The sequence below is a fragment of the Cyclobacterium sp. SYSU L10401 genome (assembly GCF_010993705.1).
In the GTDB taxonomy this organism is placed as follows: domain Bacteria; phylum Bacteroidota; class Bacteroidia; order Cytophagales; family Cyclobacteriaceae; genus Cyclobacterium.
The window spans coordinates 1-57671 of record NZ_WOFO01000001.1; the positions used below are offsets into that span (position 1 = coordinate 1).

A 57671-nucleotide genomic window follows, 5' to 3' on the forward strand; every position below is an offset into this window, starting at 1 on the left:
AACTGGCCACGGGACACCCTAGAAATCAATAAAATATTGCTCTATTTACAGGAAATGGCCATTTCCGAAAAAATCGTTTCGAATTGATGAAGTCAGGAAAAACTAATTTTTCTGGTCACAGAGAACTCAAAAAAGACACAGAGGTCGCATAGGATTTTGTTGGGATACCATCCCTAAGTCCCTTATTTTTAATTGGGGTTCAACCATTTTGGTTAAGGATTAAAGAGGCTCGATCCCGGCGGGGGTATTCATGGTGGCTGTCTGGCAATTTCCCTGATATTGGGTTCACCCCTAGTGGTTAAAGGTTAAGTGAGCTGTTCCTTTTCAGGTTGAATTTTAGTTTTCTACACTCCCTGCCCCTTCGTCTCGCCGTCTCTTCGTCCCTTAGTCTTCGATTCTCTTTGTGTCTTCCGGGGTTCTTCATGTCCTCAGTGACTAAAATTCTCAGTACGCCTTCTCTCAGTCCCTAAGTCCCCTCACTCCCTTTTGACTCCTGTTTTTTACAGTATCATGATATCCTAAACCAAATACTATAGAATCTTATTCACCAGAATGAAATGTATCAACTCAGCGGTATTTTTTAAATTGGCCTTGCCCAATATGTTTTTTCTATGGGTCCTGGCTGTTTCATACCGGATATTCAGGGTTTCAGCGATTTTCCTGCTTGAAAAGCCCTTAACCAGCAACCTGACAATCTCCATCTCACGGTTAGAAAAGATCGATCTATAAGGCTTAAGCTCGAGATTATTTCTGTCCATATAAAATTGTTCATTTGAATATTTATTCAATAGAACAGCCTGAGGAATATTGGTGGGATGTAAGTGAGATATGTCCGTAATGACATTGGCAAAAATATAGGGCAGTTTATTTTCATCGAAAACCAGGGGGATATTTTGGTTTTGGATGGTGAGTACCCTGCCGTCTTTTCGGGAACAGCGGGTATAAAATACCATAAAAACGAAAGGTCTTTCTTCCATTTGGAGCCCATTCACATATAACATGGCATTGTGGATGGCATTGTTGACAAACCCATAGTCCTCTTTGAAAATAAAATTGGCGACAAATTCCCTGTTGCCTGTTTTGATTTCATCATGGCTGTATTGAATCACCCCCATGCTGTCTCCGGCCACATGTTCCAGTTCCCAGGTTCGGGTATTTGCAACAAAAGAAAACCAGTTGCCTACGGTCCAGAAGCCGTTTACCAGGGGATTGTTTTTGACGAGCGCTAGATAATCATTCTTATAGACCACATAGTCCTGTTTCCCAAAGGCCTTCACCAAATCGATATAATCATTGACCCTTTCCATGGGCGAAGCATCATTATGTACCTCATTTGAGGTATTGAGTTGGAGTTTTATTTCCCTCAATTTAGGGTTTAAATCAACTCCAATCAAATCATGTGCAAAAATATGAGTATAAAAAGCATTTTAATGGTGCAAATCATTAGTCTTTGCCTGAGTTTGCACTCCTGCATTAAACCGGCAGATAGCGACCCCGGACAGCAGGATTTGGATACAGATACCACCGGTGTGGACAATTCCACCCCGGATCTCAACGCTTTGAATAGCTGTCTGTACATCAGCAATGCTGTACTTAGCCCGGGAAAAGTCTCCGCGAATACCGGGCAGGTAGATTTTAAGATAGACAAAGACACTTTATTCCTCCGGCCTGGTTTTACTGACCGGATTCATTTACAGTCTGCTGATTGTTATGATGAGGGCATTTCTTCCGTTATGCTCCAGGTGGTAGGATCCGATGAGTATTTTACAATAAACCCAGATGAATGGGTAAGAGATGATTCTCTTTTTTGCTTTAAGACTACCCTTGGTTTTGAATTTTCCTTGTCTTGTGAGGATGAAAAACTTCCTGGAGCATTCGATATAGATATCCTGCCAATCAACCCGAATGGGAATCCCATGGATAGAATCAGACGAAGGGTTATTATCCCAGATCCGGATAAGGAAACAGCTTGTACTCCAGGGCCTGAGGATACCTGGGTATGGAAATGGACCGCTGTCAACGGGGTATTTCATTCCTCCCCCGGAGTGGCTGAATTATTTGAGTTTTCGGTCAATGGATGCTGCCTGGAGGGACATACCGTGGACTGTATAGCCAACGGAATTCCTGAGGAAGACTGGATCCCTCTGGCCTATGATCATCACCGCACTGTGAATATGGAATACCTGACCTTCCGCGAAGACGGTAGTATGGAGGGTATACTTTCTTTGGTAATCCAAAATATCGATCCAACAAATTCCAATTTTTGTAACAATCAACCGGCCTATCGCTACAATGCTAAAAACCACCATTTTTGGGGTGAATATGCTTTTAATGCCAATACAAAGCGATTAAATTTCACCCAAATTGAAAGCAGGATGACAATGGTCGATTTGGGAGATTTGGGTACTTACCCTGAATACGATATGCATTACATCAGTACACAGGCAGCATACGAAATGATTGGCTGCAACATGTTGGTGGAAAAATCAAACATAGAAGGGCAACAAACCTTGCGGTATTTTGAAAGGCTCAAAGGAAACGATGAGGATATTTTCGATGAATTGTGGCATGACTAACCTGGTTTTAGATAAAGGTAATCCTGGGTAAACTTATAGCCCGGGACCTTTATCTTGCCTTTTGAAACAAAGGATTTAGCCACAGAGAACGCAAAGGAGGCACAGAGGTCGCTAAGTGTTTTTTTGGCTGCCATGCAGGTCCCATCTTTCTCCAAAAATTCCTCTGCGCCTTTCGTGTCTCCTCCGTATTCTCTGTGACAAAAAACCCCTACCTCCCCACGCCAGGCAATCGTCCTCAAATTTCCCTCTCCCCAAGTCTCACCGTCCCTCCGTCTCTTTGTATCCAAGTCCCATTCTGGAGAATAACCTGAAGGATTAACGTACTGGCACTAATTCCTGATCCATTATCTGTTCAAACCTGTCTGTGTCCAACAGGTCTTTAATACTTTGAATCACATGGTTAGGAGAATAGGCCAAATTTTCTATTTCTTCCCTGCGAGTAGAACCCGTAAGGGTAAGGACGGTTTTAAAACCCATTTGTACGCCTCCCAGGATATCGGTTTCCATGGTATCTCCAATCATTATGGTCTGTGCCGACCGGGTTCCCAGTTCTGATTTTGCAATCCGCATCATGACGGGGCTGGGTTTTCCGGCACTGAATGCCTTTTTTCCGGTGGCCATTTCGATCATTGATACAAAGGCACCACAGCCTGAGCGAATGGAGTTATTGGAGCTTGGGCAGTACGCATCCAGGTTGGTAGCGATCAATTTGGATCCGTTCATGACCATATTGATAGCTTTGTCAACAGATTCAAGCATAATGGTTCTTCCTTCACCGATCACCACGTAATCGGGTTCATCATCCACGATGGAATAGCCGTTTTGGTGCAGTGCGGTGAGCAGTCCTCCCTCCCCGATTACGTAGGCTGTTCCGCCAGGTTTTTGGGAGGCCAGGTACCTTGCCGTGGCAATGGCGCAGGTAAAGATGTGTTTTTCCGCTACCTTAATGCCCATTCGGCTTAATTTGGCAACCACGTCCCGGCAGTTTCGCTGACTATTATTGGTTAAAAACAGAAAAGGGTAGTCTTCCCTTAATAGTTTATGTATGAATTCCTTCGCACCAGGGATCAATTCACCTCCGCGGTAAATTACCCCATCCATATCGATCAAAAATCCCAGGTCTTTTTTCATAGTGTATGCTGTTAACTTGTCTGATACAAAAATACGGTATATTTAATAAAAACTAAAAAAAAATGATAGAAAAGTAATTTAAATTATCTCTAATTAAAAATAATATAATAAAAATAATTAAATATTACTAAAATGAAAATACTAAAAGTCATGATTTTTCGGTTTTTAAAAACCATTTCCTATCCGTTTGAAACGGAATGTTGCTGGTGCATTTGACCCTGAAAGCCTGGTCGACAAAACCCGTTGAGAATTCATTAATTTCCAGCTTATATCGAGCGGCTGATTTGCTAATAAATGCCTAAAAAAGGTTAAATATTAAATATAATGTAAAATTATATCATTTTTATTGCTGGGTTTTTAAATTAATGTTGCTTTTATTACCTTTGACATATCAAACAAAGACAAACGGTCTTAGAAATGTTGAAATCTTGTAGGGTGATGAAACCTGCCTTCGGCAGGCAAATAAAAAGTGATATTGCTTATTCATTTTCATCTCTATACAAATTAAGATCACACAATGTAGGGTGATGAAACTGGCAGACATGCCCCCCTGTCTCGGGGGTGGGGAGTACAGTATAAAGCAAATATCGAGCTCGTGTTTTGCCTAACTGCCCCGTGGAGGTTCGAATCCTTCTCCTACAGCAGGTTATTTTGGGTTTATTGTTAATTGACTAAAGCTATGGAACAGTGTTTCATGGCTTTTTTCTTGTACCGAAAAACTAATTTTTTGGTCAAATTATCACCACATTACCAAATCATCTCATCATCAAATCATCCCTCCGAGCCCTTCGTGCCCCCTCCGTTTCCTCTGTGACGAAAAACCTCTACTTCGCCACGCCAGACAACCGTTCTCAAATCCCCCTCTCCCTGCGTCTCACTGTCCCTTCGTCTGCAAGTCTCTCAGTCTCTTAGTCACCCAATCCCTCGCCCCTTCTTACTGTTTTGTGGATATGGATTCAGGTAATTTTCGTTCAAATTATTAGCCATAAAAATGGAGGTAATCGCATCCTAAAAAGTTGGCCATGGACCCTGCATATTGATTGGCCGTTCTCTTTCTTTTTGTCTTGACACAAAAAGAAACAAAAAAAGTCAAGGCACAAAAATCCTTCACCCCGCAATCCTCCAGCACGGCCCGGTTTTGTGCCGGCCCCCTGCACTTTTCGTAAAAAATGGAGGACTTCGACTATTTTAAATTTCATGGATAGAAAATCTGATTGCTCAAATCACTCCGTCATTTTTTCTCCACAAAACCCTCCGCGCCCTTCGTGCCTCCTCCGTGTCCTCTGTGACAAAAAACACCTATCTCCGCACACCCGGCAATCGTCCTCAAATCTCCCTCACCCTACGTCTCACGGTCCCTTCGTCTCCAAGTCTCTCAGTCACTAAGTCTAAATCTAATGGTTAAGGGTTAAATGGCAGGTTGCTGGCCATGTTGTTCAGAGTGGCTGCCCGGCTGTCAGTTGTTACTCTGGATTCAACCGGGGTAGTTAAGGGTTAAACAATTGTACCTTCAGTTAACCAGTTATGGCAATAATCCTGAATTATGGATTCAGCCGGATTGGTTAATGGTTAAAATAGCGTTCCTGCCTTGCCTCCCCCTCCTGTTTTAGGACGGGCCCGGGGGGTGGTCCTAAAGGGCCCCGGCATTGGCGGAAAGCCGGCTTCACGGTTGAGCAGCTGGATAGCCAATGCAGGAAGGTTCAGTTCCCCTATCGCCGGGCTGCGCCTCCCTTGTCGGCTTACCAGGGGTTAGCATCTTTTCACCCTTTCAGGGTTTGGTTTAGTTGACTTTCAATTAACCAGTTAACCAATTAAACCATCTCTCCGTATTCTTTACGACTCAAAACCCCTATCTCCGCATGCCAAAAATTCGTCCTCAAATCTCCTTCTCCCTAAGTCTCACCATCTCTAAGCCTCTTAGTCCCTTCGTCTCTACGTCTCTCAGTTCCCCATCCTCTTCTTCCACTCCGGATAGTCGCTTTCCAGCAGCTCTTTTGCATAGGGCCCCAGATAGCTATAGCCCACCCGTCTTTCGTGTTCTATTTCGTGTAAGGCATACCGTACCACACTGTCCCTGCCCACAAACATGGGACGATTGGTGCCAATTTCGTAAAACCTGGCCCAAAGGGGTCCGGCATCCGCATCCGGAACCACAACGAGATCGTAACCTCTGGGCAAATCGGGCTTTTCTACCCGGTCCAGTCGGATGTTTTCCAGCTTTACTTTCTGAAACCAACCTACGGCGCTTTCAATGGCTTCAATTACAGCCGCATCCGGTTGCTCCAGCTGCATCAGGTATTGGATGATTCCCACACTTTCCGATCCGCTAATGGAGGGCAGCTCGTAGGCCCGGGCCTGTACCGGACGCAGGTCTTCCCGGTCAATTTGCGCACACCAGGCGGTGAGTTGCTTGTTTACCTGAATCTGTGAGCCCAGAATTATTTCCAGGCCCTTATCAATGGCTTCCTGGGATTTTTTCCTCCTTGATTTGCCGGCAAAAGCATAAAGGGGTGCATAATTGGCTACCTCCCGGAGCAGGTTCATGGCTTGAATCATGGCCCCATCGTTAAAGGTAATATGAGAATAGTATCCCTCCCGAAGCGGATAATATTGCGGCCAGCCGCCATTTTCGTATTGGGCTTCCAGCAGGTAATCCAATCCGGCAAGGGCTGCGTTTTTATATCGGGGTGCTCCGGTCTCCCGGTACACCTTGGCCAGGTATTCCATTTGTATAAATCCCGCATCGTTGTCCAGGGTGGTACCCACGATGTTGGATTTTTCCGCTATCAGCCTTTCTTTTTCCGCATCCGTCAGACGCTTCGACATGTCTATATTCTTATACCAGCCGCCGTTTTCTTTCTGGTAAAGGAGAATGTTTTCGGCAATTTGATTAGCCTGGTCTGTCCCATACCAGGATGCCTTCTGATCCAAAATTTCTTTCCAGGAAATGCTACCTTGCGACAGGCTTTTAAAAGAGGAGGCATGAAGAAGCAGGGTGAAAAGGAAAAGGGTTTTTACAAATAGGCATTTTGGTAGCATGCTTTTGCTGGGTTTAACGTTAAGAATCAAGACACAAGTTACTAAAATCTTATCATATCAGCAGGTGAACGATATGCTTGAATATATACGAAAAAAGTATGGATGCGCTAGTGGATCCAGTACAGGCTTAATCTTTATGGTTATTTTAGCCTGTTTTTGCTTTAAAGGCCGGGAAGCCGGAGCTCAAAATTTGTATGAACAGGGAGGGATTGTCCGTGGAGACACAAGTAAAAGGACCCTTAGCCTGGTATTTACCGGGCATGAATTTGCCGAAGGTGGCGAATTCATCCGGAAGGAACTGATCTTTCTCATGTTTTTAGATGAGATTCCAAAGGCATAATGTTTTGTAATAACCTTAAATTTAGGACAGTAAATAAAAATCAGCATAGACCTTAAATTTTCTGAATCATGATATTAAAAAATAAAGTAGCATTGATCACCGGTGGAGCAGGCGGAATTGGCCTGGCCACAGCAAAGCTCTTTTTAGAAGAGGGAGCCAAAGGGGTAGCCATAGTTGATTTTAGTGAAGAAAACCTGAAAATGGCTGAAGAAACCCTGGGATCAGAGAAGGTGCTGTACATACAGGCCGACGTGAGCAAGGCAGAGGAGGTTAAAAACTATACCAACAAAGTAAAAGCCGAGTTGGGTAAGATAGATGTGTTATTTCTGAATGCAGGGATGGAAGGCGTGGTTAAGCCGATGGAGCATTATCCAGAGGAGACGTTTGATCAGGTGATGGCCGTAAATGTAAAAGGGGTTTGGCTGGGCATGAAGTATGCCTTTCCCATCATGAAATCGGACGGCGGGGGTTCCGTGGTCATAACTTCATCCGTGGCAGGATTGAGAGGTACGGCCCAGGTAAGTGCCTATGTGGGCAGCAAGCATGCGACCATCGGTTTGATGCGCGTAGGGGCATTGGAAGGGGCTTCGGATAAAATTCGGGTGAATTCTATACATCCCTCACCAGTGGATAACCGAATGATGCGATCCCTGGAAGATGGATTTGCACCGGGTATGGGGGATACGGTAAAGGAAAACTTTACCAAAATGATTCCTTTGGGCAGGTATGCGGCTAATGAAGATATTGCCGACCTGGCCCTATTTCTGGCCTCAGACAAAAGCAAGTTCATCACCGGTGCTACCTATGTCATTGACGGGGGATTTACCGTATGATAAAAGGCACCCCTGGGTTTTTAGGAGTCCAGGGGGTTTAATTTTGTTCCACATTTGTCACAAAATTCTGCGTCAGGACCATGGTTTTGGCGCCCACATCCGGAACAAAAGCTAGTGCTGTTTTTTCTCGGTGTTTTTTGATCAAACCTGGCAGCCGTCATTTCAGAACTGACGATTCCTGTGGGAATGGCAATGATGGCATAGCCCAGAAGCATGATGAGTGCTGCCACAAATTGACCAAAGCTAGTGGTTGGGGCAATATCCCCGTAACCGACAGTGGTCAAGGTGACAATGGCCCAGTACATGGAGCGAGGGATGGAGGTGAAACCACTTTCTGGCCCTTCGATGATATACATAACGGAGCCCATGATCAGCACAATGGTAAGCACGGACCCTACAAAAATTTGAATTTTTGTCTGGCTGTTTTTTAGGGCACTTTTTAAGGCCGAGGCTTCGCGGATATAATGAGGAAGTTTTAAGATCCGGAGAATTCGCAAAAAACGTAGGGCCCTGATGACCGTCAGGTATTGGGTTTGAAACAAAAATAAACTGAGATAAGAAGGCAAAATGGCCAATAGATCTACCAACCCATAAAATCCGAAGATATAACCGGGTTTATCATTACTAAGCCAGATTCTCAAAAAATATTCTAACGTAAATACCAGCGTAAAAAACCATTCGAGGCCATACAAAATAGTACCATAGTCGGAATGAATTTCTTCCACAGAGTCTAAAACTACCACTGAGACACTCAGCAGAATGAGAATCAACAGCACCAAATCAAAGTTTTTAGATGCCCTGTCATCAGATTCATAAACTATATGGGCCAATCTTTTTTTTGTGGGGAGGAATGCCATCTGAAAATGAAAATTTGAAATATTTTTATTGCTGCTTTTAAAGTAAGCATACTTTTTGTTCAAAATGAATTGTAAAAAGACATTTAATTTTGTTAATTCTAACGAAAATTAAGTGTCACTTTATTAATTAACTAGGTTAATTCATTTTAAATTGCATATATTTGTATTTCATATCCAAAAAAATGGATTATAAATATTCATGGTGGTGTGAAATTTATTAAACCTAATAAACTTTATCCTGGGTTTGTTTCTCCAATAGATGGGAAATTGCCGCAAATAAACTTGCATTGATTTTGTCTGATGTGCTGAAACCAGAATTTATTCAATCCTCTTCCAAGGATCATTCCACCACCGTAATTGATTTATTTCAGCAGCAAGTGAAATTGAATCCAAGTAGGACGGCCGTGGTTGACGAAGAGCAATTGATTTCTTTTGAAGAGCTGGATGTTTTGTCCAGCCGGGTAGCTGCATTTTTACAAAAGGCAGTAGCAGGGAAGCAGCAAATTGTTCCTATTTGTATGGAACCTACCCACCATTTGGTGGCTACCATTTTGGGGGTATTGAAATCTGGTCTGGCATTCGTTCCCCTTAATCCCGACTGGCCGGAAAAAAGAAAGGTTGACATCGTGGAGCAGGTCGGTGCCCAATGGGTACTATCGGTTGATCCGAAGATGGATTTTGGTCAAAAACAACCTCACTTTTCGGTTTTATCCTGGGAACAATTTTCCTTACCTGCAGGAGGCAATATCCTACAGACTGGTCCCATACCGTCAGCGAACCTGGCCTACGTCATTTATACATCAGGGAGTACCGGTTCGCCGAAAGGAGTGATGGTTGGGCATTCCCAACTTTTCCAGGCTACACAAAATAGGTTGGCTCATTATGCCTGTAGCCCGGAGTTATTGTTGATACCGGCTCCCAGTTTTGATGCAGCACTGGCAGCCATATTCTGGCCTTTGTGTGCCGGAGGAAAGCTTGTCATGGCCGCAAAGACGTCCCTGCAGAATGTGGACCAATTACCTGATTTACTACGGCACACAGATACCTTATTGTGTGTCCCTTCTTATTATCGGTTTTTATTGGAACAAGGCCTGCTGGATACCCTGAAAATAGAACGGGTGATTTTGGGAGGAGAAAAACTGACAAAAGACCTTGTTCAGACGCATTTTCACCATTATCCTCAATGCCTGCTTTACAATGAATATGGTCCGACAGAAACTACCATTTGGGCTACGGTGGCAGCCATCCGGCCTGAGGATGAGCTGATTTCAATTGGAAAGCCCTTACCTGGCGTAAGTTGTCATGTCCTTGCTGAGGACGGGCAGGAAGTAGCAGCCGGGAGTGTTGGTGAACTTTTTATTGGGGGCAGGCAAGTGGCATTGGGGTATTGGAAAGACAAAAAGCTCACTGCTCAAAAATTTCTGCCGGATCCCTTTTCGGCAGCATCAGGAGCGACCCTTTATGGTACCGGAGATTTGGTCCGAAAATTGCCGGATGGAAACTATCTGTTTGAGGGAAGGAAAGACCGGCAATTTAAATTTCAGGGTAACCGGGTTGATCCATCAGAAATTGAAAAGGTTTTATTGGAAGCAGGGGAATTAAAAGAAGTCCTGGTAAGTCCCCTCTTCGAAACTGAGGGGAGGCCGGATCAAATCCTGGCCTTCGTTATTCCAAAAGAGGCCACCCTGGATATGGACTCATTAAAGGCGAACCTGACACATAGGCTGCCGGCCTACATGCTTCCGTCCAGAATTATACCTATGGAAGCGTTTCCCCTGACAGAAAACGGTAAGGTCGATCAGCTTGCATTGGTGACAGCACTTGATCAGCCTGACCCTGCTTCTACCCCGCTGGCTTTTGCGGATCCCATGGAGGAAGCCTTGCACAAAGCCTTCAGCCAGGCTTTGGGACATTCCAATTTTAACATGTCCCAGAATTTTTTTGAGCTAGGGGGAAACTCTCTGGCTGCCATGCGGCTTTCCGCTATATTGAAAAGCAAACTGGGACTTGCGGTTGACTTGAAGGATATTTTTGATTGGCCTACTGTTTCGGGATTATATCAGCATATCCGCAATCAGGAGCTTGATACCAGTAGTGAGCCTGATGATTTTCAACCGGCATCTATAGCGGATTTACCCCAGATATCTCCTGGCCAGCAATCCCTTTGGCTAATAGACCATCTGGAAGGTTCCACAGCCTATCACTTGCCGGCTGCCTACCTGCTTTCCGGAAAAATCAACCCTGAAATTTTGGAGAAAGCCATTCAATTGATTGTTAAGAAGCAACAAGTACTGAGGATGACTTTTCAGGGCATTGATCAGGTTTCCTTAAAGTCTGAGCAGGATTGGAATTTGAATGTTTTAAATGCGTCTGAAGAAACTTATACAGCAGCGGATTTTTCCAAACTATTTACTCCTTTGGTCAGCAAGCCTTTTGATCTTGCTGCTGATTTTATGCTTCGCGCCCAGTTAATCAGCTTTAAGGATCAGGTGCATGTGCTTGGCCTGGTTTTTCATCACATTGCTTTTGATGATTTATCCATGAAGCTTTTTCTTAGGGAACTTTCTGAAAATTACAAATTATTGGAGAAGGGAATGGATCCTGATTCTTCCTCAGTCAGTACGGAATTTACACGTTACGCTCAGTATCAGCAGGGTTTGTTGGAAAATAGCGCTTTTGATAAAGGCCTTGAATACTGGAAGCAAAAGTTGGCTGGACAGGAAAAGCTCCGCTTGCCTTATGACTTTCCTTTCAAATCTAGTACCAAACATGAGGCTGGCGTGCATCGCTTTTTTTGGAATAAAGAACTCCTGGAACCACTCACTGAACTGGGAAGAGCCCATGGCTCCACCCTCTTTATGACCTTGCTGGCAGCATTTAAAGTGTTGCTCTACCGATATAGCCATCAGACAGATATCTGTGTAGGCACCACGGTGGTGGATAGAAATTTGCCTGGAACATCAGGAACGATGGGCTATTTTATCAATACCCTGCCGCTGAGGTCTGAATTGGATCCGATAGGCTCCTTCCAGACTTTTTTACAGTATGTCAGGAATGAGCTGCTCTATGCCTTGCGGCATGCAAATGTGCCCTTCCTAAAGCTTGCATCAGCTATTCCTTCTACCCCGGCAAAAGACCATAAACCTTTTTTTGACCTGATGTTTGTCATGCATGAGGGTTCCAATGGTCCCAAAAAACCGGAAATTCCAGGAATAGCAGCACAAATCCTGGAGACAGATCCGGTAAGTTCAAAATTTGCCATTACCCTCACACTGGTGGAGGAAAATGAGGGGTTGAGAGGGCATGTGGAGTTTGACAAAAGCTTGTTTTTGGAGGAGACCATTCATAGGATGACAAGCCATTTCCAAAAATTGCTCCTTGAACTCCCCAAAATGCCTCAAAAGCCCGTTAGAGAGATTAATTTACTATCGGCAGCCGAAATCGAAAAGTTTTCGGGCAGGGACTCCTACCAGAAAGGAGTTGCCTTTTTGCCCTTTTTGGAGCGTTTTGCGCAACAGGTTCATTCCTCCCCATATTCCAGGGCATTGCTCATTGAAACGGAAGAGATTACTTTCGAAAGCCTCAATCACAGGGCCCTGCAAATCGCCTGCCTGTTAAAAGAGAATGGCATTGAGCAGGGAGCACTGGTAGCCTTATTGGTGGGAAGAGGAATGGATATGGTTGCTGGCATGATGGGAATCTGGAGAGCCGGGGCAGCTTATGTGCCGGTGGATCCAAAATATCCTCAGGAAAGGATCAATTATATTTTAGGCGATTGCGGTGCTAAATTTTTATTGACAGACAAGGCCTCTGAAAGCAAGTGTCCGGAGCGTGGGAATCATTTGATTATCAATCTGGATAATGAGGGTAAGTCAGGTGAGGTTACTGCCAGTACTTTTCCATCCATAGGGCCGAATCAATTGGCATATGTGATTTATACCTCTGGAAGTACAGGAAAACCGAAAGGGGTGGGCTTGACGCAAGCCAATCTGGCGGCCTTTCTGGATTGGTGTGGCAAGGAGTTTCCGTTGGATGACTTTGAGTCAGTGTATGCGGTCACCTCCATGTGTTTTGATTTATCAGTTTTTGAGTTGTTTTTTCCGCTGGCTTATGGGAAGCCTGTCAGGATACTTCCAGACGGGTTGCACATTCCGGAATATTTGGGAGGGGATAAAAATGTATTGATAAATACCGTTCCCAGTGTAGTTCAAAAACTGGTCGAAGCCAGGCTGGACTTTGGACCTGTGAGCTTACTGAACATGGCAGGAGAGCCGGTCCCAGCAGGGCTGATGGAGAAACTGGACCGTAAAGGTCTGGTGGTGAGAAATCTTTATGGTCCTACAGAAGATACCACCTATTCTACTTGCCAGGTGCTGCAAGCTGGTGAGCCTGTTTCGATTGGCAAACCCATTGCCGGATCTTATGCCTATATTTTAAATCAGGACCTGATTCCCTGCCCCATTGGGGTACCGGGGGAGATTTATTTGGGCGGACAGGGGCTGGCTAATGGTTACCTTAACCAACCAAAGTTTACTGCAGAGAAATTTATTCCTGATCCATTTGCTACAGCGGAAAGCAGTTTGATGTATAAAACCGGGGACCTTGGCCTCTGGACCAGAAAGGGGAAGATCAATTTTCTTGGTCGGCTGGATAATCAGATCAAACTAAATGGTCACCGGATCGAACTGGATGAAATTTCTTATGTGTTGCAATCCCAAAAGGGCGTAAAAAATGCGGTCGCAGTGTTACAAACTGCAAATACCGGAGAGCAACAGATAGTTGGTTTTGTGGTGGGCGAGAAAGAGGTGATTGAAAGAGAACTGTTTGAGGAGCTATCCAGGCAGCTGCCCCAATACATGGTACCTTCCAGCATACATTTTTTGGAAAAGATGCCCCTGACACCTAACGGTAAAATAGATCGCAAATCGTTGGAAGAACTGAAACCACTTCCAGGCACCGGGGATCAGCAACAGGCTTTTGAAGCTCCTTCTACTGTGCTGGAAAGCAATTTACTGGATGTCTGGAGAAAGGTACTCCAATTGGAAGGCATGGGTGTGACGGATGATTTCTTTGATTGTGGCGGAAATTCTTTGTTGGGCATCAGGTTGATTGGCAGGATGAGGGAATCTTTAGGGCTTGCGGTCAGTGTCAGTGAACTATTTGGACATCCTACTGTGAGACAAATTGCCTCGCTTATGGAGCAAAAAGGGTTGAAGGAAGGGGAAGCAGAACGAATTCCATCTCAAAAACCAAGGCCCGAATTTATTCCCTTGTCTTTTGGGCAGGAGAGTCTCTGGTTGACGGATAAACTGGAAGGTTCCGTTCAATATCATATTCCCATTCTTTTAAAAATCAAAGGGGCAGTGAGTTCAGGTTTACTTTCAGATGCCATCCGATCCATCATGGAGCGCCATGAGGTTCTCAGAACGGTAATTAAAGAGCAGGATGAAGATACCTGGCAGGAAGTCATGCCGGTTTTGGGTTGGAAGTTAACTGTTGATCATCAGGCAGCAAGCCAGGCTAAACTGGATTTGGAATTGGCCGAATTCTTAGACAGACCTTTTGATCTTGGAAGCGATTTTATGCTTCGTGCCGGGCAATTTGTAACAGGGGAAAATGAATGCCTTTTGATGGTGGTGGTCCATCACATTGCTTTCGACGGCTGGTCTATACCCTTATTTATCAAGGAACTTTTTGCCTTATTGAAAGCAGATTTGTCAGGAGAAAGCTTGCTTTTGCCTCACCTGAAAATTCAATATGCAGATTATGCACTTTGGCAAAGGAAGCGGCTTACAGCAACGGTCTTGGAAAAAAAGCTGGATTACTGGAAAAAGCACTTGAAGGGGGTCAAACCGCTAAACCTTCAGGAGTCACCCGGTAATTTATTAAAAAGAAGCAATGAAGGGGAAACTTTTGACCTTCAAATTGGCCCGGTTCAAAAGCGTAAAATGCTCGGATTAGGGAAGCAGTTGGGGCTTTCTCCATTCATGATATTGCTGGCTGTTTTTAAATCATTGCTGGAGAGAATAAGTGGTCAACAGGATATTTGTGTGGGAACGGCTTTAGGTGGCAGGAGACAGGCAGAAGTAGAGCCACTATTGGGGTATTTTGTAAACCCGCTGCCCATACGGTCTTTTTTAAACCCGGAAAGTACATTGACAGAAATTCTTCTGCAGGTGAAACAAAATACATTGGAGGCCTTTGAACATCAGGATGTTCCATTTGAAAAAATTGTTGCTGCCACGGCCCAGTCCCGGGAATTGGGTGTCAATCCGCTATTCCAGGTCATGTTTGTCATGGAGTATGGAAATGAAAACAAAAATTTTGCAGAGGGTTTGTCCATGGAGGTGGTCCCATTTCAACAGACTACCTCTAAATTTGACCTGACTTTTCTGGCAAATGAAGATAAAAATGGTATCCATATAAGGGTTGAGTATGCGAAAGCCCTCTTTGAGCATAAATTTATAGAAAAAATCGCCCTGGAATATAAAAGTATTCTCGACAGCTTACTGGAAAATTCAAACCTTAAGCTCAATGAAATTTTGTCTGAGCAGGCTGCCAAATCCATTGGGGAAATTAACTATCGGAAAGCTGGGGATGAAAGTGATTTTATTCCTGTTCATCAATTGATAGAGGAGACGGTTAAAAAGAACGAGAAGAGAACAGCGGTAGTTTTTGGTAAAGAGCAGTTGAGCTATGGGGAATTAAACGCCCAGGCCAATCAATTGGCATTTTATTTAAGGGAAAGAGGTCTGAAAAGGGGAGACATTGTAGGGTTGTTGATGGATAGATCACCCAGGTTTTTCATTGGTGTCCTGGGGATTTTGAAGGCAGGCGGAGCTTATCTTCCTGTAGATAGAGATTATCCTGATTACAGAATCAGTTACATGTTGGAGGATTCTTGTAGATTTTTTCTATCGGAAACCGGAATACATACTGCTTTGGAGACTGCTGTAGAAAGGATATTGTGGGATGATTTCCTTGAGGTCAGTACAACTTTCCCAAAGGAAAACCCCCAATTGAAAATAAATCCTGAGGATGCTGCCTATATCATTTATACTTCAGGTACCACAGGCAAACCAAAGGGAGTATGCCTGGACCATTTTAATGTTCACCATTTTATTTCTGTGGTGAAAGATCAACCTGGGCTTTCCCCGGAGGATAAGGTATTGGCTGTCAGTTCCGTTTCTTTTGATATTGCCATATTGGAAACATTGGTTACCCTGGTTTTTGGAGCACAAACCCATCTTTTAGGTCAGATGGAGCGGAAAGAGCCTGACATCATCTTGGATAAGTTGGTGAAAGAGGAAATTTCGCTCATGTTTGCTACCCCTTCCCATTGGAAAATGCTTCTGTTAAATGGTTGGGATCAAAAATTTGGACGACTGAAAATCATCAGTGGTGGGGAGCCATTGGAGAAAACATTGGCAGACCGCTTGTTGCCGCTTTGCAAGGAGTTATGGAATGTGTATGGTCCGACCGAAACCACCGTTTATTCTACCATCAGGCAGGTTTTGCCATCAGACAAAATAGTGACCGTTGGAAAACCAGTGGCCAACACCAGGATTCATATATTGGATGCTGAACGAAATCCGGTTCGTAAAGGGATCCGCGGGGAAATTTACATTGAAGGATTCGGAGTGGGTAGAGGATACCTGAATAGTCCTGAGCTCACCAAAGAAAAATTTGTTGAAGTCAGGGGAGAAAATGGTCAAATCCTCAGGTTGTATAAAACCGGTGATTTGGGAAGTATTACTGCTGATGATGAGTTGATAATTGCTGGACGGATGGATCATCAGGTAAAGATCCGGGGCTATAGGCTGGAGCTGGGTGAAGTTGAAAATGTCATCCGTGGACTGAGTGGGATTAGCGATGCCATCGTACATGTAAAAAAAGACTTGAATGAAGTTCCATTTTTAGTTGCATATATTATTTCGGATCCTGCCGACAGTTTATACGAGAAGCATCCAAAACTCAGTCAAAATGAGGTCCGGCAATGGAAAAATCAGCTCAGCCTTACCCTTGCTGACTATATGATTCCAACAGATTTTGTTTTGATGGACACGTTTCCATTGATGGAAAATGGAAAAGTAAACCGAAATGCCCTGCCTTATCCTGACAGGGTAGCCCATCCCTTGGTTTCGGTTGGTGAAGAAATGAGTCCGGAGGAACGTCTGGTGGCCGATATCTGGAAAAGAGCTTTGGGCCTAAGTGTCATCAACAAGAGAGACAATTTTTTCGAGATTGGGGGACATTCCCTTACAGCGGTTAGGGTTATGGTGCAATTGGAAAAGGTATATGGGATCAAGCTGCCTTTATCGGTACTATTTCGGTACCCTACCGTGCAGAAACTATCTCAAGCCATCAGGAGTGGGGTTTTGGGGGATAGTGAATGGAAAAGCCTGGTCGCCATCAAAACAACAGGGACCAAACCTCCCCTTTATATCATTCATGGGGGTGGTTTGAATATTTTACCCTTTTATGCAGTAGCAAAAAAAATGGATCGGGATCAGCCGGTTTTCGGCATTCAGGCCAAAGGTTTGGATGGAATAGAACAGCCACTCAACACGGTGGAAGACATTGCTGCCCAGTATTTGACAGAAGTTTTGAAACAAAATCCGGACGGGCCATACTTTTTGGCAGGATATTCGTTAGGAGGAATTATAGCATTTGAGATGGCTTCCCAGTTGATAAAAATGGGTAAGCAAGTTGAAAAATTGGTTTTATTTGATACGTATGCCTTTCAAAGTGATCACAAAAAGCCTTTCTGGAAGCGTACGATCAATAAAGTCAGGCATTTTATTGGAAAAAGGAAGTTTGATGTGGAGTTATTGATCCACCAACCTGCTATATTTAAAAGAATTAAAACCACATCGATAGAAAGGAAGATCAATAAGCTCAACAAATTGATTAGCCCAAAGCAAGAAAACCCGGAATCCTCCTTACTTAAAACCTACAAACGGGTAGAATACGTTTATAAGGAAGCTTGCAAGGAATATGAAATTAAAAAATACCCTGGGTCAGTGGACCTGATTAAAGCCAAAATAGCTGCCGGCTACCTGCCGGATAAGACCTGTTTCGGTTGGACACCATTTGTTGATCAATTAAGGGTGTGGGAAGCAGAAGGCGAGCACATTACCATGCTTTCTCCCCCTAATGATGCTTCATTTGCCAGGTTATTACAGCAGGTTATCGATAAAAAATAAGAAAAGCAAAACATCAGTATCTATTAATTAACTAAAAATGAAAAAACTACTCGTTTACCCCCTATTTCTATTGTTGCTCATGGCAGCATGTACCGTGGATGAACCTAATCCACCTCAGGAACCGGAAGAGCCGGAAAATCCTGAAAACCCGACCCCAAGGGATCCGGATGTGGAAGTACCATTTATTGAGGGTACCAATATCATTTTTACCCCTCAGGAAGAAGCAGCCGAAAGGCTTGGTACCTCAGACAGCTATACCCAGGTGCTGAGCAAGTTTGATCTTGCATCCAGAACGCAAAATAGAGAAAGTACAGAAGAGGAGGATTACCTTACCTTCGCTTCTCTACAGGCTCAGGCTTGGACTGAGGAAGAAAAAGCGGTGTTGGAAGAACGAATTCTTGGAATCAAAGATAAAATTGATGCCATGGACCTTCAGTTGGAGTTTCCAGAAGAAATTTTACTGATCAAATCCAGTATGCTGGAAGAAGGCGGGGCTGTAAGCTATACCCGTGAAAATTACATCGTGGTCAGGGGTTTGGTAAATGAAAGTTTTCTGATCCACGAACTGTTTCACATATTGACCCGCTTTAAGCCGGAGAAGAGAAATGCGCTCTTTGAAACCATTAATTTTACAGAAAGTAACCGGATAGAGTATCCGGAAGGCATCCGGGATTTTGTCATTACCAATCCTGATGCTCCTTTCCTTGAGCATACCATTACCCTGGAAGTAGATGGGGAAAGCGAAGAGGTGGTATTCATCCTGATATCGGAGGAAGAATGGGATGGAGGATCCTTTTTTACCTACCTGAAACAAAGGTTAATGTTTGTGGAAGGGGCTGCTGACGAAAAGCAGGCTTCCCTGGTGGACAATATGCCAGTACTTAAAAACTTTGCTGCTGCTACCGATCTCAAACAGAAAATAGGAGATAATACCGACTATACCCTTCATCCCGAGGAAATTCTTGCGGAGCATTTTGTGATGCTGCTTCAGGAGCAGGAAGTACCTGAGCCTTCCTACATTGATGCCATGAAGACCGTATTACAACAGGATTAATGAATTGAACCAAAAGTCACCAAAAAAAAGCCTCTGAGCAATTCTCTCAGGGGCTTTTCTATTTTACCAGCCGCCACCGCCGCCACCGCCGCCGCCGCCTCCGGAGCTACCACCGCCGCCACTACCGGATTTTGACCCGGGAGGACTGGCAGAATTGCTTAAGGCAGAACCAAAGGTTTTCCCAAGATTGGAAGAAAACCCTGCAAGTGAACCTGCAGCAAAGCCAGTTCCGGCATACCAGGAGGGATGGTAACGGCTACGGGACCGGTTGTCTTCGGTAGAAAGAGAATCAATTTTATTTTCAAAAGCCTTACCCCATGCTTCCCCAACATCCAATGCAATGGCATAGGGTAGAAATTTCTCAAAAATTTCAGGTGTCAGACCTGGGGGATTGAATGATTCCAATAACGGCTTTTCAGCAGCATTCAGGTACATTCGGAACCCTTCAATTTCATCCATTACTTTTCTTCCTTTTTCAGTGGGGGCTTTTATCAGGAATGCGAAAACAACATTGATTAAGCCTAAAACCAGTGCCACCAATAGAAAGCCTACCGGAAACTGCGCATCAAAGAAATAAAGGGCAATGATGGGGAAACCGAGGATAAATACCAGACTGAAAGCTTCACTGATCAGGGTACTCATTTTTACATGACCGTAATCCATGTAATGCATCACTGTAAGAAAAACCTTTCTCAAAAACATTAATAAAAAGAAACAAAAAAACAGTCCGATGATCAAAAAAACATTTTCTGATTCCAGGGAAACATCCATGGTATATTTGACCCCTAAAACCAAACCTATAATGGATATCAATATACCAGGTACCAGCCAGGCATAATTGTTTTTAAAATGGGTACCATGAAACCGGTCATTCAAATCCTTTTGGAGCCCTTTCATGGCCCCGCCTATTTTTTTGTGTTCTTTCTGGTCCAGACTAATGGTCTGGTTTCCGGCAGGAAACAGATTAGACATGATGCGTTGGTAGCCGCTGTTACTGGTTTCGGGAAAATCGATTTTTTCCAGTACATACTTCTTTTTCTTTTCTTCAATAATTTTTAGCCAGCCATTGGTTGCCAATGCAACGATAGCTGAAACATAGGCTTTGGTATCAAATCCCATTTTATAAAGGTACCTGACCCCTGCTGCATCCAGGCCCTCCGGTACCTCAAAAATGGGATATATTCCTCCTTTGTGTGGATCCTTACCCACCTTTGTCCAGGCAAAAAAGTAAAAAGCAAAAGCAAGAATTAATCCGATTACCAGGGCAAGGATTCCCGCATTATCACCTAAAAACTCCTTTGTCTTCGCTGCCGTACCAGGCGGTGCTATCAAGCCTTTCTGCCAGGAAACAGCTACGGTTAATGGTTCGCCTGCGTTTAACGGCTCTGTAACCTCGACAAACAAAACACGATCGGATTCCTTTTTGACATTACAGGGACAACGGTTGCTCCCGTATGGCCCAGCATAGGCGGCATATTGTCCCATTATGCCACCTTCAGGGAGGATGACTCTGGCAGAAGCTTCCAGGATCCTGAAATCCCAGCTGTCCCCTATGGCATTCCAGTAAAGTTCATCGAAGGTTTCAAAGAAACCAATCTGCCTGTTGGTGCTGTATTCCAAAGTATAATCGTAAATGCCTGGATCAAGAAACGTATTTTCATCTCCAATCCGAACCACTTCATAGTCCCCCTGACGAATGATCTCGTAGGGTTCCTGCTCTCCATTTTTCCTGACTTCCAGGATATCAAATCCTACGCGTACCTGATTGTTGAAGCGGTCCCTGTATCTCACGGGGAAACTTCGAAAAATGCCTCTTTTTATGGCATTTCCGGTACTTCTTACCTGTATCTCCTCCGTTACTTTTAAGGATCCATCCAGTTGGACTTCTATTTCACTGTGATAATTTAATATTTCTTCCTGGTCCTGAGCATACAGGAAAGACGGGCTTACGGAGCAAAAGAAGAATAGACAAAGAATGATTGGACGCATATTAACTTAAATTGATTTCTGGTACCATCCTATCCGATTCATCGGTCAAGGCAAAGAAGTCAAACTTTTCAAAACCAAAAAGCCGGGCAATGATATTGGAAGGAAAGGATTCTATTTTAATATTGAGTTCTCTGACGGTACCGTTATAATACCTTCTGGATTTTTGCAGGTAGTTTTCAATTTCTGAAAGCTGCTCCTGTAGCTTTAAAAAATTCTTATCTGCCTTCAGGTCGGGATAGGCTTCAGCAATTACCATCAGCCGCTTCAATGATCTACCCAATTCCGATGCAGTTTTTGCCTGATCCGGAACTGTCTGTCCGGAAATGCTCTGATTCCGCAGGGAAGTAATTTCTTCCAAAAGCTGTTTTTCATGTGAAGCATAGCCCTTCACAGTGGTGACCAGATTGGGAACCAGGTCAGCCCTTCTTTTTAGCTGTACATCTATGCCGCTCCACCCTTCCCGGGCATTATTTCTCAAGCGAATAAGGCGATTGTAAATAAAAATAACCTGAAAAATCAGGAGACCCAGGATCAATAAGGTAATAATCATGACAAGAATCGAAATTAATTGTATATAGAAACTACCAAAATAGCCATTTTATTTCAATATGACATTCATTGGAGCTTAATATATGCTTTTATGGGTTAATAATTGTTTCTTATTGGTCATAACTTGTCCCGCACCGAAGGTCGGGATGGCCTGTCCCTATCCTAAATTGGGAGAATCTTGCGGGTTTGATAATGACCCTTCCCTGGGTTGCCTTCGTCATGCTTAATTACCTGTCCCTATAGTGGTACAGTTTAATAACCATTAAAGGCCATTTGGAAAGCTTTTTTTTAACACCATTTCATCCGGTCAAAGAATGACTGCCAATCAGAGCTTTTCCGGATTAAACGTGGTATGGCAAATTATTTCTTAGTCAGGTAGATGAAGCGTGATTTTTTTTTAATTAATGGATCAATTATACACAAGATATACACAAGAATGGTTAATTTTGACTAATTCAATATCACCTAAAACTTAGTTTCAAATGGATTTTAAAATATTCGAAAGACTTAAGCAGAACTACAATAGATTTATCCGTGAAGCGGAGGAGGCCATCAACAAAGAAACTGCGAGGGACCAAACCCGCTCGGTATGGTTTGACAGACATACCATAGAGAAATTGTTGGCACAAACAGACCCCAAAACAGGAGGAGTAAAGATTTATCTGGGCATGTACGATAAGGAAACCCTGTCAGAAAGAGAAGATCAGGAGCGTGGGGAAGCGTATATTGGCAAATTAACCCTGGTGCTGACGGCATCAAACGAAAATGAGGATCCCAACCAGGAAACCATGATCGTCAATGGGGGGAAGGTTTGTCCTCCGGATTGTTGATAGTACTTCAGAATATTTTCCTCTTTTTCCCATGACTCCGCTTTTATACCTTTCCTTTATTGGTTTAGGGTTGTTGTTTTCATTGGCTTATTTCTACTTAAACCGCAGGTATGGTCTGGAAGAGAAAAAAGCTCACCTGTTCATTTTTTTTATTATAGTATATGTAATGTCCTTTGAGTTGTATGCCTATTACCTGGTGATGCAAGGGCAGAAGAATGTGCTGGTTTACAACCTTTTTTTCGTGGTAGGGGAGACCCTATTGATTTTGGCTTACCTCCATTCTTTAATTGATCAGGTAAAGGTAAAAAAGCTGTTGTTGGTATTCATTGTTCTGTTTTTGATCTGGGCCATTACAAATTCCTTATTTTTCCAAAGCCCTACGGTGATGTTTCAGCAGTATACCCACCTACTGGGTAGTTTTGGTATCGTTGTAGTTTGTTGTTATTTATTGTTTCGGGTCTTTCTGGTGGAGGGTTATTGGGAGCAACCACTTTTGAGTGTGCCTCATTTTTGGAATATTGCGGCCATACTGCTGTTCTACTGCCCCAATTTCATTTATTTTGGTTCCATTAATATTTTATGGGATATCGATAAATGGTATCTTACGGTTCTTGCTTCCATGAACAGGGTTTTCGCAGCCTTGCTTTATTTGATTTTTGGGCTATCATTTTATTCCACTTTGATTTTCATGAAGAGCCGGGATGGAAGATAGTGCTTTAAATACTTTCCTTGCCATCCTCACTGGAGTAGTATTAATGGTGATCATGGCAGTATTTATAATTACTATCGTGGTCATACACAGGCAAAGGCAAATCAAAAACCGGCATAAAATCCAAATCCTTAAAGCAGATTATGAAAATACCATCCTGAATGCTGAAAAAGAGATTAGGGAGCAAACCTTATACCATGTGAGTCAGGAGCTGCACGACAATATCGGGCAGTTGTTGTCTCTTGCAAAGTTGGTATTGAATAACCCGGATGGATCAGGGCTTAGCGAGGGAAAAAAGTTGATCAATCAAATCATTCGGGAAGTCAGGAGTCTTTCCAAATCTATCAATAGAGATTATATCAGGGAGGTGGAGTTTGAGCACTTTCTAATGGAGGAGTTAGGCAGGATTGAAAAAAGCGGCTATTGTGCCACCTCTTTCGAAAAATCCGGTAGTCCGGTCAACTTTATCCATGTGGACAAGAAGTTGGTTTTGATCCGAATGGTCCAGGAGTGCCTTAATAATGCCATCAAACATGCTTCTCCTGGCATGATTTCGATCAAACTTTCCCTGGACGAGGATCTTCTTTTATTGATCATTGAAGATGATGGAGTTGGGTTTGATACCTCGGAAGCTTCCAAGGGTCTGGGCATTAAAAACCTTAAATCCAGGATCCAAACGATAGAAGGAAGCGTAGAAGTAAACTCGGCCCACAACAAGGGCACTCAAATTAAAATAGCATTGGATAAAAAGAGCTTAAGTAATCATGGTTAACAAAACCAGAATATTATTGGCAGATGATCACAAATTGTTTGCGGCAGGTATAGAAAACCTGCTTTCAAGAGAAACAGATTTTGAAGTTGTAGGGGTTTTTCACAATGGTAAGGAGACCCTGGATGCCCTGGAAAACGTTAAGGCCGACCTGCTCATTACGGATATGAACATGCCAGGTACCAATGGTTTGGCGATTCTTCAGCATATCAAAAGGAAAAGATGGAAAATCAAAACAATAGTTCTTTCCATGTACGATGATGAAGAAATTTTCAGCAAATGTATCAAACAGGGGGTAAATGCCTACATTCTCAAAAATGCAGATCCTGATGAGTTGATTTTTACCATCAGAGAAGTGATGGAGGACAGGTACCTGGCCAATTTTGACCACGTACTAAAGCAAGCTGAAGATGATGATTTTGAGCAATACGATCATTTTAAAACAGCCTTTAAGCTTTCCAAAAGAGAAATTGAAATTTTGAAATGGATTGCAAAAGGTAAAACCAGCAAGGAGATCGCAGATGAGCTGCACTTGAGTATTTTTACGGTTGAAACACACCGCAAGCACCTGCACCAGAAACTGGAAGTATCTTCCATGGCAGAATTGGTCAAAAAAGCTTTGGAAATGGGGCTGGGTTAGGGAGGTTTTAGGTTCTCTATTTGAGCCGTGCCAGGGGGGTGATTCCTGCTCTGGTAGTTTGGTTGACATCCACCAAAATTTCAGCGTCGGTTGGAATAAATACATCTACCCTTGAACCGAATTTAATGAATCCAAATTCATGACCCTGCACCATCGGGTCTCCCTTAGCTACGTACCATTTGATTCTCCGGGCCACGGCACCTGCTATTTGACGTACCATTAACTGTATGCCATTGGGATGCTCTATGACCAGGGAAGTTCTCTCATTGTCTGAACTCGATTTTGGATGCCAGGCCACCAAAAACTTGCCCGGATGGTACTTGAAATACTTTAATATTCCTGTAATGGGGGACCTGTTGACATGAACATTGATTGGAGACATAAAAATAGACACCTGCACCCTTTCTTCCTTCAGGTATTCATCCTCATGGTTGTTTTCTATCACCACCACCTTTCCATCAGCAGGGGCATAGATCAATTGCGGGTCATCCGGAATGGGTATGGCCGGGTTGCGGAAGAATTGCAAAACAGCCAGGTAGAGCACAATGCTGCCCAGCAAAAAAACATTCAGTAACAATTCCTTTTCAGGGAATAACTGGTGTAGTCCTATGTTGATAGCAGCCAGGACAATTAGTGTCCAAAACAAAAGCGATTTTCCTTCTTTATGAATGGTCATGATGATAAAATGTTAAATCAAAAACAGGTTAGGTTCCCTAATATACAATTAATCGGGAAAGCCTGTAAGCGGCACCTATCGCATTACAATATTAGCATTTTTTTAAGGAAATATTAAAATATTTTCAAGAATGCTACGATAAAAGGGGTGGACAACAATAATCCATCAAAACGATCCATAAATCCTCCATGTCCGGGAAGGCCTTTTCCGGAATCTTTAATGGCAATACTCCTTTTGAAAAGAGACTCAATCAGGTCTCCATAGGTACCTGCAATGATAATGATGGTCATGATACAAAACCATTGCCACTCGGGAAGAACAGTAAAATTTTTCGAAATGAAATACGTGACTACTATAGCTGTAAATGCACCACCAAGACTTCCTTCCCAGGATTTTTTTGGTGATACCCTTTCAAAAAGTTTGGTTTTGCCAAATTTGGTACCTGCAAAGAATGCTCCTGAGTCACTTGCCCAAAGGATAAAAAGTGATCCGATGATGATTTCATAATGAAAGGTTTTGTCTACAGAAAAAGCGGCCACAGTCAGTAGCGAAAAAGGTATGGCGACATAGAAAATTCCCAAAATGGTATAGGCTATCCCTGTAAAGGGTTTTTTGTCAGATTTCCGGTACAGCTTTATAAAAAAAATCATCGATACCAGTGGGAAGACCAGGAAATAATAAGCAATAGGTATGATTTTCATTTCTTCAAGAAAAGTGAATGCAAAAATCAAAAGCCCCACGAATGTTCCAAAGCTTTTCAGGGGCAGCATTCCGTCCAAACCTGAAAGTTTATAAAACTCCATTTGAGTAAAACCAAGAATAATTGCAAAAACGATAAAATAAGACCACTCACTAAAAATGGCACTACTGATGATCACTATAGCGCCTATCAGTGCTGTGATGACCCGCTGGGCCAAATTGCTGTAATTGCTGATACTAAAACGAGATCTCATGATCAATAATTTTTATCGCACTGTCGGCATCTGCTGAAGAGACCATCACTTGTATGGTTCCATGAATCCTGTAAACCGGGTCCTTTTTGTTCAAGATAACGGCTGCGATACCTTTCTCCTCCAAAACGCCTTTTACAATCTCCGCCCTGATGGGCAAGTCAGTTTCAAAAATTTTATGCCACTTTCCCATAGGTATTGGATTTCTGAAGTTTTAAAAACATTTTCCAGCTGATAAGAAAAACAATTAATCCCAGGATGACATATTCCCAATACAGGTTTGTGGCATCTTCCATGTCAAATTCGATGAGGTTGAGTTTGTTAAAATAGACCAGAATCAAGGTAAAGGTATTGTTTAGAATATGCGCCAGCATTGGATATATCAAGCTGCCTGAATAAAGGTAAAGGTAACCAAATAAAGCTCCTAACATGAGCCTGGGTAAAAAACCGTAAAACTGAAAATGAATCGCAGAAAAAATGAATGCCGTGATCCAAACCCCAAGATGGGCATTACCTGTGTAATGGTGCAGTTTGGGCTGCAAAATTCCCCTGAAAAGGTATTCTTCCCCAATGCCTGCCAATAAGCCAATGACCAATATTCCCATCAGTAATTCTGCAACGGAGTCAAAATCCGTAAGGAACTTTGTCAATTCCATCAATTGGTCTTCCTTTTCCCTTAACATGGCTTCCAGTTCGCTTAAGGCCTCAGGAAATTCCACATTCATATTTAAATATACCATGAGGGAATTGAAAAGGACAAAACCGAAAAGTAAGGGGAATACGATCCAGACGGTGTTGAGCTTTTCAGGGGACAGCTGTTGATTGAATCTTAAGGTCTTTTTATCTACCAGCCGGATAAACAACCAACCGCCAAGCAGGAAAGCCAGGCCCCCACCCAGGCCCTGTATAAACAAAAAGGCCATCCTGCTGTTGGGATGATCCAGGGTAGCAGAAAGTAGTCCAGGTAATTCGTCAAATGAAATGCCGAATAATACAGGGATCAACCCTATCGCAAGGGTTTGCAAAATGGCCAGGGTACCAAAGACGATTAAAACCAATACCGTAATAGAAAGTAACCAATGCTGGTTTACTCGTTGGCCTGGTCGGTGTTCGTATATTTCCATATTCAGAGTAAATTTACATGAATTAGCGGGCACCACAAGGAGCTTTCTCTTTTAGGAACTAAATAAATTGACGTTTTTCTGACTAGAATCCCGGCAATGTTATTGATATACAAGGAAAAACAGTCATTTTTGCAAAAAATTTCAAGGCGTGATTAAAATCGGAGATTTAAATCTGGGAGAATTTCCCCTGTTGCTGGCACCCATGGAAGATGTCAGTGATCCACCTTTCCGGGCTGTTTGCAAAAGCAACGGAGCAGACCTGATGTATACGGAGTTTATCAGCTCTGAGGGATTGATACGTGATGCAGCTAAATCGGTGCAAAAACTAGATGTTTACGATTATGAACGCCCAATAGGCATCCAGATATTCGGCAATGAGATAAGCTCCATGAGGGAAGCAGCAGCCATAGTGGAAGCAGCTGGCCCTGACATCCTGGATATCAATTATGGTTGCCCCGTAAATAAAGTGGCCTGCAAAGGGGCAGGAGCAGGGATTTTGTTGGATATCGATAAAATGGTTTCCATGACAGCGCAAATAGTTAAGGCGGTCAATATTCCCGTAACCGTCAAAACAAGGCTGGGTTGGGATGAAAATACGATCAGAATAGAGGAGGTTACAGAAAGGTTGCAGGATATTGGGATTCAGCCCATCAGTATCCATGCCCGAACCCGGAAGCAAATGTACAAAGGTGAAGCCAACTGGAAATACCTCGCCGATGTTAAAAACAACCCCAGGATAAAAATACCTGTTTTTGGAAATGGGGACATTGATAGTCCCGAAAAAGCAAAGCTTTATAGGGACAAATATGGCGTGGATGGAATAATGATAGGTAGGGCGGCGATTGGCTATCCCTGGATTTTCGATGAAATCAAACATTATTTTGCTACAGGAAATTTACTGGCAGGGCCAGACCTTGCAGAAAGGGTAGCCGTGGCCAAAAGACACCTGGATTTTTCAGTAGAATGGAAAGGAGAAAAACTGGGCTTGCTGGAAATGAGAAGGCATTACACCAATTATTTCAGAGGCCTGCCACACTTTAAACCTTACCGTACAGCCCTGGTCACTACCGAGGATTATGCTGCGGTGAGGCAGATTCTCGATGAAGTGTCCCGGGTATTTGAGGGAGTGGAATTCTAAAATATGGAACCTTTTATTTTTCTGACTTTCCGATAAAATGAAAAAATTCTCCGCCAATGCCTGAAACCAATACCTATCAAGCACTCAAAAATTGGGGGATGTTGGTTGTCCTGGCCTTGATATGGGGGAGTTCCTTCATTTTAATCAAAAAAGCACTGTTGGTTTTTTCTGCCGGAGAGGTGGGATCTTTAAGGATTGTCACGGCCGGAACGGTATTGCTTCCTTTGGCCATGCCAGTCCTAAAACATTTGAGCAGCCGCCAAATGGGATACCTGCTCGTAATAGGCTTTGTGGGAAGTTTCATACCTGCCTTTTTATTTGCTACCGCCCAAACCAACCTTTCCTCTTCCCTTGCAGGAGTGATCAATGCCTTGACGCCTTTAATGGTGGTCCTGGTAGGAGCCCTGTTTTTTCAAGCCAGGATTACCTGGAGGATAGTCCTTGGCTTAGCCATTGCTTTTCTGGGCGTAGGCATCCTGGTATTGGCAGGTGCTGACAGTGGGTTTTCTTTTTTTTCAGACTTTAACCTTTACGGCTTGTTTGTAGTAGCTGCCACCGTTTGTTATGGCTTGAATGTCAATATCATCAAATATAGGGTACAGGAAATTAAACCAAGGACCATTACGGCCATTTCCTTGATGATGGTTTTACCACTGGCGGCCATCTATTTATTCGCATTTACGAACTTTTCATTTAAACTCCTTCATGTGGAAGGTGCCTGGGAAGCAGCCGGCTACGTTACGGCCCTGGGAATAATCGGTACGGCCGCTGCATTGGTGCTTTTTAACGCCATGGTAAAGTTGGTTTCACCTGTTTTTGCCAGCTCTGTAACCTATCTGGTGCCTCTGGTGGCCATTTTCTGGGGTGTTTGGGATGGAGAGAAATTGTTTCCGCTTCATTACCTGGGGATCTTTGCCGTCATCATTGGGGTCTGGGTAGGCAACCGGAAATCCAGGCTTTCAAAATAATTCTTTCCCGGGCATTGAATTATTGGTATTTATTTGCCTAGTTTAAAGCTTGATTTTGATAGCGCCATTACCATGTTTGACAACTTCCTAGATTTTGATATTGATGTTGCGTTGAGAAACAGGATATTACAGACGATCCTTATCATTTTTATCATGTGGCTGATCAACAAGATTTCCGTAAGGCTGATTTACAGGGGAGATGCAGTGGAGCTCAAACGCCAATATCACTGGAGAAAGGTCATAGAATATACTTCTTTTATTGTGGGGATATTGATTATTGGTAACCTCTGGATCAATAACTTCCAATCCGTCACTACATTTTTTGGTTTGCTTTCGGCAGGCATAGCCATTGCCCTCAAGGATATTTTTGTCAACATCGCCGGATGGGCTTTTATCTACCTGAGAAAGCCATTTGATGTGGGTGACCGGATTCAAATCGGAGAAGTACAGGGGGATGTGATAGACCTCAGGCTTTTTCAGTTTTCTTTGCTGGAAATAGGAAACTGGGTGGATGCAGACCAAAGTACAGGTCGGGTTATCCATGTGCCCAATGGCAAAGTTTTTATGGATGCCCAGGCCAATTATTCTATTGGATTCAATTATATCTGGAACGAACAGAAGATTTACATCACCCTCAGGAGTGATTTTAAAAAGGCCAAAGCCATTTTATTGGAAATACTCAATGAGCACCTGAAGGACGATTTAAAGCTGGCTGAAAGGGTGTTTAAAAAAGCCAAGCAGGACCATTTGATCGTATACAAACAATTTACCCCGATGATTTTCACTAAAATCACGGAAAGGGGCATTCAGCTTTCCATGCGTTACCTCTGTGACCCGAAAAAAAGAAGGATGTTTGAGCATGCCATTACGGAAAGCATTCTGGAACGTTTGGGCCCAGAGGACAATATCCGCATTGCCTACCCTACTTCCACCATACTGCTTCATCAGGATAAGGTGCATCCGGAAACCAATCCTTTGGAAAAGAAATGAGACACAGATGCTCTTTATATCAGGAAATTACCGGATTTGGAGCAGATTTTTTCTTCACAATATCATCAATGATGGCCCGGGCATGAACGATGGTGTTTTCTATGAAAAATTCCCGCGTATTCAGGCCGCCGCAGACCACCCCTGCCAGATACAATCCCGGCACATTGGATTCCTGGCTGCTGTCGTCATAGCATGGCTGTCTTTTCTCATCCAGGCTTAGCTCTACCCCCAGCTGATCCAATAAGGCAAAATTGGGTTTGTATCCGGTCATGGCCAGTACAAAGTCATTCGCTATGCTCACTTCACCCTCCGGAGTGTTCAGAATTACCTCCTTCTCCCTGATTTCCTTGATCGTGGTGTTGAAGTAACCCTTGATTGATCCTTCTTTGATGCGGTTTTCAATATCAGGTAAGACCCAGTATTTGACCGTTTGGTCGATTTGTGGTTTCATGACTACCATGGTCACTTCTGCGCCTTTTCGCCAAGTCTCCAGGGCTACATCCACGGCAGAATTGCCGCCGCCTACCACTACTATTTTCTGTCCGATATAAGGCCAGGGTTCTTTATAATAATGCGTTACTTTTGGTAGTTCCTCCCCAGGAACATTCATGGTATTGGGCAAATCATAAAACCCTGTGGCCATGACCAGTTTTTCGGCCTGGTATTCACCTTTGGATGTTTTTACAGTAAAGCCAGCGTCATTTTTTTTCAACTGTAGAACTTCCTCATATAGGCTGATTTTCAACTGGTAATGTTTGACTATTCTTCGGTAATATTCCAGTGCTTCAGGGCGGGTAGGCTTATTGGAAATAGACATGAAGGGTATGTCCCCCATCTCCAGCTTTTCGGAAGTGGAAAAAAAAGTCATGTTGACCGGATAGTTGAAAATTGAATTGGTCAATACCCCCTTTTCCACAATCAGGTAGTCCAGATTTTTCTTTTGGGCTTCTATGCCGCAGGCCAAGCCAATTGGGCCGGCGCCAATAATCAACAGTTCCAACTTTTTCATAAGATTATAACATGATTATTCCATCATAGTTCCTGCCTGAGGCTATTTTCCCGGAATGTTAAATTCGGTGATTTCCTGATGGGGAATGGTACGAACTTCTTTAATCTTCGCTTTACCTTCCTGGTGCCAAAGCACAGCGGTGGTGTTGACTGTGCCGTAGTAGTCATCTACACGGATAAATTGGGCAGAAACTGCTTTTTCAAGTTCTCCGGACAAGCCAGTGGCAGGCAGTTCTTTTTCCGGAGCGGACTCCCTGGATTGAAGCAACCCCAATAAGTCATCCAAATTCGGGGTTTTACTTGCCAGCAGGGATTTTAACTGCTCTTTTGCCAACTGTACCTTGGGCCAGGGTGTATCCATATAGGCATTCGATATGGCATGGATTCCCGGTTTAACGGCTTGAATACCTCCTCCGTAATTGGATAAAACATACAGGTCTTCTCCGGCCCCTACCAGAAGGTTAAAGCCATTGTAATGCTCTTTTGATTCTTCGATTTGCCTTAAATAGGACTGCGGTGATTCGGTTCCGTTTAAAAATCCAGTTACCAGTTCCCCCCTTGATCTTTCGCGCGGCCTTTCATTGGGAATATCACGGAAATTGGTCAGCGCAGCAAAGCGTCCATCTGGATGAAAACCCAACCAGGTACCTCCTTCTTTCAAATCCCTGCCAGCATATATTCCATTTTCCCAATGATGAAGCGACTGGGTAGGCCTTTGGAAGTACTCATCCCGGTTGGCAGTCAATACCAATTTATAATCAGGATGCTGTCGCCAACTAAAAGTAATCAAACACATGCACAAATTAAGTGAGAAGCAGGCTACCGAAAAAACCTGTAGGGCAAATTTTTAACAAATTTTAATACGATAAATATCGTATATCTCTTGTTAATACGATTTTCATCGTATATATTTGGTACGAAATCAATCGTATAACAAGATGCAAGAAAAACCTACTGCGGCCGAACTGGAAGTTTTGGCCATTATCTGGGATTTGGGAGAGGCCAGTGTCCGTGAGGTACACGAAAAGTTAACACAGGAGAAAGAGACCGGATATACCACCACACTAAAGATCATGCAAAACATGTATGGTAAGGGATTACTCAGCCGAGATGATGGAAAAAGAAGGCATGTTTACCGTACTATGGTTAGTCAGAAGGATACCCAGCATTCTCTTGTAAAGAATTTTATCAGCAAGACATTTGGCGGATCAACAAAAAAGCTGGTCATGCAGGCTTTGGGACAAAGTGATCCATCCAGGGAGGAAATAGAAGAAATACGGGCGTTTTTAGACCAAATCGAAAACGAAAAGTCATGAAAACGACATGGTTTACAGGTGATTTACCCGAGGTGCTGGGCTGGTCCCTGCTGCACTCCCTGTGGCAATTTCTTTTGCTGGCTGCCATGTATGCTTTGATCTTGCGCGTGCGGATTTTTCAGATCCCTCAATACCGTTACCTGACAGGTTTATTTGCCCTTTTATTAATGTTCCTTTGTTTTATAGGTACCGCGTGGTATGAATACGGGCTGCTGCTTACTGAGACTACAAATCCCTCAACTTTAGCAGTCCATTTACCGGTCACCTCAGGAGAAGGGCCAATTGACGGGGAGAGCTTCTGGCGAATAAGCGCAGCGGCAGGAGCCTATTTTCACAAGTCCCTGCCCTACCTGGTAAATGTTTGGTTGATAGGCGTCGTTTTTTACATGCTACGTCTGCTGGGTAATTTTGTGAACTTGCAACAAATAAAGCGGAGGTCTTCAACAGATTTGCCCAAATGGATTTCGGACAAGGCAACAGCTTATCTTCAAAAAATGCAGGTTAACCTCCCTGTTGCTGTCCGGGAAAGTAAAGAAATTGAAGTGCCCATGGTTTTTGGCATACTAAAACCCATGGTACTGCTGCCGGCCGGATTGGTTTTTAACATGCCGCCCGAGCAATTGGAAGCCATACTTGCCCATGAGTTGGCCCATGTTCGCAGGCAGGATTTTGCCGTCAATTTAATTCAGTCCATTCTTGAAATGCTCTTTTTCTACCATCCGGCCTTTTGGTGGATAAATTTATCTGTCAGGGAATCCCGGGAACAAGCCACAGATGATTTGGCGATTGGAAGCGGAGCAAAACCTTCAGACCTGGCACATGCCCTGGCCCACATTGTAAACCGCACAGCCATGCAGGCTCCCGAACTAGCCATGGCTGCTCAAAAATCCGGTTTTCCAACCCTTCATCGAATCCAGAGAATGATGGGTGTAAAACCTTCAAAATTAGCCAACTCACCATTAATTACTAAAACCATGATGATTACCTGCTTACTTAGCTTTATCCTGCTACTGGGTGCTGCCCGTCAGGAGAATCCGACTCCTGCACCATGGCTCGAAACCAGATCGATAGCGGAATCCGCCCATTATTCATTAAGCCCTTCCGATTTAAGCCTTTTGGACAGTCTTCCCAAAAAGGATATCTCCGATGAAAAAGAATCCATCGAGGTGGAGATTGTATTGGATTCTCAGGAAATAGAGGAAGTAGATCTGGAATTGGACTCCATTCCATCGATGACATTCAGCCCGCCACCCATCATGGAATTTACTCCTCCATTTCCTGAAAATGTACCTACTCTTTCTAAAGTTCTGATAGAAGAACTGGGCGACAGTATCCGGGTTTATACTTCCAAAATTATCCGGTTTCACAGGGATACTACTCCCGAAGGGCTGGTCCAGAAAGAAAAATTTGAGGAAAAAATAAAAGTGATACAGAAAAAAATGGAGGAGACTCAAAATGATCTTGAGACCCGAATAAAGGCCTGGGAAGCCGAATTTAAACCCAAAATGGAAGCTTTTGAAGCAAAAATGGAGGCCTGGAGAAGAGAAAATGAACCTAAAATAAAAGATTTTGAAGCTAAAATGGAAGCCTGGAGCAAACAGCAGGAGGCCAAATTCAAGGCAATGGAAGAAAAGATGCGGGAAAGAGAAAAATCCATGGAAGCACTTCGGGAAAAGCGGGAAGAAAAACCTTCATCCGGACCAGAAAAGTAAGTGCTTGTTTGCTTTTCTGGTTTTCCGGGAGAAAATATCCTTGCTCCAGGCTTATTTTCTGGTTGGCTTCAGGATCAGGTCAAGTGCCACCGGAATTAGCGAAAGGCCGGTGGCACTTGTTGAGCCCAGTTGCGGCCAATGCTAAAAAACACCCTTCTATACCACTTCGATTTCAGAATAAAAGAAAAAGGGCTGTTTCGTTTGTGAAACAACCCTTTTCTTGTCTGGTTACTTCAAGCGAGGCAAGCTTATTCGCTTTTCATTTCCATGGACATGATCGCCATATTGACCGATTCTTCATCGCTTAAGGCAGATGTCACAATGTAGAGATCCTGGTATCCCAGTTCTCCTTCATTTTCAAAAGACAGTTCAAATGGATGCCGGGCCCTTCCTTCTCCGGTTTTTTTTCTCAGGACGGCCTGACTGAGCAATTTCCCATCCGGGCTTCCGATCCTGGCTTCGATACGGTATCCAAAATCAAAAGGCTTTTGGGAGCCGGCCATAAAAGAAATGCCTGAAATGCCATTCAAATCAATATCTTTTAAAGTAAAATAACCCTCTGAATTCGGGGCCAGTAAAATTTGCTGTCCGTTAACATCATAGGTATTGAATCCTTCCGTTTCGTCCAGCTCAGCAAAATTGATTTGGCTATTTCTCAGGTATACCGCGGTAGAAGAACTAAGGGGTTTGATATTTTCTCCCCCTCTATCGGTAAAGCTGGCATTTAGGATCATTACTCCGTTGGCAGCCATTTCTTTTCCCTGTACGGGATCTATTTCTCCGGCTGCAGGAAGCGAGGGGGCCAGGTTTTCCAAGTCTCCCAGGGATAGTACCCAGGCCACAATTTTCCGGGCATCACCTTCCTTGAGATCCGGATTGGCCGGCATCATGGTTTCCCCCCATACTCCTGAACCTCCTTTGAGTATTTTATTGACCAGATGGTCTGCTGCTTCGGAATCACCTTCGTATTTCTTGGCCACTTCTGTATATGCCGGGCCTATGGATGTTTCATTTTCCTTATGGCATGTTTTACAGGTAAGCGATTCCATGATGCTTTTGCCTGCCATGGCTTCAGACATGATCTGGTGACCCATGGCTGCTTCGGCCTGGTCAAAACCCTCTATATAATCTGCCGAAACATACAAGGAAGATAGGTCATCTCCTGCTGACGAGTCGTCGGGGTCATTGACTGTCACCTGGTAGCTTACTTTTTTTCCAGGAAAATAGAAGCTGCCATTTCCAATAAATTCAATTTTGATTTCCGGAGCCACATTACCTGCGTACACATTGATGGTATTGCTTCGGGCGGTCTCATTGCCGGTATCGCTCACCTGAAGGGAAATATCGTAATCTCCTATGGTCTCATAGGTATACGTCAGTTCAGGTACATCTGTTGAAAGGGTCTCTCCATTACCCAAATCCCAGGAATAAGTCAATGGATCATTTTCCGGATCCCTGACATCTGCCTCTAGCTTTACTTCCAAAGGAAGGCTGCCGGAGGTTTTATCGGAAGAGATCCCAGCTATTACAGGAGCCCGGTTACCAGGATTATAATGGATGACTGACAGGGCGGCATCCGGGTTGGCACTGAACCAGCCATTGCCATATTCAAGCAGGTACAATTTTCCGTCCGGTCCTACTTCCAGGTCAATCAGAGCATTGTGTCGAACCCCTTCCATGAAAGGTTCCATTTTTAGATAATCTCCGTTTTCATCCATGGTTACCACCTTGATCCAACCCCTTATCCATTCATAAATGAAAAGTTTTCCGTCATAATAATCAGGAAGCCCACCACCATTTGGGTAAAGGTCCGAATAGTATACAGGACCGGCCATGGCATTTCTTCCGCCGGTTCCAACCTGGGGGAACTCTTCCGATTGATCATAGGGATAGTAAATGAAAGCCGGTTGGGCCGGTGGCAATTCTCTCAAACCCGTATTATTCTGGGATATGTTTACCGGAGAGAGGGGGTCAAACTGGATGCGTGGTTTGCCTGTATCAAAATTATAGGCACTGTAAGGGTAGTTGTCACCTACAAAGAAGGGCCAGCCAAAAAAGCCGGCCTTTTTGGCCTGATTGACCTCGTCGTATCCCTTTGGACCCCTTACGCCAAGGCTGTCTGCTCTTGCATCAGGGCCCACCTCTCCCCAGTACAGGAAGCCGGTTTTCTGATCCACGCTGATCCGGTATGGATTTCTGTTTCCCTGTACATATATTTCCGGTTTCGTACCTTCCATTCCCTCAGGGTACAGGTTACCCTCCGGAATGCTATAGCTGCCATCTTCATTAACCTTAATGCGGAGAATTTTGCCCCTCAGGTCGTTGGTGTTGCCGGAAGACCTGGCCGCATCATATTGTTCAAAGCCGGGACGATCATCCAGGGGAGCATATCCCCTCAGGGTATGTGGCTGGTTGGGTTGGTTAAAGGGGGTTGAGTTGTCCCCTGCCGATACGTACAGTAAACCTTCGCTGTCAAAAGCAATGGAACCGCCGGTATGGCAGCAAATATCCCGCTGGGAATAAAACTCAAGAATTACCTGTTCGGTATCCATTTTCCATTCATCCTCCTGAAATTTAAACCTGGAGAGCCGGTTGACCGATTTGCCTGTAGGACTATAAAAGACATACACCCAATGGTTGTTTTCAAAATCAGGATCTGCTTTGATGCCCATGAGGCCTTCCTCCGCATTTACCCTGGGAGCGTCCGTTTTCCAGTATACATCCAGGCGGGTGATTTGATTGGCGGTGGAATCTCCTGCTTTATAAAGCAATATTTCTCCCCTTCTTTGCGCAATCAGGACATCCAGGTTTGGCAAAATGGCCATTTCAGTAGGTTCGGTAAATTCACCCCTTACCATGGTCACTTTTTCAAATCGATCTGCCTCGGGAACCCTTTTGCTGGTTGCAGTTGAATAGTCGAGTTTTTTATTTTCACCAATTGCATATTTGATTCCTTCCAGCAAATGCTGCAGGTATAAATCCTCTTCAAAGGAAGCCGATGTGTGTCCACCCCCGGTGTAGAAAGCCCTGCCCCCATCATATTCATGGTACCAGGCGATGGGATGCTCTCCCATATCTTCTCCTCCCTGATAACTATCCTCATCCAATGTCATCAATACCTTTACACTTTCATTGAAATCTTTGTAACTGTACCATTCATCGGTTCTGGTCCATTGGTCCGGTAAGAAGGAAGTACTGCTGTGTGACTTATCCACCACATCTATTACGCCTTCCTGCACATTGGGATGCGGGTCATTGATACCGGGATGATCAGAAAAATAACCTCCGGTCATTTTTCCATACCATGCCCAGTCATATTCGGTATCCGCAGCAGCATGAATACCTACAAAGCCTCCTCCGGCTTGTATGTACCTTTCAAAATCTGCTTCCTGATAATGGTTCAAAACGTCGCCAGTTGTGCTCAGAAAAATAACGGCACTGTATTGTTCCAGGATTTCTTCCGTAAACAAGGCCGCATTGGTGGTCGTGTCCACAAGAAAACCATTTTCTTCTCCCAATTTATATATGGCTCGGATACCATCAGGAATGGATTCATGGTAAAAACCTGATGTTTTGGAGAAGACCAACACTTTTGGATCTCCGGATCTGGTAGCACAGGCACCTATAAAAAGCCCTGCAAACAAAAGGGCCATAAAGCCCTTTATCATGCGATTGATATACATACTTTGTTTAAATTTTGCAGCAATATAAAGAATATCTTTCTTATGTGACTTCCGTTTATCAATATTTTAGTTTAAATGACTGTAATCCTCATTTTGTTGTCGCAATCGGTTGATTCATCAAAAAATACAGATTGGAATTCTTTTTAAATTTCTTTTAAGCGGAGGATTGGCAGCACAATTTAATTTCTGGGATTCGATTATCAGTTATTTTTACGGGCGGCGATTCTATGCCAAAGGAATGGGGCAATTCCCTGGTAACGGAATCCGGCAAGGTATTAACCCAAATTTCCTTTTTTTACAAATTCCTTTCGGACTTTGAGAAAAAAGTTGGGCGCGTGTAGCAATCACAAACTTATTCATTGTAGTGTTTAGCCATGCAATGCCAGATAAATGAAAAACAGGTTCAAGGCGGTGGCAGATACTTTGTTCATCCACATGGCCATTTGGTGGCTGACATATTGTTCCGGATTTTTTTGGGCCACTAAAAACCAGAGAGAAAAATAACTCACTACCGGTAACAGGGCGAATAGAAATGCCCAAATGCCTGATTTAAAATCAATAATCAGAAAATATTGGATGAACGCAAGCCCCCCAAGCAGGAACCAGATGGCCGAAAATCCAAAAGTACCGGTAATACCGAGTTTGATACTGAGGGTGATGTCTCCTCTTTTGAGGTCTTCATCGTGTTGGTAGATTTGTGTCAATGGATAGGAGCCTAGCAGGAGAATGCTACTCAGTAAGGCGGGCATCCACACTTCTGTTTGTACCAATCCAACCAGACCAGGAGTCCCTGCGATGCCCACGTAACACATGCAGAAGGTAAAAGCTCCCTGAAAAAATCCGGCAGTAAGCCAACTTAAATACGGATATTTTTTGAGCCTGATGCCCGGATGGCTGTAAGCCATGGATACCAAGCCATAAACCAATACCATGATGAAAAATACTGCCCCCATAAAAACAGAACACACCAGCGCCACAAAAAAGAAAAGCTGGGAAAGGTAGTACAGGCCTTTGGTGACTTTTTTTGGGTTTTTCAGGCCACCAATGCTCTTTTCATCTTTATCAAAATAGCTGTTATAACCATTGCTGGAAGGGTAGAGCAACAGGTGAAGGACTATCCAAACCCAAATGGCCCTGAAGGTATCTGCTTCAGGGACAGTTGCCAGCGCAAATAAAAATACGGGCATCAGGTAATAAGAAAAGGGAATCCTCAGGTGTTCCCAACTGGATTTTTCAAACATAACTAGAAAGCTTGATAACTTTTCGCCAAGGCAACTGTTTTTTACTTATCTTGAAAATTACAATAAAAATCAGCTAAATAGAAATCCATGCAAAGCCATATCGTAAGTATTGGACTGGCCAATCCCGGAAACCCCATACCTCAGGAAAATATCAGTCGTTTCATGCAAATGGCTCACGGCCTGGATAGCAGTGAAAGCAGAAAATTGGGTTTTGTTTACCGCAAGTCAGGTATCCGGCAGCGGTTCAGTGCTTTAAAGGATTTTAACCAGGAGGATCCGGGTAAATTTGCCTTTTTCCCAAACAACCATACTTTGGAGCCCTTTCCTGGTACGGCCAGTCGCATGCAGGTTTTTAGAAAGGAGGCACCGGTTTTGGCCAATCTGGCCATTCAGCGGTGTTTGGTGAAGGCGGATGTATTACCTGAAAAGGTCTCCCATTTGATTCTGGTTTCTTGTACAGGAATGTATGCACCGGGGGTGGAAATGGACATTATTCAAGCCATGGGGTTCAGCAATAATATTGAAAGGTATGCCATTCATTTTATGGGATGCTATGCGGCATTTAATGCCATAAAGTTAGCTGACAGGATTTGTCGAAGCGAGGCGGAGTCCAACGTATTGGTAGTAGGGGTGGAACTTTGTACCATCCATTTTCAAAAAGAATACAATGAGGACAATGTCATTGCCAACGCCCTGTTTGGGGATGGAGCTGCAGCAGTGCTGATAAAATCCTCCTCACTGGAGGGCCTGGCGATAAAGCAATACCAAAGCAATATTTTGATAGAGGGGGAATCAGAAATGGCCTGGTCTATAGGTGATTTTGGCTTTGAAATGAAACTCAGTAAGTATATACCGGAGTTGTTAAGCAATGGAATTAGGGAGTTTAGAAAAAATTTGGAAACAAAGTTTGGGATTTCGCAGATCAGGCAGTTTGCGATTCATCCGGGCGGAAAACAAATTTTAAGAAAAATTGAAGCTGCATTCGGTATTGGAGAGGAGCAAAACTCCCACGCGCACCGGGTACTGGAGAAATTTGGAAACATGTCATCCGTCACCATATTGTTTGTTTTGGCTGCCATATTGGATGATCCGGGCATTCATGGAGATATTCTGGCCATGGGTTTTGGGCCTGGACTCACGTTGGAGACCTTATTGTTGGAAAAATGATGAATAAATTTTCACAGAGAAGTCAGGCCAAAGAATTAATGGACGACCTGCAAAGCAGCGGAAGTGAATTGGAACAGACGCTCCGTGAATTAAAAACCATCAACCTTTTGCTGGGAGGAAATACAGTCACTACTTCGGGATTGGAAATGCTGATCAGGGAAAAACCGCAGGAACTTTACACCATTGCCGACCTGGGTTGTGGAGGAGGGGATATGGCCATATTGATCAAAAGATGGGCCGAAGCCAAAGGGTACCGCAGTAAAGTAATGGGTATAGATGCCAATCCGCATATCATCAGCCTGGCAAAGGAAAATGGCAGCCTGGCAAAAGTTGACGTTGATTTCAGGTTGGGAAATGTCTTTGATCAGGAATTTTTGGAAGGGCAGGCAGACATTTTGACCTGTACTTTGTTTACGCATCATTTTACCAATGAAGAACTCATCCAACTATTGACTAACCTGAAAACGATGGGTAGATTGGGGTTGGTAATCAATGACCTTCACCGGCATTTTTTGGCTTATTACAGCATAAAAGGCTTGACCGCATTATTTTCTCGTTCCAATATGGTCAAAAATGATGCTCCACTTTCCGTGTTGAGGGCTTTTTCCAGGAAGGACTGGGAGTTCATTTTACAGGCTGCCGGAGTGGAGAAATTTAAAATTTCCTGGCATTGGGCCTTCAGATGGCAGGTTATTTGCTGGTTTTGAAGAAATTTTCGTTTTATAAAAACATTTCAAACCACAATTACATAATACTATGGACATGGATACCATTGATTTTGGAGGCATGATGGAAAATGCCCCAGAGTTTATTTTAGGAGCCCTCACAAAAATATTGATTGCCTTAGTTATTTATTTTATAGGTAAGTGGGTTATCAGTTTTGTCTTGACGGCTACGAATAAGATTTTTATCAAGTATGATGTTGACCGTTCGCTTATATCCTTTCTGAACAGTTTTCTGAAAGGATTATTGTACGTGATATTGATTTTGATAGTCCTTTCCAATCTGGGGGTTGAAGTTACCGCCTTTATTGCCATTTTGGGTGCTGCAGGTTTGGCCATTGGTCTGGCACTACAGGGCTCATTGGCCAATTTTGCAGGTGGGATATTGATTCTGATCTTCAAGCCGTTTAAGGTAGGGGATACCATCGAAGCACAAGGAACCTTAGGCTCAGTAGAAAACATTGCCATTCTTTACACCACTGTTAGGAATTTTGATAACAAGGTGGTAACCATCCCAAACGGAGCATTGGCCAATAACAGCATCACCAATTTTTCTGTCAAGCCTACCCGGAGGGTAGAAATGGCTGTGGGTGTGGCTTATGGAACGGATTTGAAAAAAACCCGGCAGGTAATTCTGGACACCCTGAAAAAGGATGAAAGGATTCATGATGACCCTGCACCGGCAGTTTATTTCACCAATTTCGGCGACAATTCACTGGATTTGTCAGTAAGGTGCTGGTCTGACGCAGATAATTTATGGCCGGTATTCTGGGATAATATGGAAGCCATCAAAGAATCACTGGAAGCACATGACATTGAAGTGCCTTTTCCTCAACGCGATGTGCATCATTTCTTTCCTGAGGGAAAGCCTGAAATCAAGGGGTAAGATATTATCAAAAAGGGTAAAAAAGCCGGAGCCTCCAACACTACCAAGTTAAAGAGGCTCCGGGTAAACCCTACATTAAAAAATAACCAACTACCAAAACTCAACCAACTTCACTTCCAACTACACACGTAATTTGCTTTCAAAAAAATAAAATCTTCAATCTGGAAGGATTACACAACCTTCCGTGTCATAATTGACCAATATTTTCTCATCCTTATCGTTTTTGAGTTGCAGGCTGCCCTCAGTAGGAGCAGGCACTCCTGATTGCATGCATTCCTGTCGATAAACGATTGATTTTAAAATTTCAAAGGATGTTTTGGAGAAATTGTCCGTTGACAATGTTCCGTATCCAGATAAATAAATCCGAAAACCTGTTTTTTCCGTTGATAATTGCAAATCCCGGATATAAGCCTGATTTAAAATAAACCTTTGGCCTTCGGAATTTATTACCTGGAAATTGTTCGTTTCCGAAGCAAACCGTAAGCTTCTGCTAGCTACCTGATATCCCAGGTTTTCCAGTTTTCGCTGGCCTTGCATTTGCTGTCCATTTAGGGAAAAATTTTCGAAGGTAATCGTCATTTTACTCCCCTTATATAGAAATTCATCTGAGTAGGAAATGGTTAACACACCTTTTTTTTCCAATCCCCTACTAGAGACACAGCCGTCGCCATAATCTACTTTTATCTTTTTGTTTTTGTCATCCCTGCTGATCCTTGTGCCGGGGCAGCTAGATTCATCCAGCAGCGGCATGATCTTCTGCTGTGTCAAATCCTGCTGCATGGCAGAAAGTGCCAGCAGATCTACTTCTTCAATCAAGCCCATCAGATCAGATATCTCTAAAGATGGTATGATCTCCATCCTCGGATTGAGATCCTGCTGCTCCGTCGGAATACAGGAAAAAAAGATAAAAGGGAAGATTGCTGCCAACCATTTAACCAAATATAATTTTGGATTTCCCATCGATTTTCTTGTGATAAAGTCAATGATCGTTTGTTTGTATTCGAAATGTAATATGGAATTAATTGTTAAACCAATAAAAAACAAATTATTTTATCTTAAAAATGAACAAAACATATATTTGATTTTAAAAAGCAAAAAAATAGATGTGCCTGAAAAAATCTACCAAAAAATGCGGTTGCCTGGATAAAAAATGCAACTTAAATGTGCTTATAATGAATTTTCAACAACAATGAGCTAGATTGAGCGGGTAATGTTAAAGTTTTTATTATTAAATTGATATTTTGGACTGCGTTTGACTTCCTCGGGCTCAAGACCCAATCATTGAAGAAAAACCATGAGCCTTAACTATCAAAGGGTTGAGGTGCAGATCAGAAAACCAAAAGCTTTACCTGATTCACTTACAGCTGGTGAAGGAATACTGTAAGCCGAAAATAAATTTTATCTTTGGCCCCTGATCCATGAACCCACACCATCAATGAATACTGATTTTGATCTTACGAACCCGGCAAAATCTTTGGAATTGGCCCGGAATAGAATCCTTCTCCTTTCTATTGGCAGGTTGATTTTATTCTTTTTGATGGGAATCGTATTGGTGGTAGGGATTGCTGAAACCCATTGGGTTGTGTTGACTTTTATTCCCCTTAGCATTCTTTTTGTTTGGCTGATCCTCCAATTCAATCATCAAAAAGATGTAGAAGCTTTCTATCTGGCTGTGGACGAAATGGCTGGGGTGAGTCAGAAACGGAGGGAAAGAGACTTGTCGGAATTAGATAGCGGGTCTATTTTTGTTGATGCTTCTCATCCTTTCTCCAGTGACCTGGATTTATTTGGAGAGCATTCTCTTTATCAGTTGATCAATCATACGGTAAGCAAAGGGGGAAGTAAAAAACTTGCCCAATGGATGCGTTATGCCCTGGCTCCGGAGCTGGCGGTGAAAAAGCAGGAGGCATTAATGGAATTGAGTAAGAAAGAAAAGTTCCTGGTTGTTTTCGAAGCGCTGGGCAAAGCTTTTTTAAAACAGGAAAAATCCAAAGACTTGTTTTATCAATGGCTAAATGGGTCGGTAAGCTGGAGGAACATTTATTTTTTGCCCATGGTTTTCGGACCCATCTCAGGATTAGTGGTATTGATTGGAGTATTGTTTGGGTACATTCCTGCAGCCTACCTGAGTTTGTTTATACTGCTTGGACTGGGATTGTTAAGCATGGTGTTTAAGCCCCTGATGAAGGCCATGAAGGCGATGCCCAATGACAGTGATTTGAAAACATTTCAAGCCTGGGCAGGTCTGCTGGAGAAGGAAGACTTTGACCATCCCTTTCTTCAGGCGTATCAAAAACCGGTCAAAAGCCATGGGTTTCTGGCTTCAAAAGCCTTGGAGCAGCTGGAAAGCCTGACCTTTTTGATCCAAAACAGGACCAATTTAATGTATCTGATATTCAATGTTTTTTTCTGGACTGATTTTTATGTGCTTTACCGTCTTGACAAGTGGAAAGTGCGGGTAGGAAAAAGTATGAAAGACTGGGAAGATAATTTCGAAAATTGGGAAGCCCTGGTTTCTTTGGCGGCTTTTATACAGGAGGAAGCATTATCCAATCCCGCCCAATGGTCCGGGGAGAAGGAGTTGGTCATGGAAGAGGTAAAGCATCCTTTGATCAGACCAGCAGAATGTATTGCCAACGATTTCTCCCTGAATGCTAAGGAGAAAGTAGTCCTGCTTACCGGATCCAACATGTCCGGTAAAACCACCTTTATGCGGACGGTGGGGATCAATCTGGTTTTGGCGGGGATGGGCATCCCTCCTTTTGCCAGGACCTTCGTGTGCGGTCCGTTCCAACTGTATACCAGCATGAGAAATACAGACAGCTTGGGCGAAAGCGTGAGTTCTTTTTATGCTGAACTGGCAAGGATCAAAGGACTGCTGGACCTCGCATCGGAGGGAAAGCCTATTTTTTACCTATTGGATGAAATTTTAAAGGGTACCAATACTGCGGATCGGATTACGGGTAGCGAGGCATTGATCCGTCAACTTGCACAAAGTACCTCAAAAGGAATCATTTCTACCCATGACATTGAATTGAGCGAATTGGAGAACCGCTTGCCCACCCTGGTCAATTATAGCTTTCATCATGATATTCAACAGGATGAAATTGTGTTTGATTATACCATCAAACCAGGTCCTTGTCCCAATTTCAACGCTCAGAAACTCATGGAACTCATGGGGATAAAAATTAAGTAAATAATTGTAGAAAAGAAGGGATAAATTTTTTTGGCATCAATTTTGGTAATTTATATATATTATTTATAATTAAATTTAACCAACACCACTATGAGTTCTTTATTGTATTTAATTGCGATCATCCTTGTGATAGCATGGATTTTTGGAGCGTTTGTTTATAGCGTAGGTGGACTGATTCATATTTTATTGGTCTTAGCCGTTATTGCGGTATTGTTTCGTCTTATTGGTGGAAGATCTGTATAGACGAATGTATTATATTTGATAAAAGGCCGCCCAATAGGGGGGCTTTTTTTGTTTCCATCCGTATAATATGCCTATTTTTGCTTTTCGAAATTAAAGTAAACCAGCATAATCGTGCAGACAAATTACCAGCAACAGACTTTGGGTATTTTGGGAGGTGGGCAATTGGGCAGGATGCTCATTCAATCCGGAATCAATTACAACCTGAACATACATATTCTGGATCCCGATGCCAATGCACCGTGTAAACACCTTTGCAACCATTTTGTGCAGGGTGATTTGAAAGACTTTGATACCGTTTATGAATTTGGAAAAGCCTGTGATGTGGTTTCCATAGAAATTGAACATGTCAATACCCAGGCCCTGTACCAATTGGAAAAGGAAGGTAAAAAGGTGTTTCCCCAGCCACATATCATCGAAATGATCCAGGACAAAAGGAAGCAAAAGCAGTTCTACCTGGACAAGGGTATCCCTACCGCCCCTTTTTTGCTGACAAGTGACAAGGAAGCGGTCAAACAACAAGTGGATTTTTTACCTGCCGTTCATAAATTGGGGAAAGAAGGTTACGATGGCAGAGGGGTGCAGCTGCTTCGCAGCCCGGCCGACCTGGACAAAGCCTTTGAAGCCCCGGGGCTTCTGGAAAAATTCATTGATTTTGAAAGAGAGTTGGCGGTTATAGTTGCCAGAAATGAGCGGGGAGAGGTAAAAAGTTTTCCTTCTGTGGAATGTGCCTTTCATCCGGTACACAACCTGGTAGAATTTTTGTTTTGCCCAGCAGACATCGATACTGAAACTGACCAAAAAGCGCAGCAACTGGCATTGGAGGTCATTCAAAAATTGGAAATGACAGGACTTTTGGCGGTAGAAATGTTTGTGACCAGGGGGGGAGAAATCCTGGTCAACGAAATTGCCCCCCGCCCCCATAATAGTGGGCACCATACCATAGAAGCAAATTATACTTCCCAATTTGAGCAACATCTGCGGGCGGTTATGGGCATGCCGCTGGGGGATACCGGTCTCAGGAGTCCGGCAGCAATGGTGAATCTCCTGGGAGAGGATGGATTTACCGGAGAGGCAATGGTAGAAGGACTGGATGAAGCCCTCCGGGAAAATGGCGTTTACCTGCACCTCTACGGAAAAAAACTAACCAAACCCTTCCGAAAAATGGGGCATGTTACCCTATTGGCAGCGGATATGGATAGCCTGAAAACCAAAGCACAAAGAATCAAGGAACTAATCAAAATCAAAGCATGAGCGATATCAAGGTAGGCATTATCATGGGTAGCCAGTCAGACCTTCCGGTCATGGCGGAAGCAGCTAAATTTTTAGAAGAGATCGGAGTTGGGTTTGAGCTAACGATCGTCTCTGCACACCGAACACCCCAGCGGATGATAGACTATGCCGGAAAAGCCAGTGAACGGGGCATAAAAGTAATCATCGCAGGTGCAGGCGGAGCGGCTCATCTGCCGGGGATGGTAGCTTCCCTGACCACCCTGCCCGTCATTGGTGTTCCGGTAAAGTCCTCCAACTCCATTGATGGCTGGGACAGCATCCTGTCTATTTTGCAAATGCCTTCCGGTATCCCAGTGGCTACAGTGGCCCTAAACGGTGCCAGAAATGCCGGTATCCTGTCCGCTTCTATGATAGGAGCTTTTGATGAAGAATTAGGCAGCCGACTGGCCGCTTTTAAGGAATCCCTGAAGGCAAAGGTAGAAAGCAGCGCAGAAGAAATTGAGCAAAAGGGATGGAGGGAAATTTTAGGGGAGTAGTTGGTGTTTTTCCAATAACCTGAGTTGAATGAATTTATCAAGACCTTTATGGGGTTAAAAAATTGAACAAAAGCAAAAGACCTTCCTGATAAATATTCCATTCCACTTCTGAAATCCCCTTCCTGGGCAATTATAATGCTGATAATTTTCAGGTGCTTGTTTTCATTACCGCCAGTCAATTTTGAAAGCTTATTCGGGTATAGTCACAGTTTTTTACTTCCCTTTTCAATGATTATTTCCTTGTTTTCAACAATCATTGCATGGTCCTCAGGATGGAGTTTTGGACCATAATTTTCAGCATAAACCCGTGTAAATGCTGCCCCATAAAACAAAATCAAACAGGAGTAGGACACCCACAATAAGACCAATACTACTGACCCTGCCGCTCCATAGGTAGATCCGGGTTCGGCAATTCCAAAATATAGGCTCAACAGTATTTTTCCCAGGTTAAATAAAAATGCCGTAATAAAACCTCCCAGCCAAACCGAATGCCAACGGACCTTCATGTCTGGCATAAATTTGAAAATCAAAACGAATAAACCGCCCAAAACTACTGTGGAGAAAACAAATTCCAGCACATAGGCAATGGCCACATAGCCGGGTTCCCACAGACGGGCCAGGTGACTACTTACCAATGTCAATGCGGTGGAGACCACAAAACTAATGATCAATAAAAATGCAATGGCCATCACAAATGCCAGGCTCAAAGCCCGGTCTTTGATGATTTTCCAAAATCCCGCCTTGGGGTCTGTTTTTACCCCCCAGATTTCATTCATTGAGATCTGCAGCTGATAAAAAACACCCGTAGCCCCAAATATCAACACCGCAATGCCAAGAATGGTAGCAAATAGGGTCCTGCCATCCTTTTGGGTATTTTCTACGATGGCAATCACTGCCTGGGCTGCATCTGCTCCTAAGGCTTCTGAAATTTCAGCTGTAATCTGCCCTTCTACAATCTCCTTTCCCCAGAAAGCCCCCACGGTATTGATAATGATGATTAGTAATCCCGGAAGAGACAATACAGCATAGTAGGCCACCACAGCCCCCAGTCTCCAGGGATTGTTGTCATTCCAGATTTTGGCCGCTTTCCAAAAAAGCCCGGGTAAATGCGCGATTCTAAATTTCCCCTTCCTCCTCACGGACACACTTTTCTTTCGTATCATTTCAATAAAAATTAACTTTTATCCGGCCATCAGATAATCAATCCGTACAGCATTAACCATGCCCTTATTATGGTTGGAATTTCTAGTTAAGCTTTTGGATGCGAAACCAGCATTAATGTAACTAATTAAATTACAGCCAGCTAAAAAATTTGTCGGGGAAATAATTCAATCCATTACCTATTCTTTTCATTATTCGACTGATTCCAACGATACAGAAATTTTCAGGCAGCGTCAACCTGATCGGTGTTGGTTAAATATTAAAATTAAACCAATAATAAACATTATATATGTTTAATAGTTGATCTTTAAAATACATTATCTTTTTATCCATGAAAGGTTGAATTCGAAATGGAACACACTTTATTTTCTAATTTAAAAAGTTGTTGGAGGTAGAGGGGCATAAAACGGTATTTACCGATTTTATGGAAATCAGAAACGGCAGATCTACTATGAAAAAAATCTTACTAATTTCTTTTTTGATAGGGCTTAGCCAGATCGGGTTCAGCCAGGAAATACGGTTGAATACCTATGGAGGGTATGTATTCAAAGACCGGGTAGACTCCTATTATTCTCGTACTTCTTATTTTGAAGGTCAGATACAGGATGGGGGCCGATGGGGAGGAGGCATAGAATACCTTATCCCTGATCGGGGCGGATTGGAAATAAAGTACCTCCGGCAAAACACCAATGCACCAACGGTATACCAGGATGGCACCAATTCAGGGGGACAGGTTCAGCAAACTGATTTTGATTTGAGGCTGAATTGGTTGATGGTAGATGGTACCCGTTATTTCCCGGTGAACCAACTTATTGAACCTTTCGCCGGACTTGGAGTAGGAATGGGGATTTTCTCTTTGACCAATCCGGATACGAATAACCAACGATCTACTACCAAACTGGCCTTGAGTGTAAGGGGAGGAATCAATTTATGGCTGGTGGATAACCTGGCTTTTCGGGCCCAAGCCTCCTTAATGTCCGCCGTGCAATCCATCGGAGGAGGCTTTTTTTTCGGGACGGGTGGCTCAAGTGCCGGATTGAGTACTTATTCCAGCATGTACCAATTTGGATTCGATGGTGGTTTGGTATTCCGAATACCTCAAAATTAAAGTCCTAAAAAGTTAAAATAATTTACATTAACCTACTGATTTAAATAAAACCTCAACATCATGAAAAAATTCATCCTGTTCTTTCTAATCACCATTTCATGTGGCCAACTGTGCTTTGCCCAAGACATCAATGATGAAATCACCCTTATCCAGGCTGAATTTGGAATGGGTAAAAAACAAGTGGTAGAGGCGATTATGGACCTCCCTGAATCGTTGACTTCAGGATTTTGGATGGTTTACCAACAGTACGAAGGAGAAAGGCGATTGCTTTCAAGGGAACGTATTTTATTGATCAATGAATACCTCAACAAATACGATGAAATCGACAATGAAACGGCAGACCATCTTTCCAAAAGCCTGTTAAAAAATTCCACTTCCCGGGCCAAATTACACCAGAAGTATTACAAAAGATTCAAAAAGGCCACCACCCCAAGGTACGCAGCAAAATTTTTCCAGCTTGACACCTATATCCACAGTACTATCCGAAATTTGACGCTACAGGAACTCCCCTTTATTGATGAAATATAAGGGACAATCCAATGAATCATGAATAAAATCATCCGAGTACTGTCATTTTGCCTACTCCTGGCATGTTTACAATGTGCCAGGAGTCTGGTTTTGGTAGATTCGGATAGGTATGGAACCTTTGACTTAAGTAAGTACCAAACCTTTGATTTTGTCCAAATTGATGCCGATAAAACCGGATCCCCAGCGTTTGAACAAAACATCCGGTACCTGCCACAAGCCATCGCCTAAAAAAATCGAGCAGAATGGACTGCGCCAGTCTTCCACCAGTCCGGTTCTCCAGCTAAACTTTGGTACAGTCATATAGGATAAAGTTCAAACCCGGGACACCAACCGGGCAACAGAGATCTTTATGAATATTGGTCAGGGTACTTATATCTGGAAACTAAAGGAAGTTCCCATGGTCACCTACAAGGAAGGCAGCCTTAGGTTTCACCTGATCGAAAATCAGTCCAATGAGGCCGTATGGACGGGGACCATTCGTAGGACCTTGCCTAAAAAAACGGAAAATGCGCCGGAAACGATCGGCCATGTCGTAGAAAAACGGTTTAAAGGAATGACCAAAAAATTACTTTTCGGCCCGTGCATATATCTTATTGATTGCCGTGGAAGGTAAGGCTGGCATAGGCGACGTCCTCCTGAAAGGGTTTTTCAAAATTGGACACAAAAAAGCCCATTCCGGTGATTTCATTTTCGGCAGTGTGGTTTGCGCGCGGGTTTTCTTTAGGTGATTTTGAAGATATAAGCTTCTCAATAGGATCAGTGGAATTAGCTGGGGCTATCGGTTTTGCCTATAGGTCTTACTTTTTTCCCCCTTGACCTTGTCCCGCTGCACAAAACTGGTGGGGAGTAATACCATAACCCTGGAGCATACAGGCCAACAGGGCCCAATTACCCATCACCATTCTTTAAGGGTTAGAAATGAACGGTTTTCATTATTTTCTCTGCTTTTTTTACCTCCAAGGTAAAAGTCTGTGCATTCCTGTCCTTATAGTCACCTAGTGGGGTAAATTTTACCTGATACATGCCAGGGTTTAATAGAAATTCCTTTCCTCGATCATAGGTACGGCCTCCGGCTACGTTTTTGCCAGAGGACTCTTCTGTTAAGGTAACCATACTGTCAATGGATCTGTCCGCTACCCGTGCGTCAATATGTACAGTCCCTGTTTGGAAATCAAACATAACAGGAGTAGTTCCGCCTGCCTTAATGGTAATATTTTCAATTTCCGCATAGGTGTCCATACCCTTCATGGCGAGTGCCTGAATGGTGATTTTATACGTACCTGGGTTTACCTCTACTTCTTTGGGTGCATTATAGGATCGAAGAGAAGCAACCACATTTTCATTTTGGTCAATCACTTTTACCATCGCATCCCAAAAGTCCCCATTATTTAAGATCGAAATCCCGAACTTCCCGCCGTCAAAACTAATCTCCTGATGCACCAGGCTGTCTTCCCAACTTTCTATGTCGGTAACAGTGACCATTTTCACATCACTGCCTTCGAGCGGGCTTGCTTCAAAATTGTATGTGCTAGGTGGCAAATAAAAAAAGGCCGTGTCCCGGTAAGTGCGTACACTTATTGGCTCTCTTTTTCCAACGACATCATAAGCCTTAACCATGGCATCAATGGGCTTCCCGTTCTTTACGGCATATACCGAAGCGTTGCTTTTGGGTTTGTCTATGGTAGCCGTAGTAACTTCATTCAGGACCGCTCCCAGGTCCAGGGCATCTTTTGCGGGGAAGTACCGACCCTCACCGGCCATCGCAGCGCATTTTAATGGCTCGGTATCTTCATCGACTAAGCCAAAACCGATGATGTGCAAGCGAAAATCAATTCCTTCTTTTTTGGCTTTCCTCACTACCTCACATATGTTTCCGTCGCAGGACTCAATCCCATCGGTTACCAAAATGATGGTTGCCTTGGCTTCTGATTTGCTTAAACGATCTATCACTAGCGCAGCGGCATAGGCAAGCGGGGTCATGCCCAGGGGTTTGATTGCGTGCAATTCGGAAATGAACTCCGGTTTCGTTCCCTCGCTGACATCCACCAAAAATTCAACATCTCTGCAATCACCTTTATTCCGGTGGCCATAAGCGACCAATCCGATTTGTTGATTATCCGGAAGGCCGTTGACCGAGTTGGTCAACACCTCAGCCGCAATTTCCATTTTGGTTCTCCCGTCTATTTGTCCCCACATGGAACCGCTGGCATCATAAATAAAGATAATGGGGGTGTCGTTTTCAACATTTGGAGCCATTCCTGAGTAAGCCGGGAAAAAGGCCAGAATTAGGAGGACTATAATTTTCATAGCTATCAGAAGATGAGGAGGATACAATAAATATAATCAAAAAAATCAGATTTATTGCCTTCATTCTTTCATTCCTTTTTTGCAACCGGTAAATAGCCTCACCAAGAAGAGCTTCTGTAGGTTCGAAAGCAAAACCCAATCTTTTCTATCTTTGCTGTCCACTTTTGTTCCCCGAAGAATCCTGTCTTCCGGATCAGCCTACGTCAAAAAAAATTAGACCGGATTATGTATTAGCTTTCGTTATGAAGGCTGAAATTGCAAGAAAATCAGGTAGTTCAAAGTCCTCATCATTTCTTTTTATTTCCGGACTTGTTACCAGCTCCAGCCAAAAGTGGTTTGCAGGATATAATCCAAGGGGCGGCTGGATCGGAATGGTTGGTTATCATAATTTATCGTCATTCCGGTCTTAATATAAAAATCCTTGGGTAATCTATAGGTAAGATCCAATCTGAAATCAGTTCGTATCCTGTCCTTCTCGGTAATGCTTGGATAAACAAAGATGTTGGAAAGCAGCCCCAGGTTGCCCATATCAAATATGTTTAATTCGGAGGCAATCCAAGCTTCAGCGCTTTTTCTGTCCGTTGGTTCCCCTATGAAATTTTCGTTGTTAAATGCGGCTCCGCCAAAAACCCTCCAGTATAAAGCATTTGATTTAAAAAAATCCCTACCTCCTCCGACCAGGGTGTTGGTCCGCAAATTAAGAGATTGTTCCGTATTGTATAGGTATTCTATTCTGGCCAGGGCAAACCAACTTTTTCGGGGAAAATGTACGGCAGTGATGTTGCCATCTCCACGACTGATATTTTCTACTTCATCTTGTGCCGTTACCAATTTATTAAAAGCAGCATCAAAAGACCACCTTTGGGTAATGTAACCTATATGGCTGCGGGCAGAAAATTGCCGTTGATTCCTTGCCCTGGTGATGGTAAAACCGAAATCAATACTGGCACTTATGCGGTCAAGAAAACCTTTATCTACTGATTTGATGTATAAAACCGCATCTAACGGAAGGGTAAGTTCTTCCCCTTGGACGGGACTGATTTTTAGAAAACCCGTTTCGGGGCTGCTGATTTTTCCGTACATTCTGCTCGTGGACCTGGTAGAGGTGATAAAGAGAGATTCGGAAAAGATAGCCTTTATTTCACTCCATTTAACTTTGAAATCGGATTTGCTATAAGGGGTTGCGATAGTTAAAACACCTCTCTCCATCGATTTGATCTCCCCAAGCAGGAAATGATCGCTTTTTACGACCACTGAATCACTTTGGGCATGGACGACACCAATTTGCGAGGTTAATGTTACTATAATAATAATGGAGAACAGGTATTTCATAGATTATTCAAAAAATCACGGGCGAAAGCCAAAAAAAATGGCAAGCCAAATTTTTCGCTCCAGTGATCTTCATCTTTTTTTGTCCGGTGTGTGGTAACATTGGATCTCTGAATTGAAAACCACAAAAATAATTTGCCAAGCCGGAAAGGATCCTGGAGAATTCGGTTTTACCTACAATTGAAGCGGGTGTAGCCCCTTAAATTCGGACCTGCCTTGGCCATGCTATCCTATAATCCTTCCGGCTCTTAAAATCAGATCAAAAGGGCAAAATATCTCCCTCGCTGTCATCAGAGAAGGTAGTCACATCGGGCTGGTCCTGCTTTTGGTTTCCGGAAGCAGCTCCACCCCCTCCGTTGCTGTTGTCCTGGCTGTTTACCCGCCAGACTTTCACATCTGTATACCAGCGGCCATTGTATTCCCTGCTTTCTACTTCTATACTTGCGGTAATGTCACTGCCTTCCTGTATATTAAACTGGTCGATTTTATCTCCCCATACGGTGAGGCAGACTTTCTTGGGATACTGGCCGGGGGTTTCCATGATATAGTCCCTTTTTCGCCAGGTACCATTTCTGCCGTTACCTGATTGTTCTTCCAGTACCTGAATGATTTTTCCTGAGATTTCCATGATTGGTGTTGATGATTGAAAAAACGAAGGTACTCAAAAGCGATCGGATTTTAAAGCCTTCTGCCGTTTGAATAACATCGATTTGCCTTCCATTAGTTGAGGGCTTGCACCCGACTTTACCCCAGGTTTTTCACCGCATGGTCCACCGCCCGTGCCGCAAAGGCCATATAGGTCAGTGAGGGATTTTGTGTACTGGTAGAGGTCATACAGGCCCCATCGGTGACATACACGTTGGGGCAGCTGTGGATCTGATTCCATTCATTCAGTACGGAGGTCTTGGGATCCTTGCCCATTCTTGCACCACCCATTTCATGGATGTCCAATCCCGGTGCCCGCTTGTCGTCGCGGGTGCGGATATTGGTAAACCCTGCAGCCTCAAACATTTCGCTCATTTGTTCCAGGTAATCCTTGATCATGGCTTCGTCATTGGCATCATAATCCATGGAGATTTTCAATTGTGGAATGCCCCAGGCATCTTTCTGATCCGGATCCAGACTTACCTGGCTTTCTTCCTTGGGAATGGTTTCACCCATCATATGAGATCCTACCCGCCAGGGTCCGTATGTTTCCCTGCTCATGGCTTTTTCCAGTTCGTCTCCGATACCGGAGTAGTCATTGATCATGCTGCGGTTGGCACTGAAGCCTGCAGCATAACCCCTGAGGAAGTCTGTTTCCTGCTTGTATACATTTCTGAAGCGGGGAAAATAACCGGATGTAGGCCTTCTGCCTTCGGTAGTATATTCTTTCAGCCCATCATACTCTCCCGAAATGCCGGCCCGGTAATTATGGAACGCCACATATTTGCCCAGCACGCCGCTGTCATTTCCCAGGCCATTGGGAAAACGATTGGAGGTGGAGTTGAGTAGGATCAGGTTGGTATTCAGGGCACTGGCATTGACAAAGATGACATTGGCATAATATTCGGTAGTCTCTTTGGTTTGGGCATCTATCACCCGAACCCCGGTGGCTTTCCCTTTTTCTGCATCGTAGATGATGGAATGTACTACCGCATGATGCTGCATGGATAGGTTGCCGGTATTGGCTGCCCAGGGCAGGGTGGAGGAATTGCTGCTGAAATAGCCTCCAAATGGACAGCCCCGCTGACAAAGCGTTCGGTTCTGGCAAAGTGCCCTGCCTTGTTTGGCATAAAATTTCCGGTTGCCGGTAATGTGGGCGCACCTGGCTACTATGATTTCTCTTTCAGGATAGTTCTTTCGCAAAAAATCCTTGAAGTACAATTCTCCCGCAGTGAGTTCAAAGGGAGGCAAAAACTCACCGTCTGGCAAATTGGGTTTGCCGTCCCTGTTACCGGAAACGCCGATAAATTTCTCCACATGGCTGTACCAGGGAGCTATATCCTTGTACCGGATGGGCCAGTCCACAGCAAAGCCATCTCGGGCAGGCCCTTCAAAGTCAAAATCACTCCAGCGCTGCACCTGCCGGGCCCAAAGCAGGGACTTGCCACCGGTTTGGTAGCCACGGATCCAGTCAAAGGGTTTTTCCTGAACATAGGGATGCTCGGTGTCCTTTACAAAAAAATGCTGGGCATCTTCCCGGAAAGCGTAACATCGGCTGACGACCGGGTTTTCTTTTTTGACCGCTTCAGGTATATTTCCCCGGTGCTCAAATTCCCAGGGCATCATATTGGTGGTGGGATAATCCTGTACATGTTTTACCTCCCTACCCCTTTCCAGTACCAGGGTCTTCAATCCTTTTTCGCACAGTTCTTTGGCAGCCCATCCGCCACTCATCCCTGAGCCGATGACTATGGCATCAAAGGTGTTTTCTTTTTTACTTTTTATATTCAGATTCGCCATGGCGTATGTTTCTTTTATGCGTTTTCAATCTTTTTACTTCCGAAAAAGCGGGCTGGAACCAGTTCATAGGGTTTGATCTCAGTCATGAAGTATTCGGAATTCAGGTAACCCTGTAGTGCAAATTGTTTGGTAATGGCCAAAAATCTACCCATCTCAGTGGTTTTGCTCCCAGGCTCGGCTTCCATCGCCATGGTCTGCCTGATGGCATCTGCTGCCGTTGCCTGATCCATTTTTGAGAAGGCTTTGCCAAAATTTTGTTGGGAGAATTCATCCCACTGCTTGAGGCCATTGACAAAGCTTTGCTGTTGATTTTCCTGGAGGCAGTCGTTGCACATCACAAGTACGAAGTCCTGGAGCTGAAGGTCTTCCGCTTTTTTCAAGGTAGTTCCTGGAAAAATGGTATTGGTGATGCGTGTCAACAGCGCTTTTTGAGAGGCGGTGATGTTTAGGTTTTGATAGGCTTGCAAAATGGCTTCCTCACTGAAATCGCAGGCCGGTATGGTGATGATACCTCCTGTGAGGATCGCCAATTGCTTCATGGCTGATCTTCTATCCATAGTTATTGGCAGATTAATTGAAATTGCAGGGACAAGTTATTGATTTTTTGATTAAGCATCACAGGTTTTTTTTATCGGTGGTGGATTAAAGCGAAAATGAAGTAATTTTGGAGTTCTATAGAATTAATCATAAAACCAAACCTTGATGTCTCGTATTGTAATCATTCTACTCTTATTTTTATTTCCATGGGCTATTCAGGCCCAAACTACGATAAGTATTGTGGATGCCCAAACCCAGGAGCCGGTCCCCTATGTATCCCTTAAAGGGAATAACCAGCAAACCTACGTGGCTGACCAGGATGGGAAGTTAAGTTTGACGCTGGATACTCCTACGGAGATGCAACTGAGCCACGTGGCTTTTGAGAGCCGGCAGGTACTGCTTCCCATTTCCGGTCAGTTGACCATTTCTTTGCAGCGGGCAGAGAATTCCCTGACGGAGGTGGTAGTGAGTTCATTTGATTCAGAAAGGCCGCTTTTAGAGCAGGCAGCAGGTATTGTCAGGGTTGCTGAGTCGGACTTGTTTCGATTCAATGAAACCTCATTGGTCCATGCCTTCAATACCAAACCAGGTATCCGGGTGGAGGAAAGGGCTCCTGCCAGTTACAGGATATCCATTCGGGGCAGCTCGCTGCGGGCACCATTTGGTGTGAGGAATGTTAAGGTTTATTGGAATGGTATGCCTTTTACGGCAGCGGATGGTACCACTCCCCTCAACATGCTGGATCTCTCCAACATCCAGAATACGGAGATTATCAAAGGGCCTGCGGGGAGCATATATGGTGCAGGCAATGGAGGAGTGATCAGCTTTAATAGTGATCAGGAGGTTAGCACAAATAAAATAAGCACCGACCTTTCGTTTGGCGATTTTGGAATGGTTCGCTACCGCATAGGAGTTGACCAGCAAATGGAAGAAGGAGGCCTCAAAGTG

General features: G+C 43.7%; 48 protein-coding genes (1 of these 48 running past the window's edge). 26 read left to right on the forward strand and 22 right to left on the reverse strand.

Annotated elements, in window-relative coordinates:
- Window positions 1-530: 530 nt before the first annotated feature.
- On the reverse strand, window positions 531-1367 hold the full coding sequence (locus tag GL182_RS00005; protein ID WP_163377524.1) for a response regulator transcription factor: 837 nt from the start codon (window positions 1365-1367) through the stop codon (window positions 531-533).
- Window positions 1368-1409: 42 nt separating this feature from the next.
- Between GL182_RS00005 and GL182_RS00010 the strand changes: the two genes are divergently transcribed.
- On the forward strand, window positions 1410-2576 hold the full coding sequence (locus GL182_RS00010) for a hypothetical protein (RefSeq protein ID WP_163377525.1): 1167 nt from the start codon (window positions 1410-1412) through the stop codon (window positions 2574-2576).
- Here the strand turns inward: GL182_RS00010 and GL182_RS00015 are convergent.
- The 3 genes from GL182_RS00015 to pelA all read right to left on the reverse strand — a co-directional run bounded on the left by GL182_RS00015 (window position 2573) and on the right by pelA (window position 6746).
- Window positions 2573-2863, reverse strand: a complete 291-nt coding sequence (locus GL182_RS00015) for a hypothetical protein (protein ID WP_163377526.1) — start codon at window positions 2861-2863, stop codon at window positions 2573-2575. The two genes, GL182_RS00010 and GL182_RS00015, sit on opposite strands and share 4 nt — an antisense overlap.
- Before the next feature lie 28 nt (window positions 2864-2891).
- Window positions 2892-3707, reverse strand: coding sequence for an HAD-IIA family hydrolase (locus GL182_RS00020; RefSeq protein WP_163377527.1), 816 nt, complete (start codon window positions 3705-3707; stop codon window positions 2892-2894).
- Between the two features lie 1941 nt (window positions 3708-5648).
- Window positions 5649-6746 carry a pectate lyase gene (pelA, locus tag GL182_RS00025; protein WP_163377528.1) on the reverse strand — a complete coding sequence of 366 codons (1098 nt, stop codon included), beginning with the start codon at window positions 6744-6746 and terminating at the stop codon, window positions 5649-5651.
- Window positions 6747-6882: 136 nt separating this feature from the next.
- Here pelA and GL182_RS00030 point away from each other — a divergent pair, with 136 nt between their 5' ends.
- Window positions 6883-7086, forward strand: coding sequence for a hypothetical protein (locus tag GL182_RS00030; protein WP_163377529.1), 204 nt, complete (start codon window positions 6883-6885; stop codon window positions 7084-7086).
- Window positions 7087-7154: 68 nt separating this feature from the next.
- On the forward strand, window positions 7155-7919 hold the full coding sequence (locus tag GL182_RS00035) for an SDR family NAD(P)-dependent oxidoreductase (RefSeq protein ID WP_163377530.1): 765 nt from the start codon (window positions 7155-7157) through the stop codon (window positions 7917-7919).
- Between the two features lie 20 nt (window positions 7920-7939).
- Here GL182_RS00035 and GL182_RS00040 read toward each other — a convergent pair whose 3' ends face one another.
- Entirely contained in the window at window positions 7940-8776 is an 837-nt protein-coding gene (locus GL182_RS00040) for an ion transporter (RefSeq protein ID WP_163377531.1), read from the reverse strand.
- A gap of 302 nt (window positions 8777-9078) precedes the next feature.
- Between GL182_RS00040 and GL182_RS00045 the strand changes: the two genes are divergently transcribed.
- Window positions 9079-17982: a non-ribosomal peptide synthetase gene (locus tag GL182_RS00045; protein ID WP_240469596.1), complete on the forward strand. Its 8904-nt coding sequence runs from the start codon at window positions 9079-9081 to the stop codon at window positions 17980-17982.
- 37 nt (window positions 17983-18019) lie between these two features.
- Window positions 18020-19036: a hypothetical protein gene (locus GL182_RS00050; protein ID WP_163377533.1), complete on the forward strand. Its 1017-nt coding sequence runs from the start codon at window positions 18020-18022 to the stop codon at window positions 19034-19036.
- 63 nt (window positions 19037-19099) lie between these two features.
- Here GL182_RS00050 and GL182_RS00055 read toward each other — a convergent pair whose 3' ends face one another.
- Together GL182_RS00055 and GL182_RS00060 are read right to left on the reverse strand one after the other, a co-directional pair.
- A complete protein-coding gene (locus tag GL182_RS00055) occupies window positions 19100-21025 on the reverse strand; it encodes a DUF2207 domain-containing protein (RefSeq protein WP_163377534.1) in 1926 nt (641 codons plus the stop codon).
- Between the two features lies 1 nt (window position 21026).
- The gene (locus GL182_RS00060; RefSeq protein WP_163377535.1) at window positions 21027-21575 is read right to left on the reverse strand and encodes a LemA family protein; all 549 of its coding nucleotides are present in this window, start codon (window positions 21573-21575) and stop codon (window positions 21027-21029) included.
- A gap of 481 nt (window positions 21576-22056) precedes the next feature.
- Between GL182_RS00060 and GL182_RS00065 the strand changes: the two genes are divergently transcribed.
- From GL182_RS00065 to GL182_RS00080, 4 genes are read left to right on the forward strand one after another with little or no spacing between them, the layout of a single operon-like run.
- Window positions 22057-22404 carry a hypothetical protein gene (locus GL182_RS00065; RefSeq protein ID WP_163377536.1) on the forward strand — a complete coding sequence of 116 codons (348 nt, stop codon included), beginning with the start codon at window positions 22057-22059 and terminating at the stop codon, window positions 22402-22404.
- A gap of 31 nt (window positions 22405-22435) precedes the next feature.
- On the forward strand, window positions 22436-23116 hold the full coding sequence (locus GL182_RS00070; RefSeq protein WP_163377537.1) for a hypothetical protein: 681 nt from the start codon (window positions 22436-22438) through the stop codon (window positions 23114-23116).
- 52 nt (window positions 23117-23168) lie between these two features.
- Window positions 23169-23885 (forward strand): sensor histidine kinase, encoded by a 717-nt coding sequence (locus tag GL182_RS00075; protein ID WP_317167762.1) that lies wholly within the window; start codon window positions 23169-23171, stop codon window positions 23883-23885.
- Window positions 23878-24522 (forward strand): response regulator transcription factor, encoded by a 645-nt coding sequence (locus GL182_RS00080; RefSeq protein ID WP_163377539.1) that lies wholly within the window; start codon window positions 23878-23880, stop codon window positions 24520-24522. The genes GL182_RS00075 and GL182_RS00080 overlap by 8 nt, the downstream gene beginning before the upstream one ends.
- A gap of 16 nt (window positions 24523-24538) precedes the next feature.
- On the opposite strand, the gene GL182_RS00085 is transcribed toward GL182_RS00080, so the two are convergent.
- From GL182_RS00085 to GL182_RS00100, 4 genes are all read right to left on the reverse strand, one after another.
- Window positions 24539-25198, reverse strand: coding sequence for a phosphatidylserine decarboxylase family protein (locus GL182_RS00085; RefSeq protein ID WP_163377540.1), 660 nt, complete (start codon window positions 25196-25198; stop codon window positions 24539-24541).
- A gap of 113 nt (window positions 25199-25311) precedes the next feature.
- Complete coding sequence (locus GL182_RS00090) at window positions 25312-26151, reverse strand: phosphatidate cytidylyltransferase (RefSeq protein WP_163377541.1); 840 nt, start codon at window positions 26149-26151, stop codon at window positions 25312-25314.
- Window positions 26135-26341, reverse strand: a complete 207-nt coding sequence (locus GL182_RS00095) for a DUF2007 domain-containing protein (RefSeq protein ID WP_163377542.1) — start codon at window positions 26339-26341, stop codon at window positions 26135-26137. The genes GL182_RS00090 and GL182_RS00095 overlap by 17 nt, the downstream gene beginning before the upstream one ends.
- Window positions 26325-27272 carry a CPBP family intramembrane glutamic endopeptidase gene (locus GL182_RS00100; protein ID WP_163377543.1) on the reverse strand — a complete coding sequence of 316 codons (948 nt, stop codon included), beginning with the start codon at window positions 27270-27272 and terminating at the stop codon, window positions 26325-26327. Before GL182_RS00100 ends, GL182_RS00095 begins: the two co-directional genes overlap by 17 nt.
- 148 nt (window positions 27273-27420) lie before the next feature.
- Here GL182_RS00100 and dusB point away from each other — a divergent pair, with 148 nt between their 5' ends.
- Genes dusB through GL182_RS00115 form a run of 3 tightly spaced genes read left to right on the forward strand, consistent with a single transcriptional unit; the run spans window position 27421 to window position 30368 of the window.
- Window positions 27421-28410: a tRNA dihydrouridine synthase DusB gene (dusB, locus tag GL182_RS00105; protein WP_163377544.1), complete on the forward strand. Its 990-nt coding sequence runs from the start codon at window positions 27421-27423 to the stop codon at window positions 28408-28410.
- Window positions 28411-28466: 56 nt separating this feature from the next.
- Window positions 28467-29378, forward strand: coding sequence for a DMT family transporter (locus tag GL182_RS00110; protein WP_240469488.1), 912 nt, complete (start codon window positions 28467-28469; stop codon window positions 29376-29378).
- A 33-nt stretch (window positions 29379-29411) separates the two neighbouring features.
- Window positions 29412-30368, forward strand: coding sequence for a mechanosensitive ion channel family protein (locus GL182_RS00115; RefSeq protein ID WP_240469489.1), 957 nt, complete (start codon window positions 29412-29414; stop codon window positions 30366-30368).
- Between the two features lie 19 nt (window positions 30369-30387).
- On the opposite strand, the gene GL182_RS00120 is transcribed toward GL182_RS00115, so the two are convergent.
- Together GL182_RS00120 and GL182_RS00125 are read right to left on the reverse strand one after the other, a co-directional pair.
- Window positions 30388-31377: a YpdA family putative bacillithiol disulfide reductase gene (locus tag GL182_RS00120; RefSeq protein ID WP_163377545.1), complete on the reverse strand. Its 990-nt coding sequence runs from the start codon at window positions 31375-31377 to the stop codon at window positions 30388-30390.
- A 42-nt stretch (window positions 31378-31419) separates the two neighbouring features.
- The gene (locus GL182_RS00125) at window positions 31420-32172 is read right to left on the reverse strand and encodes an NRDE family protein (protein ID WP_163377546.1); all 753 of its coding nucleotides are present in this window, start codon (window positions 32170-32172) and stop codon (window positions 31420-31422) included.
- Window positions 32173-32314: 142 nt separating this feature from the next.
- On the opposite strand from GL182_RS00125, the gene GL182_RS00130 reads away from it, so the two are divergent.
- Both GL182_RS00130 and GL182_RS00135 read left to right on the forward strand, forming a co-directional pair.
- Complete coding sequence (locus tag GL182_RS00130) at window positions 32315-32692, forward strand: BlaI/MecI/CopY family transcriptional regulator (RefSeq protein WP_163377547.1); 378 nt, start codon at window positions 32315-32317, stop codon at window positions 32690-32692.
- A complete protein-coding gene (locus GL182_RS00135) occupies window positions 32689-34404 on the forward strand; it encodes a M56 family metallopeptidase (protein ID WP_163377548.1) in 1716 nt (571 codons plus the stop codon). The genes GL182_RS00130 and GL182_RS00135 overlap by 4 nt, the downstream gene beginning before the upstream one ends.
- Window positions 34405-34652: 248 nt before the next feature.
- Here the strand turns inward: GL182_RS00135 and GL182_RS00140 are convergent, their stop codons facing one another.
- Both GL182_RS00140 and GL182_RS00145 read right to left on the reverse strand, forming a co-directional pair.
- Window positions 34653-38087, reverse strand: coding sequence for a ThuA domain-containing protein (locus GL182_RS00140; protein ID WP_163377549.1), 3435 nt, complete (start codon window positions 38085-38087; stop codon window positions 34653-34655).
- Between the two features lie 368 nt (window positions 38088-38455).
- Window positions 38456-39328 (reverse strand): UbiA family prenyltransferase, encoded by an 873-nt coding sequence (locus tag GL182_RS00145; protein ID WP_163377550.1) that lies wholly within the window; start codon window positions 39326-39328, stop codon window positions 38456-38458.
- An 87-nt stretch (window positions 39329-39415) separates the two neighbouring features.
- On the opposite strand from GL182_RS00145, the gene GL182_RS00150 reads away from it, so the two are divergent.
- The 3 genes from GL182_RS00150 to GL182_RS00160 are packed head-to-tail and all read left to right on the forward strand — an operon-like array spanning window position 39416 to window position 42103.
- The gene (locus GL182_RS00150; RefSeq protein ID WP_163377551.1) at window positions 39416-40495 is read left to right on the forward strand and encodes a type III polyketide synthase; all 1080 of its coding nucleotides are present in this window, start codon (window positions 39416-39418) and stop codon (window positions 40493-40495) included.
- On the forward strand, window positions 40492-41202 hold the full coding sequence (locus GL182_RS00155) for a methyltransferase domain-containing protein (protein ID WP_317167764.1): 711 nt from the start codon (window positions 40492-40494) through the stop codon (window positions 41200-41202). The genes GL182_RS00150 and GL182_RS00155 overlap by 4 nt, the downstream gene beginning before the upstream one ends.
- 55 nt (window positions 41203-41257) lie before the next feature.
- Window positions 41258-42103: a mechanosensitive ion channel family protein gene (locus tag GL182_RS00160; protein WP_410492699.1), complete on the forward strand. Its 846-nt coding sequence runs from the start codon at window positions 41258-41260 to the stop codon at window positions 42101-42103.
- Window positions 42104-42259: 156 nt separating this feature from the next.
- On the opposite strand, the gene GL182_RS00165 is transcribed toward GL182_RS00160, so the two are convergent.
- Entirely contained in the window at window positions 42260-42961 is a 702-nt protein-coding gene (locus tag GL182_RS00165) for a hypothetical protein (protein ID WP_163377553.1), read from the reverse strand.
- A gap of 577 nt (window positions 42962-43538) precedes the next feature.
- On the opposite strand from GL182_RS00165, the gene GL182_RS00170 reads away from it, so the two are divergent.
- From GL182_RS00170 to purE, 4 genes are all read left to right on the forward strand, one after another.
- Entirely contained in the window at window positions 43539-45299 is a 1761-nt protein-coding gene (locus GL182_RS00170) for a MutS-related protein (RefSeq protein ID WP_163377554.1), read from the forward strand.
- 90 nt (window positions 45300-45389) lie between these two features.
- Window positions 45390-45542, forward strand: coding sequence for a lmo0937 family membrane protein (locus tag GL182_RS00175; RefSeq protein ID WP_163377555.1), 153 nt, complete (start codon window positions 45390-45392; stop codon window positions 45540-45542).
- A gap of 111 nt (window positions 45543-45653) precedes the next feature.
- Complete coding sequence (locus GL182_RS00180) at window positions 45654-46793, forward strand: 5-(carboxyamino)imidazole ribonucleotide synthase (protein ID WP_163377556.1); 1140 nt, start codon at window positions 45654-45656, stop codon at window positions 46791-46793.
- Window positions 46790-47308, forward strand: a complete 519-nt coding sequence (gene purE, locus GL182_RS00185; protein ID WP_163377557.1) for a 5-(carboxyamino)imidazole ribonucleotide mutase — start codon at window positions 46790-46792, stop codon at window positions 47306-47308. The genes GL182_RS00180 and purE overlap by 4 nt, the downstream gene beginning before the upstream one ends.
- Window positions 47309-47511: 203 nt before the next feature.
- On the opposite strand, the gene GL182_RS00190 is transcribed toward purE, so the two are convergent.
- The gene (locus GL182_RS00190; protein ID WP_163377558.1) at window positions 47512-48471 is read right to left on the reverse strand and encodes a YihY/virulence factor BrkB family protein; all 960 of its coding nucleotides are present in this window, start codon (window positions 48469-48471) and stop codon (window positions 47512-47514) included.
- Between the two features lie 449 nt (window positions 48472-48920).
- Between GL182_RS00190 and GL182_RS00195 the strand changes: the two genes are divergently transcribed.
- The 4 genes from GL182_RS00195 (at window position 48921) to GL182_RS00210 (ending at window position 50718) form a co-directional block, all read left to right on the forward strand.
- Complete coding sequence (locus tag GL182_RS00195; protein WP_163377559.1) at window positions 48921-49577, forward strand: porin family protein; 657 nt, start codon at window positions 48921-48923, stop codon at window positions 49575-49577.
- A gap of 60 nt (window positions 49578-49637) precedes the next feature.
- On the forward strand, window positions 49638-50105 hold the full coding sequence (locus GL182_RS00200) for a hypothetical protein (RefSeq protein ID WP_162416824.1): 468 nt from the start codon (window positions 49638-49640) through the stop codon (window positions 50103-50105).
- 18 nt (window positions 50106-50123) lie between these two features.
- Window positions 50124-50333: a hypothetical protein gene (locus GL182_RS00205; RefSeq protein WP_163377560.1), complete on the forward strand. Its 210-nt coding sequence runs from the start codon at window positions 50124-50126 to the stop codon at window positions 50331-50333.
- Window positions 50334-50454: 121 nt separating this feature from the next.
- Window positions 50455-50718 (forward strand): DUF4136 domain-containing protein, encoded by a 264-nt coding sequence (locus GL182_RS00210; protein ID WP_163377561.1) that lies wholly within the window; start codon window positions 50455-50457, stop codon window positions 50716-50718.
- A 299-nt stretch (window positions 50719-51017) separates the two neighbouring features.
- Here GL182_RS00210 and GL182_RS00215 read toward each other — a convergent pair whose 3' ends face one another.
- The 5 genes from GL182_RS00215 to GL182_RS00235 all read right to left on the reverse strand — a co-directional run bounded on the left by GL182_RS00215 (window position 51018) and on the right by GL182_RS00235 (window position 56743).
- Window positions 51018-52412: a vWA domain-containing protein gene (locus GL182_RS00215; protein WP_163377562.1), complete on the reverse strand. Its 1395-nt coding sequence runs from the start codon at window positions 52410-52412 to the stop codon at window positions 51018-51020.
- A gap of 312 nt (window positions 52413-52724) precedes the next feature.
- The gene (locus tag GL182_RS00220; protein ID WP_163377563.1) at window positions 52725-53744 is read right to left on the reverse strand and encodes a DUF481 domain-containing protein; all 1020 of its coding nucleotides are present in this window, start codon (window positions 53742-53744) and stop codon (window positions 52725-52727) included.
- A gap of 256 nt (window positions 53745-54000) precedes the next feature.
- Window positions 54001-54369, reverse strand: a complete 369-nt coding sequence (locus GL182_RS00225) for a DUF3127 domain-containing protein (protein WP_163377564.1) — start codon at window positions 54367-54369, stop codon at window positions 54001-54003.
- A 116-nt stretch (window positions 54370-54485) separates the two neighbouring features.
- On the reverse strand, window positions 54486-56186 hold the full coding sequence (locus GL182_RS00230; RefSeq protein ID WP_163377565.1) for a GMC oxidoreductase: 1701 nt from the start codon (window positions 56184-56186) through the stop codon (window positions 54486-54488).
- A gap of 14 nt (window positions 56187-56200) precedes the next feature.
- Window positions 56201-56743 carry a gluconate 2-dehydrogenase subunit 3 family protein gene (locus GL182_RS00235; RefSeq protein ID WP_163377566.1) on the reverse strand — a complete coding sequence of 181 codons (543 nt, stop codon included), beginning with the start codon at window positions 56741-56743 and terminating at the stop codon, window positions 56201-56203.
- A 145-nt stretch (window positions 56744-56888) separates the two neighbouring features.
- On the opposite strand from GL182_RS00235, the gene GL182_RS00240 reads away from it, so the two are divergent.
- On the forward strand, window positions 56889-57671 hold the 5' portion of the coding sequence (locus GL182_RS00240; protein WP_163377567.1) for a TonB-dependent receptor domain-containing protein. 1470 nt of this gene lie beyond the right edge of the window; the window shows 783 of its 2253 coding nt (coding positions 1-783); its start codon is at window positions 56889-56891; its stop codon lies off the right edge, out of view.

Coding starts and splice junctions, on each gene's coding strand:
- GL182_RS00010 (WP_163377525.1), top strand. CDS start 1,410: ATGAGTATAAAAAGCATTTTAATGGTGCAAATCATTAGTCTTTGCCTG.
- GL182_RS00020 (WP_163377527.1), bottom strand. CDS start 3,707: ATGAAAAAAGACCTGGGATTTTTGATCGATATGGATGGGGTAATTTAC.
- pelA (WP_163377528.1), bottom strand. CDS start 6,746: ATGCTACCAAAATGCCTATTTGTAAAAACCCTTTTCCTTTTCACCCTG.
- GL182_RS00030 (WP_163377529.1), top strand. CDS start 6,883: ATGGTTATTTTAGCCTGTTTTTGCTTTAAAGGCCGGGAAGCCGGAGCT.
- GL182_RS00035 (WP_163377530.1), top strand. CDS start 7,155: ATGATATTAAAAAATAAAGTAGCATTGATCACCGGTGGAGCAGGCGGA.
- GL182_RS00040 (WP_163377531.1), bottom strand. CDS start 8,776: ATGGCATTCCTCCCCACAAAAAAAAGATTGGCCCATATAGTTTATGAA.
- GL182_RS00050 (WP_163377533.1), top strand. CDS start 18,020: ATGAAAAAACTACTCGTTTACCCCCTATTTCTATTGTTGCTCATGGCA.
- GL182_RS00055 (WP_163377534.1), bottom strand. CDS start 21,025: ATGCGTCCAATCATTCTTTGTCTATTCTTCTTTTGCTCCGTAAGCCCG.
- GL182_RS00060 (WP_163377535.1), bottom strand. CDS start 21,575: ATGATTATTACCTTATTGATCCTGGGTCTCCTGATTTTTCAGGTTATT.
- GL182_RS00065 (WP_163377536.1), top strand. CDS start 22,057: ATGGATTTTAAAATATTCGAAAGACTTAAGCAGAACTACAATAGATTT.
- GL182_RS00070 (WP_163377537.1), top strand. CDS start 22,436: ATGACTCCGCTTTTATACCTTTCCTTTATTGGTTTAGGGTTGTTGTTT.
- GL182_RS00075 (WP_317167762.1), top strand. CDS start 23,169: ATGGCAGTATTTATAATTACTATCGTGGTCATACACAGGCAAAGGCAA.
- GL182_RS00080 (WP_163377539.1), top strand. CDS start 23,878: ATGGTTAACAAAACCAGAATATTATTGGCAGATGATCACAAATTGTTT.
- GL182_RS00085 (WP_163377540.1), bottom strand. CDS start 25,198: ATGACCATTCATAAAGAAGGAAAATCGCTTTTGTTTTGGACACTAATT.
- GL182_RS00090 (WP_163377541.1), bottom strand. CDS start 26,151: ATGAGATCTCGTTTTAGTATCAGCAATTACAGCAATTTGGCCCAGCGG.
- GL182_RS00095 (WP_163377542.1), bottom strand. CDS start 26,341: ATGGGAAAGTGGCATAAAATTTTTGAAACTGACTTGCCCATCAGGGCG.
- GL182_RS00100 (WP_163377543.1), bottom strand. CDS start 27,272: ATGGAAATATACGAACACCGACCAGGCCAACGAGTAAACCAGCATTGG.
- GL182_RS00110 (WP_240469488.1), top strand. CDS start 28,467: ATGCCTGAAACCAATACCTATCAAGCACTCAAAAATTGGGGGATGTTG.
- GL182_RS00120 (WP_163377545.1), bottom strand. CDS start 31,377: ATGAAAAAGTTGGAACTGTTGATTATTGGCGCCGGCCCAATTGGCTTG.
- GL182_RS00125 (WP_163377546.1), bottom strand. CDS start 32,172: ATGTGTTTGATTACTTTTAGTTGGCGACAGCATCCTGATTATAAATTG.
- GL182_RS00130 (WP_163377547.1), top strand. CDS start 32,315: ATGCAAGAAAAACCTACTGCGGCCGAACTGGAAGTTTTGGCCATTATC.
- GL182_RS00135 (WP_163377548.1), top strand. CDS start 32,689: ATGAAAACGACATGGTTTACAGGTGATTTACCCGAGGTGCTGGGCTGG.
- GL182_RS00140 (WP_163377549.1), bottom strand. CDS start 38,087: ATGTATATCAATCGCATGATAAAGGGCTTTATGGCCCTTTTGTTTGCA.
- GL182_RS00145 (WP_163377550.1), bottom strand. CDS start 39,328: ATGTTTGAAAAATCCAGTTGGGAACACCTGAGGATTCCCTTTTCTTAT.
- GL182_RS00150 (WP_163377551.1), top strand. CDS start 39,416: ATGCAAAGCCATATCGTAAGTATTGGACTGGCCAATCCCGGAAACCCC.
- GL182_RS00155 (WP_317167764.1), top strand. CDS start 40,492: ATGATGAATAAATTTTCACAGAGAAGTCAGGCCAAAGAATTAATGGAC.
- GL182_RS00160 (WP_410492699.1), top strand. CDS start 41,258: ATGGATACCATTGATTTTGGAGGCATGATGGAAAATGCCCCAGAGTTT.
- GL182_RS00165 (WP_163377553.1), bottom strand. CDS start 42,961: ATGGAGATCATACCATCTTTAGAGATATCTGATCTGATGGGCTTGATT.
- GL182_RS00170 (WP_163377554.1), top strand. CDS start 43,539: ATGAATACTGATTTTGATCTTACGAACCCGGCAAAATCTTTGGAATTG.
- GL182_RS00175 (WP_163377555.1), top strand. CDS start 45,390: ATGAGTTCTTTATTGTATTTAATTGCGATCATCCTTGTGATAGCATGG.
- purE (WP_163377557.1), top strand. CDS start 46,790: ATGAGCGATATCAAGGTAGGCATTATCATGGGTAGCCAGTCAGACCTT.
- GL182_RS00190 (WP_163377558.1), bottom strand. CDS start 48,471: ATGATACGAAAGAAAAGTGTGTCCGTGAGGAGGAAGGGGAAATTTAGA.
- GL182_RS00195 (WP_163377559.1), top strand. CDS start 48,921: ATGAAAAAAATCTTACTAATTTCTTTTTTGATAGGGCTTAGCCAGATC.
- GL182_RS00200 (WP_162416824.1), top strand. CDS start 49,638: ATGAAAAAATTCATCCTGTTCTTTCTAATCACCATTTCATGTGGCCAA.
- GL182_RS00205 (WP_163377560.1), top strand. CDS start 50,124: ATGAATAAAATCATCCGAGTACTGTCATTTTGCCTACTCCTGGCATGT.
- GL182_RS00210 (WP_163377561.1), top strand. CDS start 50,455: ATGAATATTGGTCAGGGTACTTATATCTGGAAACTAAAGGAAGTTCCC.
- GL182_RS00215 (WP_163377562.1), bottom strand. CDS start 52,412: ATGAAAATTATAGTCCTCCTAATTCTGGCCTTTTTCCCGGCTTACTCA.
- GL182_RS00220 (WP_163377563.1), bottom strand. CDS start 53,744: ATGAAATACCTGTTCTCCATTATTATTATAGTAACATTAACCTCGCAA.
- GL182_RS00225 (WP_163377564.1), bottom strand. CDS start 54,369: ATGGAAATCTCAGGAAAAATCATTCAGGTACTGGAAGAACAATCAGGT.
- GL182_RS00230 (WP_163377565.1), bottom strand. CDS start 56,186: ATGGCGAATCTGAATATAAAAAGTAAAAAAGAAAACACCTTTGATGCC.
- GL182_RS00235 (WP_163377566.1), bottom strand. CDS start 56,743: ATGGATAGAAGATCAGCCATGAAGCAATTGGCGATCCTCACAGGAGGT.